At 65.2% G+C, this 57671-nt stretch carries 44 protein-coding genes and 3 pseudogenes (1 of these 47 running past the window's edge); 35 read left to right on the top strand and 12 right to left on the bottom strand.

All coding sequences use genetic code 11. From position 1 onward, the window contains the following. The first annotated feature begins 420 nt into the window (after positions 1-420). Positions 421-1077: a thiopurine S-methyltransferase gene (locus LN450_RS18950; RefSeq protein ID WP_011346909.1), complete on the top strand. Its 657-nt coding sequence runs from the start codon at positions 421-423 to the stop codon at positions 1075-1077. Positions 1078-1342: 265 nt separating this feature from the next. Here the strand turns inward: LN450_RS18950 and bfr are convergent, their stop codons facing one another. Next, a complete protein-coding gene (gene bfr, locus LN450_RS18955) occupies positions 1343-1828 on the bottom strand; it encodes a bacterioferritin (RefSeq protein WP_003485327.1) in 486 nt (161 codons plus the stop codon). A gap of 146 nt (positions 1829-1974) precedes the next feature. Here bfr and LN450_RS18960 point away from each other — a divergent pair, with 146 nt between their 5' ends. The 3 genes and pseudogenes from LN450_RS18960 (at position 1975) to hpaM (ending at position 8438) form a co-directional block, all read left to right on the top strand. Beyond that, positions 1975-4389, top strand: coding sequence for a penicillin acylase family protein (locus tag LN450_RS18960; protein ID WP_011346908.1), 2415 nt, complete (start codon positions 1975-1977; stop codon positions 4387-4389). Positions 4390-4805: 416 nt separating this feature from the next. Continuing rightward, positions 4806-6944, top strand: a pseudogene (locus tag LN450_RS18965) (TonB-dependent siderophore receptor). Between the two features lie 441 nt (positions 6945-7385). Further along, complete coding sequence (hpaM, locus tag LN450_RS18970; protein WP_039417292.1) at positions 7386-8438, top strand: type III secretion-associated outer membrane-bound protein HpaM; 1053 nt, start codon at positions 7386-7388, stop codon at positions 8436-8438. Positions 8439-8505: 67 nt separating this feature from the next. Here hpaM and asnB read toward each other — a convergent pair whose 3' ends face one another. The 6 genes from asnB to map form a co-directional block, all read right to left on the bottom strand. Then, positions 8506-10200, bottom strand: a complete 1695-nt coding sequence (gene asnB, locus LN450_RS18975) for an asparagine synthase B (RefSeq protein WP_011346904.1) — start codon at positions 10198-10200, stop codon at positions 8506-8508. A gap of 293 nt (positions 10201-10493) precedes the next feature. Beyond that, positions 10494-11624, bottom strand: a complete 1131-nt coding sequence (gene dapE / locus LN450_RS18980) for a succinyl-diaminopimelate desuccinylase (RefSeq protein WP_011346903.1) — start codon at positions 11622-11624, stop codon at positions 10494-10496. A gap of 245 nt (positions 11625-11869) precedes the next feature. Continuing rightward, on the bottom strand, positions 11870-12226 hold the full coding sequence (locus tag LN450_RS18985; RefSeq protein WP_011346902.1) for an arsenate reductase: 357 nt from the start codon (positions 12224-12226) through the stop codon (positions 11870-11872). Positions 12227-12418: 192 nt separating this feature from the next. After that, the gene (gene dapD, locus LN450_RS18990) at positions 12419-13615 is read right to left on the bottom strand and encodes a 2,3,4,5-tetrahydropyridine-2,6-dicarboxylate N-succinyltransferase (protein ID WP_039417293.1); all 1197 of its coding nucleotides are present in this window, start codon (positions 13613-13615) and stop codon (positions 12419-12421) included. Between the two features lie 21 nt (positions 13616-13636). Then, on the bottom strand, positions 13637-16246 hold the full coding sequence (locus tag LN450_RS18995) for a [protein-PII] uridylyltransferase (protein ID WP_008576698.1): 2610 nt from the start codon (positions 16244-16246) through the stop codon (positions 13637-13639). Next, a complete protein-coding gene (map, locus tag LN450_RS19000) occupies positions 16243-17019 on the bottom strand; it encodes a type I methionyl aminopeptidase (RefSeq protein WP_008576697.1) in 777 nt (258 codons plus the stop codon). Before map ends, LN450_RS18995 begins: the two co-directional genes overlap by 4 nt. A 317-nt stretch (positions 17020-17336) precedes the next feature. On the opposite strand from map, the gene LN450_RS19005 reads away from it, so the two are divergent. The 16 genes from LN450_RS19005 to bamA all read left to right on the top strand — a co-directional run bounded on the left by LN450_RS19005 (position 17337) and on the right by bamA (position 35375). Beyond that, the gene (locus tag LN450_RS19005; protein ID WP_005911736.1) at positions 17337-17861 is read left to right on the top strand and encodes a Csu type fimbrial protein; all 525 of its coding nucleotides are present in this window, start codon (positions 17337-17339) and stop codon (positions 17859-17861) included. Between the two features lie 8 nt (positions 17862-17869). Then, on the top strand, positions 17870-18640 hold the full coding sequence (locus LN450_RS19010; RefSeq protein ID WP_011346900.1) for a fimbrial biogenesis chaperone: 771 nt from the start codon (positions 17870-17872) through the stop codon (positions 18638-18640). Between the two features lie 16 nt (positions 18641-18656). After that, positions 18657-21008, top strand: a complete 2352-nt coding sequence (locus tag LN450_RS19015) for a fimbria/pilus outer membrane usher protein (RefSeq protein ID WP_041855039.1) — start codon at positions 18657-18659, stop codon at positions 21006-21008. Then, the gene (locus LN450_RS19020) at positions 21005-22039 is read left to right on the top strand and encodes a Csu type fimbrial protein (RefSeq protein ID WP_011346898.1); all 1035 of its coding nucleotides are present in this window, start codon (positions 21005-21007) and stop codon (positions 22037-22039) included. Before LN450_RS19015 ends, LN450_RS19020 begins: the two co-directional genes overlap by 4 nt. 48 nt (positions 22040-22087) lie before the next feature. Further along, entirely contained in the window at positions 22088-22420 is a 333-nt protein-coding gene (locus tag LN450_RS19025) for a hypothetical protein (RefSeq protein ID WP_041855038.1), read from the top strand. 2 nt (positions 22421-22422) lie between these two features. After that, the gene (locus LN450_RS19030; RefSeq protein ID WP_011346897.1) at positions 22423-23148 is read left to right on the top strand and encodes a fimbrial biogenesis chaperone; all 726 of its coding nucleotides are present in this window, start codon (positions 22423-22425) and stop codon (positions 23146-23148) included. Between the two features lie 391 nt (positions 23149-23539). After that, on the top strand, positions 23540-24337 hold the full coding sequence (rpsB, locus tag LN450_RS19035; protein ID WP_011346896.1) for a 30S ribosomal protein S2: 798 nt from the start codon (positions 23540-23542) through the stop codon (positions 24335-24337). Between the two features lie 169 nt (positions 24338-24506). Continuing rightward, entirely contained in the window at positions 24507-25385 is an 879-nt protein-coding gene (tsf, locus tag LN450_RS19040; protein WP_008578287.1) for a translation elongation factor Ts, read from the top strand. A gap of 276 nt (positions 25386-25661) precedes the next feature. Then, on the top strand, positions 25662-27185 hold the full coding sequence (locus tag LN450_RS19045) for a sensor domain-containing diguanylate cyclase (protein ID WP_011346895.1): 1524 nt from the start codon (positions 25662-25664) through the stop codon (positions 27183-27185). 106 nt (positions 27186-27291) lie between these two features. Further along, positions 27292-28014 carry a UMP kinase gene (gene pyrH / locus LN450_RS19050; RefSeq protein ID WP_005911727.1) on the top strand — a complete coding sequence of 241 codons (723 nt, stop codon included), beginning with the start codon at positions 27292-27294 and terminating at the stop codon, positions 28012-28014. 187 nt (positions 28015-28201) lie between these two features. Then, positions 28202-28759: a ribosome recycling factor gene (gene frr, locus LN450_RS19055; protein WP_005921623.1), complete on the top strand. Its 558-nt coding sequence runs from the start codon at positions 28202-28204 to the stop codon at positions 28757-28759. 17 nt (positions 28760-28776) lie between these two features. Further along, the gene (gene uppS, locus LN450_RS19060; RefSeq protein WP_011346894.1) at positions 28777-29535 is read left to right on the top strand and encodes a polyprenyl diphosphate synthase; all 759 of its coding nucleotides are present in this window, start codon (positions 28777-28779) and stop codon (positions 29533-29535) included. Beyond that, positions 29532-30359 carry a phosphatidate cytidylyltransferase gene (locus LN450_RS19065; RefSeq protein ID WP_011346893.1) on the top strand — a complete coding sequence of 276 codons (828 nt, stop codon included), beginning with the start codon at positions 29532-29534 and terminating at the stop codon, positions 30357-30359. The genes uppS and LN450_RS19065 overlap by 4 nt, the downstream gene beginning before the upstream one ends. A gap of 2 nt (positions 30360-30361) precedes the next feature. Then, complete coding sequence (locus LN450_RS19070) at positions 30362-31552, top strand: 1-deoxy-D-xylulose-5-phosphate reductoisomerase (RefSeq protein ID WP_039418594.1); 1191 nt, start codon at positions 30362-30364, stop codon at positions 31550-31552. A gap of 26 nt (positions 31553-31578) precedes the next feature. After that, a complete protein-coding gene (gene rseP / locus LN450_RS19075) occupies positions 31579-32925 on the top strand; it encodes an RIP metalloprotease RseP (RefSeq protein ID WP_011346891.1) in 1347 nt (448 codons plus the stop codon). Between the two features lie 83 nt (positions 32926-33008). Continuing rightward, positions 33009-35375: an outer membrane protein assembly factor BamA gene (bamA, locus tag LN450_RS19080; protein ID WP_008578281.1), complete on the top strand. Its 2367-nt coding sequence runs from the start codon at positions 33009-33011 to the stop codon at positions 35373-35375. A 76-nt stretch (positions 35376-35451) separates the two neighbouring features. Here bamA and LN450_RS19085 read toward each other — a convergent pair whose 3' ends face one another. Further along, positions 35452-35643, bottom strand: coding sequence for a hypothetical protein (locus LN450_RS19085; protein WP_011346890.1), 192 nt, complete (start codon positions 35641-35643; stop codon positions 35452-35454). Between the two features lie 127 nt (positions 35644-35770). Between LN450_RS19085 and lpxD the strand changes: the two genes are divergently transcribed. The 9 genes and pseudogenes from lpxD to LN450_RS19130 all read left to right on the top strand — a co-directional run bounded on the left by lpxD (position 35771) and on the right by LN450_RS19130 (position 46416). Continuing rightward, entirely contained in the window at positions 35771-36784 is a 1014-nt protein-coding gene (lpxD, locus tag LN450_RS19090; RefSeq protein ID WP_008578280.1) for a UDP-3-O-(3-hydroxymyristoyl)glucosamine N-acyltransferase, read from the top strand. Further along, a complete protein-coding gene (gene fabZ, locus LN450_RS19095) occupies positions 36781-37239 on the top strand; it encodes a 3-hydroxyacyl-ACP dehydratase FabZ (RefSeq protein WP_003485378.1) in 459 nt (152 codons plus the stop codon). Before lpxD ends, fabZ begins: the two co-directional genes overlap by 4 nt. 25 nt (positions 37240-37264) lie before the next feature. Beyond that, complete coding sequence (gene lpxA, locus LN450_RS19100) at positions 37265-38056, top strand: acyl-ACP--UDP-N-acetylglucosamine O-acyltransferase (RefSeq protein ID WP_011346889.1); 792 nt, start codon at positions 37265-37267, stop codon at positions 38054-38056. A gap of 29 nt (positions 38057-38085) precedes the next feature. Then, a complete protein-coding gene (gene lpxB / locus LN450_RS19105) occupies positions 38086-39372 on the top strand; it encodes a lipid-A-disaccharide synthase (RefSeq protein WP_039418601.1) in 1287 nt (428 codons plus the stop codon). Further along, positions 39369-40113 (top strand): annotated as a pseudogene (locus tag LN450_RS19110) (ribonuclease HII). Before lpxB ends, LN450_RS19110 begins: the two are co-directional and overlap by 4 nt. Before the next feature lie 217 nt (positions 40114-40330). Next, positions 40331-43921, top strand: coding sequence for a DNA polymerase III subunit alpha (gene dnaE / locus LN450_RS19115; protein WP_011346886.1), 3591 nt, complete (start codon positions 40331-40333; stop codon positions 43919-43921). A gap of 183 nt (positions 43922-44104) precedes the next feature. Next, complete coding sequence (locus LN450_RS19120) at positions 44105-45064, top strand: acetyl-CoA carboxylase carboxyltransferase subunit alpha (protein ID WP_008578271.1); 960 nt, start codon at positions 44105-44107, stop codon at positions 45062-45064. Positions 45065-45121: 57 nt separating this feature from the next. Continuing rightward, a complete protein-coding gene (locus LN450_RS19125; protein WP_011346885.1) occupies positions 45122-45877 on the top strand; it encodes a tetratricopeptide repeat protein in 756 nt (251 codons plus the stop codon). Between the two features lie 24 nt (positions 45878-45901). Next, a pseudogene (locus tag LN450_RS19130) lies at positions 45902-46416 on the top strand (hypothetical protein). Between the two features lie 204 nt (positions 46417-46620). Here LN450_RS19130 and LN450_RS19135 read toward each other — a convergent pair. Continuing rightward, positions 46621-47067: a CopD family protein gene (locus tag LN450_RS19135; RefSeq protein WP_008578268.1), complete on the bottom strand. Its 447-nt coding sequence runs from the start codon at positions 47065-47067 to the stop codon at positions 46621-46623. Between the two features lie 73 nt (positions 47068-47140). Here LN450_RS19135 and LN450_RS19140 point away from each other — a divergent pair, with 73 nt between their 5' ends. Both LN450_RS19140 and LN450_RS19145 read left to right on the top strand, forming a co-directional pair. Further along, positions 47141-47743, top strand: a complete 603-nt coding sequence (locus LN450_RS19140; RefSeq protein ID WP_011346883.1) for a methyltransferase — start codon at positions 47141-47143, stop codon at positions 47741-47743. Positions 47744-48016: 273 nt separating this feature from the next. Beyond that, positions 48017-49360: a polyhydroxyalkanoate depolymerase gene (locus LN450_RS19145; RefSeq protein ID WP_008578266.1), complete on the top strand. Its 1344-nt coding sequence runs from the start codon at positions 48017-48019 to the stop codon at positions 49358-49360. A 128-nt stretch (positions 49361-49488) separates the two neighbouring features. On the opposite strand, the gene LN450_RS19150 is transcribed toward LN450_RS19145, so the two are convergent. After that, the gene (locus LN450_RS19150; RefSeq protein WP_011346882.1) at positions 49489-50406 is read right to left on the bottom strand and encodes a sensor domain-containing protein; all 918 of its coding nucleotides are present in this window, start codon (positions 50404-50406) and stop codon (positions 49489-49491) included. Then, positions 50403-50765, bottom strand: a complete 363-nt coding sequence (locus tag LN450_RS19155; RefSeq protein WP_008578264.1) for a PadR family transcriptional regulator — start codon at positions 50763-50765, stop codon at positions 50403-50405. The genes LN450_RS19150 and LN450_RS19155 overlap by 4 nt, the downstream gene beginning before the upstream one ends. 372 nt (positions 50766-51137) lie before the next feature. Here LN450_RS19155 and LN450_RS19160 point away from each other — a divergent pair, with 372 nt between their 5' ends. Continuing rightward, positions 51138-52691, top strand: coding sequence for an alginate export family protein (locus LN450_RS19160; protein ID WP_008578263.1), 1554 nt, complete (start codon positions 51138-51140; stop codon positions 52689-52691). A 422-nt stretch (positions 52692-53113) separates the two neighbouring features. Here the strand turns inward: LN450_RS19160 and LN450_RS19165 are convergent, their stop codons facing one another. After that, positions 53114-54490, bottom strand: coding sequence for a hypothetical protein (locus LN450_RS19165; protein ID WP_011346881.1), 1377 nt, complete (start codon positions 54488-54490; stop codon positions 53114-53116). 436 nt (positions 54491-54926) lie between these two features. On the opposite strand from LN450_RS19165, the gene LN450_RS19170 reads away from it, so the two are divergent. The 3 genes from LN450_RS19170 to LN450_RS19180 form a co-directional block, all read left to right on the top strand. Next, positions 54927-55601: a DUF502 domain-containing protein gene (locus LN450_RS19170; protein WP_011050890.1), complete on the top strand. Its 675-nt coding sequence runs from the start codon at positions 54927-54929 to the stop codon at positions 55599-55601. A gap of 4 nt (positions 55602-55605) precedes the next feature. Next, positions 55606-56382, top strand: coding sequence for a queuosine precursor transporter (locus LN450_RS19175; protein ID WP_011346879.1), 777 nt, complete (start codon positions 55606-55608; stop codon positions 56380-56382). Positions 56383-56657: 275 nt separating this feature from the next. Continuing rightward, positions 56658-57671: the 5' portion of a DUF885 domain-containing protein gene (locus LN450_RS19180; RefSeq protein WP_011346878.1), read on the top strand. 924 nt of this gene lie beyond the right edge of the window; the window shows 1014 of its 1938 coding nt (coding positions 1-1014); it begins with the start codon at positions 56658-56660; the stop codon falls past the right edge of the window.

The following is a 57671-nucleotide window of genomic DNA, read 5'->3' on the forward strand; positions in this document are numbered from 1 at the left end:
TGCGGTCGCCTCAGGCTGCCGGGGCGCGGCAGAAGGTGGACGGGTTGGAGGTGCAGTAGGAGACGGCAATTCACTCGCCCGGCGCGCAGCGGCGCGGTGGGGACTACGGTCGCCTCAGGCTGCTGGGGCGGCCCAACATACGCAGGAGTCTGCCCTGGCGGAGGAACTTATCCTCCTTCAACGCGCCACGCCTCCGCTGCAGGACGTTGACCCCCTACTGCTCCTGTGCAACGCAACCAGGCGTCCGCACACCTGGGGCATTGCAGGCAATAAAACTGCTGATGCACTGGCATCAAGTATTCTCATCCAGGCGCAAAGATGCAGTCGCAAACGCACAGCCAACGCCGCGCACCGCTTCAGAACGCGCCACGCCCCGCTCTCGCATGACCACAGTGGAGACAGCCACTGACAAGGCAACGCATGGACACGAATTTCTGGTTGGAACGTTGGCAGCTGGGACACACCGGCTTTCATCAGCAAGAGGTATTGCCGCTGCTGCAAAAGCACTGGCACGCACTGGATCTGCCGAAGGAAGCGCGCGTGCTGGTGCCCCTGTGCGGCAAGACGCTGGACATGCATTGGCTGGCGGCGCAAGGCCATCGCGTGCTTGGCGTGGAGCTGTCGCCGCTGGCGGTGACGCAATTCTTCGATGAGGCGGGCCTTCAACCGCAGCGTCACAGCAGCGCTGCTGGCGAGCATTTCATCGCCGGCCCGATCGAGATCATCTGCGGCGATGCATTCGCGCTGGACGCCAGCGCGCTGGCCGACTGCACGGCCGTCTACGACCGCGCCGCACTGGTCGCGCTACCGGCCGAACTGCGCCAGCATTACCTGCAAACGGTCTACGCGCCGTTGCCCACACACTGCCACGGCCTGCTGATCACCCTGGAATATCCGCAGGCTGAAAAGGCCGGCCCGCCGTTCTCGGTGGACGCAACGCACGTGCATGCACTTTTCGATTCCGCCTGGCAGGTAGACCAGCTGGAACACCGCGACATCCTCGATCAGGAACCACGCTTCCGCGATGAAGGCGTCACCGGGTTATCGACGGCTGTCTATCGCCTGCAAGGCCGCTGAAACGGCCGTCGGGCGCTGCACGCCCATCACGTGGCAATTGCATGTCTGCATGCGGCAAGCGTGGGTGGCGGATCAGGACAGCGCGGCATTGCGCCATGCGGTCGTTCTGCAGCAAAACGCGACAAAACGGAATCCTGCAGCCAGCTGCAGGAGTGGCAGGCAGGCCGCACAGACCATCGTGGGAATGGCCAGGCACGCGTATTCCATGCCGAGCCGGTTCACGCTGCGTCAGCCAGCCAAGCGACTGCGCAGCGTCGTTGCCGACTCAACCGGCGACGTGGCCCTTGTCGATCTTGGAGGTCTGATACAACTCCAGTCCGATGCGCTTGATCAGGCCAAGCTGCTGCTCCAGCCACCACGCATGATCTTCTTCGGTGTCCTGCAGCTGCTTGAGCAGCACATCGCGGCTGACATAGTCGCCATGTTCTTCGCACAGCTTCATGCCGGCAGCGAGCGCAGCGCGCACTTCGTACTCGACCACCAGGTCGCGCTCCAGCATTTCGACCACGGTCTTGCCCGGGGTGAATTCGGCCGGGCGCATGTCCGGGTCGCCTTCCAGGAACAGGATGCGCCGCAGCAACGCGTCGGCGTGCTCGGTCTCCTCTTCCATTTCATGGTTGATGCGCTCGTACAGCGCCATCAGACCCTGATCCTCGTACCGGCGCGAATGCAGGAAATATTGATCGCGCGCCGCCAATTCGCCGCGCAGCAGCTGCTTGAGGTAATCGACGACTTCGGGATGGCCTTTCATGGTGTGCTCCAGCGACGCAATGCGCGCATGGTGCCCTAAGCCGCCGGGCAATGATCTAATCGGAATCACTTTCAGTTGCGCTTGCGGCCGGACCCGCCACGGTCATGTCCGCCGGCCACACTTCACCGGGGTCCAAGGAACCGACAATGCGTAAATGGCTGGGCCGGCTGCTGCTGGGAATCGTGTTGCTGGTCCTGGCGGCCAGCCTGGGGCTGTATCTGTTGATGCGCGGCAGCCTGCCGCAGTTGGACGGCGACAGCGCGCTCAGCGGCCTGGCTGCGCCGGTCAGCGTGCAGCGCGACCGGCTGGGCGTGGTCACCATCGATGCAGCAAACCAGCTCGATGCGATGCGCGCGCTCGGCTACGTGCATGCGCAGGAACGCTATTTCGAGATGGATCTGATGCGCCGCGCACCGGCCGGCGAGTTGTCCGAGCTGTTTGGCGCCAAGGCCGTGGACCTGGACAAGCGCAACCGCGTGCATCGCCTGCGTGCCCGCGTGCAGGCCAGCCTGGACATCGCCACCAGCAGCCAGCACGCTGCATTGCAAGCCTATACCGATGGCGTCAACGCAGGACTGGCGGCACTGCGCGTACGGCCCTGGCCCTATCTGCTGCTGCGCCAGACACCGCGCGCATGGACGCTGGACGACTCCATCCTCACCGGCCTTGCGATGTACGCGGACCTGCAGGACAGCGATAACCAGACCGAGCTGGCCGCCGCGCGCATCCGTGCCGTGGTGCCGCCTGCGCTGGCGGCACTGCTCGACCACCAGGGCTCCAGTTGGGACGCGCCGTTGTTCGGGGAGCCGCAGGGCGATGCCAGCTTGCCGGATGCGACCACGCTGGATCTACGGCGTCTACAGCATCGGCCTGCCGCGCCCCACGCGGAAACGCCGACACCGGGCAGCAACAACTTCGCGGTAGACGGCAGCCTCACCGCCGACGGCCGCGCCATCGTTGCCGACGACATGCATCTGGGCCTGCGCGCGCCCAATATCTGGTTCCGCGCACGCCTGCGCTATGCAGACAGCAATGCGCCCGAGGGCAAGGTGGATGTCACCGGATTCACCCTGCCGGGTTTGCCGGCGGTGGTCGTGGGCAGCAATGGGCACGTGGCTTGGGCATTTACCAACAGCTATATCGACACCGCGGATTTCGCGCGCATTCCTGCACCCACGCCGGGTCACCCGCAAGCACTGACCAGGCATGTGGAAACCATCCGCGTGGCGGGCGCAGCGCCGGTGCAGTTCGAGTTCCGCGAAGCGGCGTGGGGACCGCTGCTGCACGTCAACGCCGACGGCAGCGCGCTGGCATTGCGCTGGGTGGCGCAGTTGCCCGGTGCGATCCGGTTGGACTTCGCTCAGATGAGCACGGCGGGCGATCTGCAGGCGGCGTTCGCGGTGGCCGACCGCTCCGGCATTCCGGCGCAGAACCTGCTGCTTGCCGATCGCAGCGGGCGCATCGCCTGGCGGCTGATCGGCGCGCGCCCCGCCCGCAATGCCGGGTGCGGCCCGAGCGGGATTGCCGAACTGGCGACATCGACGCCCGTCCCTGAGGCAGCATCCGGCGCACCTGCAGAACCGGCTGCAGCGCCGATGTCGGGCACCTGCCTGCCATGGTCGCTGCGCAGCGATGCTGCGCCTGCGTTGATCGATCCGCCGTCGCACCGGCTCTGGACCGCCAACAACCGTATCGTCGATGCGCAGCAACTGGCCACGCTTGGCAACGCAGGTTACGACCTTGGCACGCGTGCCCAGCAAATTCGCGATGATCTTTTCGCAAAGCAGCGCTTCAACGAACGCGATCTGCTCGCCATCCAGCTCGACGATCGCGCCGTGCTGCTTACGCGCTGGTGGCAACTGCTGCGTAGCGTGGTCGAGCACAGCAAGGACCCGGCACTGCAACAGATTGCACATGCCAGGCGCGACTGGGACGGGCACGCATCGACTGGCTCGGCCAGCTATCGCATCGTGCGCGAATTCCGCAACAAGACCATCGAAGCGGTGGAAGCCGGCCTGTTGGCCCCGGCAAAAGCCGCACTTGGCGAGGAGTTCCTGCCGCCGCGTCGCGCGCAACTGGAGGGCGTCGTTTGGCCGTTGCTGCAACAGCGCCCGGCCCACCTGTTACCGCCCACCGCCGCAAGCTGGGACCAGTTGCTCGACGATGCTGCGCGCAGTGCGCAGTCAGAGGTGATTGCAGAAGACGCACAAAGCGAACCGCGCGGCCAGCACACCTGGGGCCAGCGCAACACCGCTGCCATCTGCCACCCCATCGCGCGTGCCCTGCCCGCCCTGGCCAAGCGCTGGCTCTGCATGCCGCCCGATCAACTGCCGGGCGACCGCGACATGCCGCGTGTGCAAGGCCCGGCCTTTGGCGCCTCCGAGCGCATGGTGGTTTCGCCCGGCCACGAGCAGGACGGCATCGTGCACATGCCCGGCGGCCAGAGCGGCCACCCGCTCTCGCCGTTCTGGGGCGCAGGGCACGACGATTGGGTGCATGGCAGACCCACACCATTCTTGCCCACTGCCACGCGGTACACGCTGCAATTGCATCCGCAGTAACAGCGGGCGGCAACGCGGCTGCGCAGCGTCCAGCGAAGCAGGACGAGACGTCACAGCATCGCCGCTTCAGGCGCCTCTCCCCTCGGGAGAGGGGGTGGGGTGAGGGTACGGCCATCAGCACGATTGGACGAGTGCGTGATGTGCCCCTGCGCGCGCCCATCAGGCTTCGCACGTACCCTCATCCGCCCTTCGGGCACCTTCTCACCTGTGTAGCAGGACAATATTCCGGAAGGAGAGGGGAAGCTGCGCACTCATGCCTCCATTTCCGGGCTCCGCATCTTCGCGTCGCATGTCTGCATCCGCACAGGTGCGCGCGCATCTGCCACCAAACAGGGTGCCCAACGCCCGGCGACCTCCGTGATCAAGCAAACACATCATGCTAAAATGCATTTGATAACCATTCCCATTAGTGACCAATGCGCCCCACGCTTCTTGTCACCGCGCTCGCCGCTGCGCTCGCTCTGCACACCCTGCCCGCCTTCGCTCAACACACCACCACGCCAGCCGTGACCGAGCTGGATGGCGTGGATGTCATCGGCCGTGCGCAGACGCTCTACAAGTCCGAAGACGCAGCTGTTGCCACGCGCACCGATACCCCGCTGGCACTGGTGCCGCAGTCGGTGCAGGTGCTGCCGCGCGAGTTGATCGACGACCAGGCTGCGCGGCAGATCACCGATCTGTATCGCAGCATCAGTGGCATCAGCTTCTTCAGCTATGCCGGTGTGACCTTGCGCGGTTTCCGCCAGGAAAACGTGCTGTACGACGGCCTGCGTGGCGACCCGTATGCCGGGTTCTCGGTGCCGCAGCTGTTCAACATCGAGCGTGTGGAAGTGCTCAAGGGTCCAGCCGGTGCGCTGTACGGCGGTGGCGAACCCGGGGGTGTGATCAACTATGTCACGCGCAAACCCGCTCATCAGGCGGCGCGACGCATCGAGCTGCAGCTGGGCAATCAATCCTTCGGTGCAGCCTCGTTCGAGGCCACCGGCCCTGCGCGCGCAGATGGCCGCATCCGGTACCGCATCGGCGCCTATGCCGATGGCGAAGACGGGTTTCGTTGGAATACCGACAGCCAGAGCCAGATCGGCGATGCGTCGGTGGCCTTCGATCTGGGCGATACCGGCGAGCTCACCCTGCAATACACCGACATCACCCAAAACCTGGGCGGCAACCGCCTACGTGGCGTGCCGGTGGATAACGCCGGCAACTTCCTCACCGACCGGCGCTGGAACCACAACGAACCCACAGATTTCCTGGACATGCGCGCCAAGGTGGCGCTTGCGCAATATCGGTTTGCGCCGTCCAGCGCGTGGGAGGTGGACATGGCGCTGCGCTGGTTCAAGAACCAGGAGCATCAGATCTATCACGAGCCAATGGGGTTGATCGACCGCGATCGCGACGGCACCGCCGAGTGGATGACCCGGCAGCTGCGCAATCAATACCGCGACAACGATGCGATCTCCAGCAACGTCAACGCGATATTCCGCACCAGTACCGGGGCAATCGACCACACGTTGCTGATGGGCGCGGACTACTATCGCCTGGACGCGGATTTCCGCGCGCAAACCGCCAACACCGCCGACACCGGACGCGTACGTGGCCCGGTGCCCGGCATCAATCTGTTCAACCCGGTGTACGGCCGCAGCGGCTTCTACGACTAGGGCTTGGATGCCCTGCCCTGGCGCGCCACCAGCACGCGCAGTCAACGCTACGGTGCATATCTGCAGGACGAACTCACGCTGACGCCGCGCTGGTATGCAATGGCCGGGCTACGCTGGGACGGCTTCAAGGACGACGACCTGCTGACTGGTTCGCGCGTCACCGGCAACGATCGCAGTTGGCGCGTCGGCAGCACCGTCGTGTTACGCGACGGCATCAATGCCTACGCAAGCTATGCCAGCGGCTTCCTGCCGCAGGACGCGGCCAATCAGGACAGCAGCGTGGGCGGCCCGTTCGCACCGGAACGCAGCACCCAATGGGAAGTGGGCCTGAAGACTGCGCTCAACGATGGCGGACTCACCCTCAACACGGCGCTGTATCGCATCGAGCGTAGCAACATCGTGCAGGCGAACGGGCGCGTCGTCGACGGCGTCAATCAACTCTCCGCGCTTGGCTTGGTGCGTAGCGAAGGGCTGGAAGTCGACCTACTGGCCGACCTGACCGAACGCTGGGTGCTCAATCTCACTTATGCCTACAACGATGCACGCGTGCTCGATGCCGGCACCAACGGCATCACCAATGCCTCTGGCGATCGCTTCGCCAATGCACCGCGCAACACTTTTGGCTTGTGGACACGCTACGACCTGCCCGCTTGGCGCTCGGCGATCGCCTTCGGTGCCGACTACGTGGGCGAACGCGTCAGCCTGGATGGGCAACGCGTCAAACCGTACGCCATCTACGACATCAGCTGGCAGACGCAATGGAACGCGTGGAAGCTGCAGATCAACATCAAGAACCTGTTCGACAAGGTGTATGCAGTGAGCGGTTTCAATACGCGCGCCGGGCACTTCCCCGGCGAGCCGCGTCGCCTTTACGCGCAGTTGGCCTACAGCTTCTGACCAGCGCGCAGCGGATCGGTGGCGCGCCGCCGGCCCGCTGCGACGGCAACGCAAACAGCACAGCGTGCCTGCGGCCGCCACGCGCTCAAGACACGTGTTTCTCCTGTTTGGAACGACAAACCGCGTCTGGCTCGGTGTGCAAGTTGCATGCGCAAAACGCCTGGAAACGGCCGCAGCCTTCGCTTGAAGGCGCGAAGACGTTCGACGCAAGACGAATCGCACGCTGACAACATAGCGTGCGCAATGTGATGCAGGTCAGCCAAGCCGACCGTGCGGTGTGCTCAAGGCAGCCTCGACTGCGGCAACGTAATGAACCTGCGCCGAATCGAGCGGCTGCGCATGGGCTGGAACTTAACGTTCGGTGGGACACACTAGAGCCCGTCGCGAATGTGGAGTCTTGCTCCGCACATCGCCCTACTTCCCCCACTGACCGGAATCCGCATGCCTTTGCTTGCCCGCTCCGTTTCCGCCCTGTTGCCACTGATGTTTGCGACTGCCTGCACGGCAGCGCCGCCAGCCAAATACGGCCCGCCGGATGCGCCCGTGGCTGCATGCACTGCCAAGGTACGTCCTGGCCAGGACCTGCAGAAAGCCATCGACAAACTGCCGCAAAGCGACAAACCCACGGTACTTTGCCTGGAAAAGGGCGAGTTCCCGCTCAACGGCTTGGTGTCGATCCATCGCGGCAACTTCACCTTGCGCGGCCAGGGTCCCAGCACCGTCGTGCGCATGGCCGACGGCGTGCAGCAGCCGGTGCTGGTGGTTGGCGATTACGAAAACCAGCAGCCCACCGGCGTGATCCGCAACGTCAGCATCGAAGACATGCAGATCGTAGCGAGCACAGGCGACAAGGAGTTCATGCCCGAGCGCCCCTACCTGAGCAACAGCGCAGTGGTGGTGCGGTCCGGGCAAGGCATCCGGCTTGCAGGCCTGCAGGTCAACAAGTGCCGCAGCGCGTGCCTGCTGAGCGAGTACGACACCCGCGAGATCACCATCGAAAACAACGATGTGTCCGGCGCAATCTGGGACGGCGTCTCGTTCAACCGCACCGCCAAGGTCACGATGGTCAACAACTACATCCACGACAACGTGGCCGCCGGCTTGACCACCGAACACCTGGAAGACAGCGAGATCCGCAACAACCGTTTCGAGCGCAACGGCAGCCAGGGCATCTATCTCTCCGATGCGCGTCGCAATCGCTTCAGCAACAATCAATTCGACGGCAACAAGGTGGCCGGCGTGTTTCTGGCCTGCGCGATTCGTTATCGCACACCGGAAATTTTGTGCTGGGACAACAGCATGAGCCAGGACAACGTGTTCGAGAACAACCGTTTCGCCAACACGCCATTTACCTACACCATCGGCGTGGACCGCGCGGCCAACTGCACGTCGGCCGACTTCAAGCCGAACCTATGGCGCAACAACCAGGCCGACATGGCCGGTGTGGATATCGATCCGCAGCGCTATGGGTACTGCGTGCGTCACGAGCAATAAGACGCGCCGATCAACACAGCGGCCGGCCGTGCAGCGATGCATGCCGGCCGCTGCAGTGAATGCAGCCTTATGAAGCCAGCGCCTGCGCGTGCACCCCGGCAATCGCGCGGCCCGATGGGTCGGCCATCGCGGCAAAACTCGCATCCCAGGCAATCGCCGTTGGCGACGAACAGGCAATCGACTTGCCGCCCGGCACGGTTTCCGCCGCCGCCTGACCGGGGAAAAACTGCTCGAACAAGCTGCGATAGAAATACGCCTCCTTGGTCTGCGGCGGGTTGACCGGGTAGCGCCGGTCGGCGGCGGCCAGTTCGCGGTCGCTCACCTGCGCCTGCGCATGCGCCTTCAGCCCGTCGATCCAGCCGTAGCCCACGCCGTCACTGAACTGCTCTTTCTGACGCCACAGGATCGATTCGGGCAGATAGCCGGCAAATGCCTCGCGCAGTACGCCCTTCTCCATGCGCGCTGCCCCACCGCTGGTCTTGTCGATCATCTTGAACCTGGCATCCATGCGCATCGCCACATCCAGGAATTCGCGGTCCAGGAACGGCACGCGTGGCTCTACGCCCCAGGCCATCATCGACTTGTTCGCGCGCAGGCAATCGTAGTTGTTGAGCGCGTCGAGCTTGCGGACCAGCTCTTCGTGGAATTCGCGCGCGTTCGGCGCCTTATGGAAATACAGGTAGCCGCCGAAGATCTCGTCGCTGCCTTCGCCGGAAAGCACCATCTTGACGCCCATTGCCTTGATCCGCCGCGCCAGCAAGAACATCGGCGTGGAGGCGCGAATGGTGGTGACGTCATAGGTTTCGATGTGGCGAATGACGTCGGGCAATGCATCCAGACCTTCGTCGAAGGTGTATTCGAAGCCGTGATGCACGGTGCCGAGCGCCGCGGCGGCCACTTCGGCGGCGGCCAGATCCGGCGAGCCTTTCAAGCCGATCGCGAACGAGTGCAGGCGCGGCCACCAGGCTTCGGTGGTGTCGTTTTCTTCGATGCGGTGACGGGCATAGCGCGCGGCAACGGCCGCAACCAGCGAAGAATCCAGTCCACCGGACAGCAGCACACCGTACGGCACATCGGTCATGAGCTGACGGTGCACGGCGCGCTCGAATGCTTCGCGCAATTCCTGTAGTTGCACCTGTACACCTTCCACCGCGTCATAGTGGCGCCAGGCGCGCTCGTAGTAACGGCTCAGTGCGCCGGTGGCGCTGTCGTACCAATGGCCCGGCGGAAACTGCGCTGCATCGGCGCAGTCGTCCACCAGCGATTTCAGTTCCGAGGCCACACGCAAACGGCCTTCGCGGTCGTGTCCCCAGTACAGCGGCACCACGCCGATCGGGTCGCGCGCGATGATGACGCGCCCTTCCGTCTTGTCCCAAAGCGCGAATGCAAAGATGCCGTTGAGGCGGTTGAGATAGGAGGCCGGCGTATCTTCGCGATACAGCGCATTGATCACCTCGCAATCGGAGCCGGTCTGGAATGCGTACGGCTGCAGCAGCTCCGCCTTGAGTTCGCGGTGGTTGTAGATCTCGCCATTGACCGCCAAGGCGAGCTGCCCGTCATCGGAGAGCAACGGTTGCGAGCCTCCGGCCGGATCGACGATGGCCAGGCGCTCGTGCACCAGGATGGCACCGGTATCGACGTAGACGCCGCTCCAGTCGGGCCCGCGGTGACGCTGCCGCTGCGAACATTCCAGCGCCTGCCGGCGCAGCGCCTGCAGGTCGTCACCGGGTTGCAGGCCGAAAATACCGAAGATGGAACACATGGAAACTCTCCTGAAGAACTGCGGGGGGTGGCGGCCGGGTGAGAGCGTGCTGCATGGATTGACGCCCATAAAAAAACCCGCATCGGCCGATGCGGGTTTTTCTGGTTCCTGGGCGCTTGGTGGACGTCGCCTAGTCGCAGACCCGCATCGGCCGCGCACGATTATTCGCGCGCAGATTGTTGCGGTTGGCGTTATTGAGGTTGGCGAGGCGAAGGACCATGTCGGCGACGCTAACGGTTCGGTGGTACCGGCGCAACTGTTTCAGTGGCAACGACGGCGTCTGCGTGGCCCGCTCACTCGACCAGCAGGCGCTCGATCAACGTGCGGTACAGCGCCGGTAGCGCCTGCAGGTCGGCGACGCGCACATGCTCGTCGACCTGGTGGATGCTGGCATTGACCGGGCCCACTTCGATGCATTGCGCACCCAGTGGCGCAATGAACCGCGCGTCGGAGGTGCCGCCCCCGGTGCTTTCTTCCGGCGGCGCACCGGCGAACTCCCCCAGGACCTCACGCGCGACGCTGCGCAACCGCCCTTCCGGGGTATAGAACGGCTCGCCGCTGCGGTGCCAGCGCAGCGTGTAGTCCAGCGCATGCCGATCGAGCAGCGCGGTGATTTCGGCTTCCAGGCGCGGCGCGTCCCAGTGCGGCGTATAGCGCAGATTGAAGGCCACCTGCAGCTCGCCAGGAATCACGTTATTGGCGCCGGTGCCGGCGTGGATGTTGGAAAGTTGCAGGCTGGTGGGCGGAAAGCTTTCGAAGCCGTCGTCCCATTGCCGCGCCACCAGTTCGGCCAGCGCAGGCGCTGCCAGATGGATGGGGTTGCGCGCCTTGTGCGGATACGCCACATGCCCCTGCACACCCTTCACGGTCAACGTGCCGGACAGGCTGCCGCGACGGCCCACGCGCAACAGATCGCCCAGGCGCTCGGTGGACGACGGTTCGCCGGTGATGCACCAGTCGATCGTTTGCCCGCGTTCGCGAAACACCTCGGCAACCCGGCGCACGCCATCGATGGCATCGCCCTCTTCGTCCGAGGTCAACAGCACCGCCAGCGTGCCGGAGTGCGTTGGGTGTGCAGCGACGAATTGCTCTGCGGCGACCACGAAGGCGGCCACGCTGCCTTTCATGTCCGCTGCACCACGCCCATACAACACGCCGTCGCGGATCTGCGGATCGAACGGGTCGCTGGTCCACGCCTCGCGCGGGCCCGGCGGCACCACATCGGTATGCCCGAGCAACACCAGCACCGGCGCACCGCTGCCATGGGTTGCCCACAGATTCTCGACCTCGCCAAGGCGCAAGTGCTCGCAGCCGAAGCCGGCTGCGCGCAGGCGCTGCGCAATCGCGGCCTGGCAACCGGCATCTGCCGGCGTTACCGAGGCACGTGCAATGAGGTCACAGGTCAACTCCAGCACATCGCTCATGAAACGTCACCGCAGTAGGGCCGCAGCGCGGCGTTGATGGAGGGATCGTGTCTGCATCGATCGGCGTGGCTTGAACGCACTTGCAGTGGTGGAAGCTAACCGGTTTGCAGGCAGTCGTCGCGTCATTGCCGGCGCGAGGTCGAACGGCTTGCCCGGCCGATGAGCGCGCGATCAACATGCGAGACATCACGTATCACGACGATATCGGTAACACCGTCCGCAGCACCATCGAAAACCGCAGTCGCTTAGCCAACGCCGAATAGCTTCTTGAAGCCGTTGTCGGAAAAGCCCTGATGCAGCGCGCCCTCGTCGGTGATGACAAGCGGCCGCCGGATCAGCTGCGGGTACTCGCGCAGCAACAGCTTCCATTCGGCCGCACTGCCCGCCGCCTTGCGGTTGTCCGGCAACTGCCGCCAGGTGGTCGAAGACTTGTTGATCAACACATCGAATCCACCGACCTGCTGCGCCCACGCCGCCAGAGTCTCCGGCTCCGGCTTGTGATCGCGGTAGTCGACAAACGTATACGCCACACCAACACGATCCAGCCACTTGGCGGCTTTCTTGCAGGTATCGCAGTTTTTGAGTCCGTAGAGCGTGGTCATGCGAAATATCCCAAAAGGCGGTGTGCAGAGCCCCTCACTTCTCGAAAGGGGGTGCGATAAAACTGCGTGCAACGCGACCGGCAGGCGATCTCACAAGCGCGGCTGGACGCGCGTGTCATCGCAGCGGCCGAGAGTGCCAAAGGCACACCCTCGACCGGCGCTGCGCGTCATCTGTTGCCGCTGCGAAGCGGATTAATCCGCCAGACCACGCAACAGTTCGTTGACGCTGGTCTTGCTGCGCGTCTTGGCGTCCACCTGCTTGACGATCACCGCGCAATACAGCGAGTGCGAGCCGTCCTTGGAGGGCAGCTGCCCGGACACCACCACGCTGTACGGCGGCACATAGCCATAGGAAATCTCGCCGGTCGCGCGGTTGTAGATGCGTGTGCTCTGGCCGATGAACACGCCCATGCCGATCACGCTGTGGTGCCCGATGACCACGCCTTCCACCACTTCCGAGCGTGCGCCGATAAAGCAGTGATCTTCGATGATGGTGGAGCTGGCCTGCAGCGGTTCGAGCACGCCGCCGATGCCGGCGCCGCCGGACAAATGGCAGTGCTTGCCGATCTGCGCGCACGACCCCACGGTGGCCCAGGTATCGACCATGGTGCCTTCACCGACATAGGCGCCGATGTTGGTGAAACTCGGCATCAGCACCACGTCCTTGCCGAAGTAACTGCCGCGACGCGCCACCGCACCCGGCACCACGCGCACGCCGGCCTTGCGGAATTCGGCTTCATGGAAGCCGGCAAAGCGCGATTCCACCTTGTCCCAGAACGGCGCCGGCTGCGCTTCGATCACCGCCATCTCGTTGACGCGGAAATACAGCAACACCGCTTTTTTCAGCCACTCGTTGACGGTCCAGCCGCCCTGTCCGTCCGGCTCGGCGACGCGAAACTGCCCGCTTTCCAGTCCGTCGATCACGCGATTGACAATGGCACGGGTGGAACCGTCGATCTCGTCCATGGTCAGCGTGGCGCGCCGTTCGAATGCGCTTTCGATGCCCAGTTTGAGTTCGTCGCTGCCGACCTGCGTTGCGGCGCTGTGCACGGCCTGCTCTGCAATCGGCAGCTTCTTTGCCGCCGCAGCCTTCTTTGCGGCCGGTGCAGCAACCACCTTGGTCGGCTGCTTGGCCACGCGCGGTGCAGCGGACGTCGCGGACTTGCCGCCAGTCTTCCTTGCAGCGGTTTTCGGGCTTGCCGCATCAGATGCAGCAGCCTTTTTGCCGACAGCGCCAGCTGCCGCGCCCTGTTTACCGACGCCAGCGCCTGGCTTGGAAGCGGCAACAGCCGGCACCTTGGCGGCCTTGGCCGTTGCACTCGCGCGCTTGGACGCTGCGGTGGGGGTGGTCGCGCTCTGCTTGCGCGCGGTCTTCTTGCTGGTGGCCATGGGGGTCTCCGGAGTTGCTAGCTAGACAGGGTCAAGGCAGGCGCACAGCGCATCGCGCAAGGCCTGCCGGGCGGATTCGGACAACGGGCGGTCATGCTCGTCGGTGATCTGGAACTGGTCTTCGGCACGCTCGCCGAAGGTGGCGATACGCGCGTCGTGCACGCGCAGGTGCTGCATGCGCAACACGTGCGCGACATCGGCGAGCAGGCCGGGGCGGTCGGGTGCGACCAGACTGATGCGGGTGCGGCGGCCGCCGGCGCTTTCGCTGAATTCCACCCGCGGTGCGAAGCGGAAATGGCGCAACTGGCGCGGCACTGCGCGGCGCGCCGGGCGCACCTTGTGCAGATCGCCTGCCAACACCTGACGCAGCGTTGCCGCCAGCCGCTGCGGGTCGCCGTCGGCATAGGTCTCCTGCGGCAACACTTCGAACACGTCGAAGATCGCATCGTGTGGCGCATCCAGCACACGTGCGCGATGGATGCCGTAGCCCTTGCGATCGAGCGTGGCCACGATGGCCGCAAACAGCCCATCGCGGTCCGGCGAATACACGAACACTTCCAGTGCGTCGTTGTCCGGCACCGCGCGACGCGCCTTGACCAGGGTCTGGCCGATCTCCACTTCGATCAGCGAGGCCGCCTGCCAAGCCAATTGCTCGGGACGGAAGCGCAGGAAATTCTCGTCCGGCATGCCGGCGAACTGCCGGTCGATGGTGACGTCATCGTGCCCCTGCGCCTGCATCAAGGTACGCGCCGATTCGCGCGCTTCGCGTAGCCGTTCCTCACGCGGCGGCGGGTGTTCCAGGCCTTCGCGCAACGCGCGACGCGCGGCGAAATACAGATCCGCCAACAGCCGGTCTTTCCAGGCGTTCCACAGCTTGGGACTGGTGCCGGCAATATCGGCGCAGGTGAGCAGGTACAGATAGTCCAGACGCTCACGTGTGCCCACCAACGTCGCAAAACGGTGAATTACCTCCGGGTCGGAAATGTCCTGCTTCTGCGCGGTGACCGACATGCGCAAGTGCTGCTCCACCAGCCAGGTCACCAGCTCGGTATCGCCTTCGCTCAAGCGATGCGCCAGGCAGAACGCGCGCGCATCCACCGCGCCCAGTTCCGAATGATCGCCGCCGCGGCCCTTGGCGATGTCGTGGAACAGGCCCGCCAGCAACAGCAGTTCCGGCTTGCGCAGACGCGGCCAGACTTCATGCGCGATGGAGAAACGCTCGTCGGCACGGCCGGCGGCAAACAGCGCGATGTTCCGCAGCACCATCAAGGTGTGCTGGTCCACCGTGTAGACATGGAACAGGTCGAACTGCATGCGCCCGGAAACGCTGGCGAATGCCGGAATCCACTGGCCCAGCACGCCCAGCCGCGCCATGCGATTGAGCGTTTCCACCGCACGCGGGCCGCGCAGCAACGCCATGAAGCGTTCCCGGGCCGTTGCATCGGCAATGTCGTACGCCGGCAGATCGCGCAGGACCTCGGCCAGCGCGCGCGCGGTCAGCGAATGCAGTCCGCGCACCTCGCGATGCGCGGCCCATTGCGCAAACAGCGCGAACACCTGCAGCACATCGCCGTCCGGCCAGCTCTCGGCGTCGGCAGCCAGATAGCCGCGGCGCAGGCTGAAGCCGCCGCCCAGCGGCTCCGGCGTCGCTTCGCCATCGAACTGTTCTTCGAAGCGCTGCAACAAGCGGTCGCTGATGCGGCGGATCAGTGCAGCGCTGCGATAAAAGCGCTGCATCATTTTTTCCACGCCCAGGCTTTCCGGGTCGTCGGCGAACCCCAACCGTTCGGCCAGGGTCTTTTGGTAATCGAACCGCAGGCGCTCTTCCGGCCGGTTGGCCACGATGTGCAGACCGAAACGCAGACGGGCAAGTTCTTCGCGCTCGCGACGCAACGCGGCGGCCTCGTCGAAGCCGACATGGCCCAGCCCGACCAGGGCCTCCAGGTCCTTGACCCCGAACGCGCGCAAGGCCATCCAGCCCAGCGTCTGCAGATCGCGCAGACCGCCGGGGCCGTCCTTGATATCCGGCTCGAGATTATCGGCGGTGTCGCCGAAGCGCTGATGGCGCGCCAGCAATTCCTCGCGCTTGGCCTGGAAGAAATCGCGCGGCGGCCACACCTGCGGCGGCGCGATCGCCGTGGCCAGCGCAGCACGCGCCTGGCCGTCGGCCACCAGTGCGCGCGATTCGATCAAGGCAGTGAGCACGGTCTGGTCCGCCGCCGCAGCGGTGCACTGCGCTGGCGAGCGCACCGCGTGACTGATCGGCAAGCCCACATCCCACAGCAGCGCGAACAAGCGTGCCAGGGCCTGCTCGTGCTGCTGTTGCGCGGCGGTGTCGCCCAGCACCAGCACATCAACGTCCGAGCGCGGAAACAGTTCGCCGCGCCCATAGCCGCCGACCGCATGCAGCGACAAACCGCTGTCGGCCGGAATACAGCGCATCCAGGCATTGCGCATCAATTGGTCGACAGCGCGTGCGCGCAGCGCGACCAGACGCTCGATCGGCTCGCCCTGATCGAAGCGTTTGCACAGGCGCATGTCCGCATGCACCAGCAGCGGACGGGCCTGCGCGGCCCAGTCCGCGTCGCCGGCGACGCCCGGGTCGGGTCGCTCCGCCGGCGTGTCGGTCATACCGGCGCGGGCGAATTGGCCGACAGCGTCAACACATCCACGCCGTCTTCGGTCACCGCAACCATGTGCTCCCACTGCGCAGACAACTTGCGGTCCTTGGTGACCACGGTCCAGCCGTCCGGCAGCGTCTTATGGTGATAGGTGCCTTCGTTGATCATCGGCTCGATGGTGAAGGTCATGCCCGGCTTGAGCACCAGCCCTTCGCCCGGACGGCCGTAATGCATGACCTGCGGCTCGTCGTGATACACCTTGCCGATGCCGTGGCCGCAGTAATCGCGTACCACGCTGAAGCGCTCGGCTTCGGCGAACTTCTGGATGGCATGGCCCACATCGCCCAGCGTGGCGCCCGGCTTGACCGCCCGGATGCCGCGCCACATCGCTTCATATGTCGTTTCGACCAAGCGCTTGGCCATCACCGACGGGGTGCCGACGTAGTACATGCGGCTGGTGTCGCCGTGCCAGCCGTCCTTGATGACGGTGACGTCGATATTGACGATGTCGCCGTCCTTCAACACCTTGGCTGCACTCGGGATGCCGTGACAGATCACGTTGTTGACCGAGGTACACACGCTCTTGGGGAAGCCGCGATAGCCGACATTGGCGGGGATGGTGCCCTGCACGTTGACGATGTGGTCATGGCAGATGCGGTCCAGCTCGGCAGTGGTCACGCCCGGCTTCACGTGCGGCGCCACCACATCGAGCACCTCGGCGGCCAAGCGGCCGGCGACACGCATCAGTTCGATTTCTTCTTTGGTTTTCAGATTGACGCTCATGGCCACGATTATCGCCGATCCGGGCTGAATCTGAACGACCAGCGCACGCGCTTTTTTGCGGACGCAACGACTGGCCTCAAGCGGACCGCACAGCGGAAAACCGGCGCAGCCGCCTATTCATGCGTGACGCCGTGCACACGGCGTCAAAAAACACCTTAACGAAGTCATCCATAGGACATCGCACTTTTGCCAATAAAGCGAGTCAGGACAGCTAGATAGCGTGTGAATTCGGCGTTATGTTTGGCACAGCTGATGCATTGCAGGGAAGGCGACGACTCGTCGCGTCATCAATGACCAGAACGGTCAAGGAAATGTCCATGCGTACTGTCCGCCCTGTCCTGCTATCGCTCGGCCTGCTTTCGACCATTGGCATGGCGAGCGCGGCAGACACCACCACCTTCAACGTCAAGATCGCGGTCACCAAGGCCTGCACGATCACCGCCGCATCCGCCACGGACGTCGACTTCGGCTCGGTACTCTCGACCTCGACCGCCAATGCGGACGCCAACGGCAGCGTGACGGCCCAGTGCACCGCATTGACGCCGTACAACATCGCACTGAGCGCGGGCAGCAATGCCGGGACTGCCAACGACGTCACCACCCGCCGCATGAAAAATACCGACGCGCTGGTGACCACCAACAACTACATCGCCTACCAGCTCTACCAGGATCTGGGCCGCAGCACGGTCTGGGGCAGCACCACCGGCACCAACACGCTCAGCCGCACCGCCACCGGCCTGAACCAGGTCTACCCGGTCTACGGCCGCGTGACCAACCCGTCGGCCAACAATCCTGCGACCGGTAGTTACCAGGACACGATCACTGCCACGATCGTCTATTGAGCCCGCGCATGCCTGTGCATCACCGCCCGTTGTCACGTTTACCTGCCTGGCTGATGTCGGCCGGGCTGGCGATGACGCTGGTCATGGCCAACGGCGCCCTGCCGACGCCGGCGCATGCCGCCAGCCTGCAGTTGGCACCCACATCGCTGAGCCTGAGCGCCCAGCAGACCGCCGACGGCCTGTGGCTGAGCAACAGCGGCAGCGCGCCGGTACAGGTGCAGACCCGCGCCTATCGCTGGACCCAGCGCGATGGGCAGGATCAGCTCGACCCCACCCAGGATCTGCTGGTCAGCCCGCCGATGCGCACCCTGGCCGCTGGCGAGCGCCAGTTGATCCGGGTCATCCGCGCCGGGCCTGCCCCGAGCGGGCAGGAGCAGTGTTACCGCATCATCGTCGACGAGTTGCCCAGTGCCGATGCCGACCGCAAAGGCATGCAGTTCGTGCTGCGTTATTCGGTGCCGATCTTCCTGCTGCCGCCCGGCAACACCGAACCCTCGCCGACCCTGAGCGCGCAGGTGGTTGCCGGCAGCGATGGCAAGGCGCAGATCCAGATCAGCAACACCGGCACCGGCCATGCGCAGGTCGCCGACCTGCGGCACCAGGTCGATGGCGCAACCAAGACCGCGTTGAACGGCTTGGTCGGTTATGTACTGCCCGGGCAGACCATGCGTTGGTCGCTGAGTGCGCCGCTGGCGCAGTTCGGCCGCGGCACCATCATCGCAAGGATCAATGGTGAGGCTGACGAACGTACCTTGTTGGCCGCGCCGACGGCGCCTTGATGCGGCGCGGCTGGCGATGACGCTCCTTGCGACCGCCAGTTGCCTGGGCAGCGCCGCAGCCGGCGATCTGGCCGATGTGACGTCGCTTCCCGATCAGCCGCCACCCAGCGCCACGCCACAGCCGCAAACGCTGTATCTGGACGTGACCTTGAACCAGGCCGACCGCGGCCTGGCACCATTCGAACTGGTCGACGGGCGGCTACGCGGCTCGGTGGAAACCCTGCGCAAACTCGGCTTCATCCTGGCCGACCGCGTGCCTGGCGAATTGGTCGATCTGGACCGCCTGCCCGACGTGGAAGTGCGCTACGACGCGGCGCTGCAGCGGCTGGCGCTGCAGGCGCCGCTGGCGCAGCTGTCGTTGTCCACCACGGTGCTCAAAGCCGAAGAAGTGGCCCCGCCCAGCGCCACTGCATCGCCCGGCATGCTGCTCAATTACGACCTGTATGCCACCCGCAATGCCGGCGTCAGCAGCGCGTCGCTGGCCACCGAAGTGCGCGCGTTCGGCATCGGGCGCGGCATGGTCGATACCACCGCGGTCTTCCTGGCCTACGATCGCCCCCAGGACAAACGCTGGCGCAGCGAAGCGGTGCGTCTGGACAGTGCCTGGCAGATGGATTTCCCGGACAGCGCCACCAGCCTCAGCGTGGGCGATTTCTATAGCGGCTTTGTCGACTGGAGCCGCTCGATCCGCCTGGGCGGCGTGCAGATCGGCCGCAATTACGCCTTGCAACCGTATCGGGTGCTGACGCCGACGCCGAGCTTTCTCGGCGAAGCGGCAGTGCCTTCCACCGTTGAGCTGTATGTGGACGGCTTGCGCCAGTGCAGCGGCCAGGTGCCGGCCGGCCCGTTTCAGCTGGCCGCGCAACCGGGCATCAGCGGCACCGGCCAGGCGCAGATCGTGGTGACCGATGCGTTCGGACGCGTGCGTCGGCTGGATTTCGCGTTCTATGGCACACCGCAGTTGCTGGCGCGCGGCATTTCCGAATGGTCGGCCGGCATCGGCCATCTGCGCCGCGACTACGGCGTGCGCTCGTTTTCCTACGACCGACGCCGTGTGGCCAGCGCCACCTTTCGCAAAGGCCTGCGCGACGATTTCACGATCGAAGCGCATGCCGAAACTGGCGGCGGCGTGATCAACGCAGGCGCAGGCGGCGTGTGGCTGCTTGGCGTGGGCGGTGTGGTCAATGCCGCCTACGCGCACAGCCGGATGGACGCGCTACGGGGCGGCCAGTACGTGCTGGGCTACGCCTGGAACAACTGGCGTTTCAACGTCAATCTGGGCAGCCAGCGCACCCATGGCGACTATCGCGACCTGGGCGCATTGCAAGGCGCCCTGCCAGCGCGCGTCAGCGACCGCGCAGCAGTCGGGGTCAACGTCGACCCGATCGGCTCGCTCGGCACCAGCTATGTGCGGCTGAGCTATCCGCAAGGCGATACCTCGCGCTATGCGAGCGTGTTCTGGTCCCGCAGCTTCGGGCGCAACTGGGCGGCCAATCTGTCGGGCAATCAGAATCTGGATGTCTCCAGCGATCGCAGCCTGTACCTGTCGCTGTCGACCACCTTCGGCGAAGTGCGTCAGGCCAGCGCATCGATGCAGCGCAACGGCGAGCGTACCGGCCTGGTGGCCGACGTCAGCCAGCCGCTGCCTGGCGATGGCGATCTGGGCGGCATCGGCTGGCGCCTGCAAGGCCGTGCCGGCGACGACGCCAGCGGCGGGCTGGCCGAACTGGGCTGGTTGAACCGGGTCGGCCGCTACAACCTCGGCGCCGCAACCCAGGACGGCGACAGCTTCGGCTATGCCAGCGCCAGCGGTAGCCTGGTGTGGATGAATGGCCGCACCTTCGCCGCGCGCGATATCCAGGACGCGTTCGCGGTGGTCTCCACCGACGGCCAGCCCGGCATTCCGGTCCGCCTGGAAAACCGCCTGATCGGAGTCACCGACGCGCGCGGCACCCTGCTGGTGACGCCGTTGCAATCGTGGCAGCGCAACCAGCTCTCCATCGACACCTTGAGCCTGCCGGCAGACCTGCGCGTAGACCGTGTCGACACCACGGTGACACCACGCCAGCAATCCGGCGTGGCGGTGCGCTTCGGCATTACCCGCGTGCGCGCCGCCATCATCGTGCTGCACGACGCGCAAGGCGCGCCGCTGCCCGTGGGCAGCGTGGTGCAGCGCGACGGCAGTACCGAACGCGTGGTGGTCGGCTACGACGGCGAAACCTATCTGGACAATCTGCAACGCGACAACCGCATCCTGGTCGACCTGCCCGAGGGCCGTTGCGTTGCGCAGTTCGCGTATCCCGCCGATCCGGGCGGCATTCCGCGGGTGGGGCCGCTGCAGTGCATCCCTGAGCAGACCACGCCATGAGCATGTCCACGCTTTGGCGCCTGATGCTCGCGCTGACGATCGCGATGGTGTGGCTTGGGCCCAGCGAGCGGGCGCACGCAGAGACCACCTGCACCGTCACCCTCGGCACACCGTTGGCATTTGGCAACGTGGCGGCCAACGGCACCACCGATGCAGTGGCAACACTCAACGTTTCCTGCGCGACTGCCGCGCTCAGCGTGCTGGGCTACGCACAAGTCAGCCTCTGCCTGGACCTTGGCCCCGGCAGTGCCAGCAGCGGCGTGTATGCCCCTCGTCGCATGCTCAATTCCACCAGCGACAGCCTGGATTTCCAGATCTACAGCGAGGCAACCCGCACGCAGATCTGGGGCGCCACCGGGTCGGCGGCTCCCTCGCCGCGCACGTTGACACTGTCCTACAACGTGCCGGTGATCACCGGCGGCTCGCAGACCGCCACCATCACCGTGTATGGGCGGATTCCGGCCAACCAGATCCTTTCGGTCGGCAACCACACCAGCAGCTTTGGCGGCGCCGACACCGTGCTGCGCTACTCCTACAACGAAAGCATCATCGGGGTACCCTCGCTGCCGAGCAGTTGCACGGCGGGCGGCACCGGCTCCAAGACTGCCAGCAATGCCTTTCCGTTCACTGCCTCGGCCACCGTGCCGGCACGCTGCAATGCCTACGTCACCACCGATCTGGACTTCGGCAGCATTGCCGGCAGCATCGACACCGCCATCGATCGCACCTCCACCATCAGCCTGGCCTGCACCAACCGCACCGCGTGGAATATAGGCCTGGACAATGGCAGCAATGCCAGCGGCAGCGTGCGGCGAATGCGCCACGCCAGCAGCGCCAATTACATCAATTACGAGCTCTACAGCAATACCGGCCGCAGTAATCGGTGGGGTACCGTCATCGGGGTGGATACGCTGGCAGGCACCGGCAACGGCACCACCCAGACGGTCACCGTCTATGGCCGTGCGCCGGCCCCACAACTGCCGATTGCCGGCGCCTATACCGACACGGTGACCGTCTCCATCACTTACTGACAGTTAATAAAGTTCGTATCGGGGGCGTCGCTATTTGTTACGTCTCCAATGCAAACGATTGCCTCCATGACGCAGGTCACCTTCCTGAAGCGCTTGGCCCTGGCTGCTCTCGCTTGCGCCGCGACATCTACCGCGGCGAACGCAGCCACCGCGCGGGGGCCGGAAAATTCCACCCTCCACATCGGCCTGCGTCTGCTCAGCGGTTGCGAACTGCGTACCGCGCCGCCGCGCGCCAGTTGCTCCAGGGGCACGCCGATGGCGATCGCCGAGCCACCCAGCAGCAATGAGGCACCCGCCGTCACCAGCACCGGCCAGGACGCCAGCGCGCTTGGCGGGCCGCTGCCCGCCGGCAGCGCGCGCATCACCACCATCGCGTTCTGAGCATGGCCACTGCTTGCCACCTTCGCGATCTGTTGGCCTGGGCCCTGGCCCTGGGCTGTATGGCAGCAAGCGGGGCCGCCAGTGCTGCCGAGATCGCCATCGCGCCGACCACCGCGCACATCCCGGCCGACAGCGACCAGGCAACGGTCTGGCTCTACAACCAGGCCGCGCAACCCTGGCGTGCCGACGCCAAGCTCTACCGCTGGCGCCAGGACGGTGAGCGCGAACTCCTCGAGCCAGCCACCGGCGTCACGGTCAGCCCGTCGCACTTCGAAATTCCGTCGCAAGGCCGGCAGCTGTTGCGCGTGATCCGCCTCGGCCCCAGCCCCACGCAGGCCGAAGACAGCTACCGGCTCGTGGTGACCCAGCACGCGATCGGCAACGAGACCGACCTGCTGCGTTATTCCACCCCGGTGTTTGCACAGCCCAGCCAGGCCAGTGCAGCGCAACCGGCGTTGCACGCCAGCCTGGCCGGGCACGGCAGCCAGCGCGCGTTGCGTATCCACAATTCCGGCTCCAGCCATGCGCGCCTGGCCGACCTGGCCTATATCGATGCCGGCGGCACCCGCCGCAACATCCGCGGCGACCTGGCCGGCTACGTCCTCCCCGGCCAGACCCGCCAATGGGCCCTGCCCGCCAACCTGCCCGCAGGCAGTGGCCGCTTCGTGGCGCGTATCAACAGCGATATCGAAAGCACGTTGGCGCTGGAGCCGGGAATCGGGAATTGAGAATTGGGAATGGGTCAAGCCGATTGCGCTAGCTGATCGTGGGCTGGTGAAGGCCCAAGCGAACCGGGCTCTGCGATTCCCGATTCCCGATTCCCGATTCCCGATTCCCGCCAATTGCGCCACGCCCACTCGCCAGCTATACTCCGCCGGCTGTTTTGCGTCTCTTGCGCATTGCGTCGTCCACGTCGGACGTCACCGACGAATTCACACCTGCTGCCGCCATCCGCGCCGGGGTGCCCTCACACAGGGTTCGTCGCGGAGGCAACAGGGAAGCCCAACCCCGGAATCGTGTGCGTTTTGATGCGAGCCCCTCGCAACAGCCCGCACATCCATGTGCGGACTTTTCAACAACAAGCCGCGCACGGCGATTCCGCTATCAGGAGTTTTTTCAATGCCCCAAGTCACCATGCGTCAGATGCTGGAAGCCGGCGTCCATTTCGGCCACCAGACCCGCTACTGGAACCCCAAGATGGCGCCGTACATCTTCGGCGCGCGCGGCAAGATCCACATCATCAACCTCGAGAAGACCGTTCCGCTCTTCAACGACGCGATGAACTTCCTCTCCTCGGTTGCGCAGAAGCGCGGCACCGTGCTGTTCCTGGGCACCAAGCGCAGCGCGCGCGAGTCCATCAAGGAAGAAGCCGAGCGTTGCAACATGCCGTTCATGACCCAGCGCTGGCTGGGCGGCACGCTGACCAACTTCCGCACCGTCAAGCAGTCGGTTGCCCGCCTGAAGGAACTGGAAGCCGCTGAAACCGACGGCACCTTCGACAAGCTGGTCAAGCACGAAGTGCTGGGCCTGCGTCGCGAGCGCGAAAAGCTGGACGCCTCGCTCGGTGGCATCAAGGAAATGAACCGCCTGCCGGATGCGATCTTCGTGATCGATATCGGCCATGAAGACATCGCCATCAAGGAAGCCAAGAAGCTCGGCATTCCGGTGATCGCCGTGGTTGACACCAACTACGATCCGGCCCTGGTCGACTACGCCATCCCGGGCAACGACGACGCCATTCGCGCCGTGCAGCTGTACGCACGCGCCGCTGCTGACGCCGTGCTGGAAGGCAAGGCGGCTGCGCCGAACTCCGCTTCGGTGCGCGAAGAAGAGTTCTCGGCCGAGTCCGCCGACGAAGGCAAGGGCCGTCGCGCTCCGGCCAAGAAGGGCGACAAGAAGGCTGACGCCGCCGAGTAATCGGCGTGCAATGCGGCCGCACCATGCTGTGCGGCCGCAGTCCCGACGGCGCCCTCGCGCTCCGTCGCTGAGGCTACTGCATACATCTACGGGGGCGGCGGCATGCCGCACCGTCTCCTACTGGCGGAATCGCTTCCGCCGCACGCATTCGTCCATATGAGGTAATTCCATGGAAATCACTGCTTCCCTGGTCAAGGAACTGCGCGAGCGCACCGGCGCCGGCATGATGGAGTGCAAGAAGGCACTCGTCGAAAACGCAGGCGACATCGACGCCGCGGCCGAGTGGCTGCGCAAGTCGGGCCTGGCCAAGGCCGACAAGAAGGCTGACCGCGTCGCCGCCGAAGGCCGCATCGCCACCGCCCAGGCCGGCGGCAAGGCCGTGCTGGTCGAAGTCAATTCCGAGACCGACTTCGTCGCCAAGGACGAAAACTTCCTGGCCTTCACCGAGGTCGTGGCCAATGCCGCACTGAACTCGGACGCTGCCGATGCCGAAGCGCTCAAGAGCGTCAAGCTCGACAGCGGCGAGACCATCGAAGAGCGTCGCGCTGCGGTGATCGCCAAGGTCGGCGAAAACCTGCAGGTGCGTCGCCTGGTCCGTATCGACAGCGCCAACAACGTCGCGGCCTATGTGCACGGCGGCCGTATCGGCGTGCTGGTCGAACTGAAGGGTGGCGACATCGAGCTGGCGCGCGGCATCGCCATGCACATTGCGGCGATGAACCCGCCGCACGTCAAGGCCTCCGACGTTCCAGCCGAATTCGTTGCCAAGGAAAAGGAAATCGAACTGGCCAAGATGTCCGAAAAGGACAAGGCCAAGCCGGCCGAGATTCTGGAAAAGATCATCAGCGGCAAGATCAGCAAGATCGTCAACGAAGTGACGCTGTACGGCCAGCCGTACGTGCTCAACACCGACCAGACCGTCGAGCAGGCAGTCAAGGCCGCCGGCGCCGACGTGATCGGCTTCCAGCGCCTGGCCGTTGGCGAAGGCATCGAGAAGGTGGTGGAAGACTACGCCGCCGAAGTGATGAAGCAGGCCGGCCTGGCCTGATCTTCCCCGCTCGGAAAAAAGCCGCGGCATGCCGCGGCTTTTTTTTGCCTGTCGCTCGCGCATCCGCACACTGGCGCGAACCTGAAGCGAACGCATCCGGCACGGCGGCAAGCGGCCTCAACTCTACAGATGTCATCGGCATTGCCGTTACCTGAAGATGCCGACCAGGCTCTGGCGTTCCATCACGCATGTTTTGTGGCGCGGCGATGGCGGAGCATGGCGCGCCCTACTCAACGACCGCAGCTGTATGCTTGTGGCCACTGTTGGCGATGACTCATGCAACCAGATCTCCAGGCCGCCCTGCACTACTGCCGTAATCTGCCCTCGCCGCCCGGCGTTGCGTTGCGCATCATCGAACTTGCGCAGGATCCGGACGTGGACATGACCACCACGGCCAAGGTCATCGGCATGGACATGGCATTGAGCGCACGTATGCTGCGGGTGGCCAATTCGCCGCTCTACGCCAGTCGCCGCCGCATCGACAATCTCGGCCAGGCGCTGACCATGCTCGGCCTCAACGCGACCTTGAGCCTGGCACTGGGCTTTTCGATGGTGCACGGCGTGCGCAGCACCTTCATCGCCCACCCCTTGCACGAGCGCATCTGGCGCCGCGCCGGCCTATGCGCGCTGGCCAGTCGCATCCTCGGCCAGGCCTACGGCATCCGCAAACCCGAAGAATTGATGCTGGCCGGCCTGCTGCAGGACATCGGCAAGCTGGCCCTGCTGCAGGGCGCGCCCGATCTATACGGGCCGCTGCTGGAACAGGCCGCCGACAACACCGCGCTGCTGGTTGCCGAACGCGAACAGCTGGGCGCCACGCATGCCGAAGTCGGCGCCTGGCTGGCGCATCAGTGGCAGCTGCCGCCGTATCTGCAGAATGCGATTGCGCAGAGCGAAGAAGAACCGGCAGGCCTGGAACCGTTCATGGCCTGCGTGGCGCTATCCGGGCGCCTGGCCGATATCTGGCTCTCGGCCAGTGCGGTCACTGCAACCGAACATGCGCAGCAGCAGGCGCAGGACGTGCTGGAGCTCGATGCCGAACGCTTCGAAAAAGTGATCGAACGCATCGCCGAATCGCTGCCGGAACTGGAGGCGCTGTTCGACATCCGCGTGCCGCAGCCCGAGCACATCCAGATGATCTTCGAGCAGGCGCGTGAACTGGCGATGCTGCGCAGCCTGCGCGAATTGCAGGACGTGGCCGAAGCGCGCCGGCATGCCGACGAATCGGAAAACCGCATGCGTCACCTGGCCGAACAGGCCAGCCGCGATGCGTTGACCGGGGTATTCAATCGGCATCAGCTCGGTACCGCGCTGACGCATGAGTTCGAACTGGCCTCGCGCCAGGGCTGGCCGCTGTCGATCGCCTTCATCGACCTGGACGAGTTCAAGCGCGTCAACGATGCGCACGGACATCTGGTCGGCGATGAAGTGTTGCGCAATTTCGCGCAAACGCTGCAACGCATGGTGCGCACCAGCGACCTGGTGGCGCGCTACGGCGGCGAAGAATTCCTGGTGATCCTGCCCAATACACCGGCCGATGCGGCGCTGATGGTGATCGAACGCATCCTGGCCGAAACCGCGCGTACGCCGATGGCGCAACTGAAGGGCGGCCCATTGCATATCACCTTCTCTGCGGGTCTTGCCACGCACGGCGGTGCCGAGCGCCAGTTCGACAGCATCGACCATTTGTTGCAGGCCGCCGACAGCACACTGTATCGCTCCAAGCATCGCGGCCGCAACCGCGTCACTGCGTACGATGCGACCGATGTACCAACGCCGCCGAACCCGCGCGCGCATTGAGCAACCGGTCACGCCACTGCCAACAAAGGAATTTTTACCACGCCAGGTGACAGGCTTCCGCTAGAATTGCCGGCGTTTGCCGATCCCCCACCCCCGAGGTTTCCCCATGTCCGAACTTTCCTATCGCCGCATTCTTCTCAAACTTTCCGGGGAGGCGCTGATGGGGGACGGGGATTACGGCATCGACCCCAAGGTCATCAATCGCCTGGCGCATGAAGTGATCGAAGCCCAGCAGGCCGGCGCGCAGGTGGCGCTGGTGATCGGCGGTGGCAACATCTTCCGCGGCGCCGGCCTGGCTGCCAGCGGCATGGACCGCGTCACCGGCGACCACATGGGCATGCTGGCCACGGTGATCAACGCGCTGGCGATGCAGGATGCGCTGGAAAAGCTCGGCGCCAAGGTGCGCGTGATGAGCGCCATCAAGATCAACGATGTCTGCGAAGACTTCATCCGTCGCCGTGCGATCCGTCACCTGGAGAAGGGCCGCATCGCGATCTTCGCCGCCGGCACCGGCAACCCGTTCTTCACCACCGACTCGGGCGCAGCGCTGCGCGCGATCGAGATCGGTGCCGACCTGCTGCTCAAGGCAACCAAGGTCGACGGCGTGTACGACAAGGACCCGAAGAAGCACACCGATGCGGTGCGCTACGACAGCCTGACCTACGACCAGGTGATCCTGCAGGGCCTGGAAGTGATGGATACCGCCGCCTTCGCACTGGCGCGCGACAGCGACCTGCCGCTGCGCATCTTCGGCATGAGCGAACCGGGCGTGCTGCTGCGCATCCTGCACGGCGAGCAGATCGGCACGTTGGTGCAGGGCCGCAGCTGAGGTCGGGAATCGGGATTGGGGAATCGCAAGAGCGCACGGCCGCAGGCTGCACAGCGATCTCCAACCCGGCGCCCGGCGTGAAAAGGGGCGCCAAGTGAACCGGCTGCGCGGGTGCTGACGGCCCGCGAGTCGTGAAACCCCAGTCCCGGCTATAATCCCCGGATTCAGCTCCACACGGATTCCGGCGATGCTCACCCAGATCAAACAAGACGCGCAGACGCGCATGACCAAGAGCATCGATGCTCTGCGCCATTCCCTCACCACCATCCGCACCGGCCGTGCCTCGCCGGCGCTGCTGGACGGTATCAAGGTCAAGGCCTACGGCGCCGATACGCCCCTGAATCAGGTTGCCAGCATCAGCGTGTCCGAAGGCCGCTCGCTGGTCATCAGCCTGTTCGACAAGGGCATGATCAAGGACGTGGAAAAAGCCATTTACGCTTCGGATCTGGGCCTGACCCCGACCGTGGTCGGCACCGTGATCCGCCTGAACCTGCCGCCGCTGACCGAGGAGCGCCGCAAGGAGCTCAGCAAGTCCGTGCATGGCGAGGGCGAAGACAGCAAGGTCGCCATTCGCAACATCCGCCGCGACGCCAATCAGCAGGTCAAGGATCTGCTCAAGGACAAGGCCGTCACCGAAGACGAAGCCCGCAGCGCCGAGGACGATATCCAGAAGCTCACCGACAAGGCCATCAAGGACGTGGATGAGGTCGTCAAGGGCAAGGAACAGGAATTGATGACGGTCTGATCGTGGCATCGCCTGCCATGCATCCAGTCCCTTCTGCTGCTGTGCCGCGCCACATCGCCATCATCATGGATGGCAATGGGCGTTGGGCGCAGCGTCGGCGGCGTCCGCGCATGATCGGCCATCGCGCCGGCGCGCGCGCGGTCAATCGCACGATCGATTTCTGCCTGGAAAAAGGCGTGTCGGCGCTGACCCTGTTCGCGTTTTCCAGTGAAAACTGGGGCCGTCCGCAGGATGAGGTCGACGCGCTGATGAAGCTGTTCCTGCATGCGCTCGACCGCGAGGTCGAAGAACTGCAGCGACGTGGCGTGCAGGTGCGCTTCATCGGCGACCGCAGCCGCTTTGCCGCACCATTGCGCGAGCGCATGGCCGGCGCCGAGCGCAGCACCGCAACGAACTCGCGGCTGGTGCTGAGCATCGCAGCCAGCTACGGCGGCCGCCAGGACATCGCAGCGGCTGCCCGCGCATTGGCCGAAGACGTCGCTGCCGGCCGCCTGCAGCCAGAGCAGATCGACGAAGCGCTGCTGTCCAGCCGGGTCGCCCTGGCCGACCTGCCCGCGCCGGACCTGTTCATCCGCACCGGTGGCGACACCCGCATCAGCAATTTCCTGTTGTGGCAGCTGGCTTACACCGAGCTGTGGTTCACCGAAACCCTGTGGCCGGAGTTCGATGCCGGCGTGCTGCAGCAAGCGCTGGACGACTTTGCCGGGCGTGAACGCCGCTTCGGCCTGACCAGCGCACAGATCGCCGACAAGGCGACGGAGAGCTCCTCCGCATGACCAAGACTCGCGTGATTGCCGCGCTGATCATGGCGCCGCTCGCGATTTGCGCGATCGTGCTGCTGCCCACCCAATGGCTGGCAGCGCTGGCGGCGGTCCTGTTCCTGACCGGCCTGTGGGAGTGGCTCAAGCTCTCCGGGATCGACGACAGCCTGCCGCGCACCGTGCTTTTGACGCTCAACCTGCTGCTGATGGTGCTGATGGTGTGGGCCTCGGCCGGCTCGATGGTGCTGTTCCAGATTGCGTCGCTGGTCGGCGTGGCGTGGTGGCTGTTGGCGCTGCTGTGGCTGCGCTTTTTCACCTTCGGCGCCGATCATGGCAACGGCCAGGCGCGCGCACTCAAGCTGGCCGCCGGCACCCTGGCGGTGCTGCCGGCATGGGCAGCGCTGGTGCTGCTGCATGCCAGCCCGGACAAGGGCAACCTGTGGTTGCTGACCGCGCTGACCATGGTGTGGGCGGCTGACTCCGGTGCCTACTTCGCCGGCCGCGCGTTCGGCAAACACAAGCTGGCGCCGCGGGTCAGCCCCAACAAGACCATCGAAGGGTTGCTCGGAGGCCTGCTCGCCGGCATTGCGGTTGCCTGCGCGTTCGGCTGGCTGGCCGGGCTGACGCTGGCACATGTGCCGCAGCTGGTGCTGGTCTCCGCACTGGCGGTGCTGGCATCGGTGCTGGGCGACCTGTTCGAAAGCCTGCTCAAGCGCCACGCCGGCGCCAAGGACTCGGGCACGCTGATTCCGGGCCATGGCGGCGTGCTGGACCGCATCGATGGCGTGCTCGCTGCCCTGCCGGTGTTCGCACTCGGCAAGGAAATTCTCGGATTCTAGGCATGGCTGGCTCCTCTCTCCGTCAGGTCGCCGTGTTCGGCGCCACCGGCTCGATCGGTGCATCGGCACTGGACGTGATCGCGCGTCACCCCGAGCGGCTGCGCGCCAGCCTGCTGTCGGCCGGCAGCAAGGTCGATGAGCTGCTGGCGCTGTGCGCCACCCACCGGCCTGCGCATGCGGTGATTGCCGATGCAGCGCTGTATCCCGCGCTGCGCGATGGCCTGCGCGCGCTGGGCCTGGCGACCCAGGCGCACGCCGGCGCCGAGGCGTTGGACGCACTGGCGAGCGGCGATGTGTGCGACACCGTGGTGGCGGCGATCGTGGGTGCGGCCGGGCTGCCGTCTACGCTGGCGGCAGCGCGCGCCGGCAAGCGTCTGTTGCTGGCCAACAAGGAATCGCTGGTGCTGGCTGGCGAGCTGCTGACCCGCACCGCAGCCGCTGCCGGCGCTGAAATCATTCCGATCGACAGCGAACACAGCGCCATCTTCCAGTGCCTGCGCTCCTGCGACGCCAGCCGCGGCGTGCGCCGGGTCATCCTGACTGCCTCCGGTGGCCCGTTCCGCGGCCGCGACCGCGCGGCACTTGCCGCAGTCACGCCCGCGCAGGCAGTGGCGCATCCCAAGTGGTCGATGGGCCCGAAGATCTCGGTGGATTCGGCAACCCTGATGAACAAGGGCCTGGAAGTCATCGAGGCGCATCACCTGTTCGGACTGCCGGGCGAGCAGATCGATGTGCTGGTGCATCCGCAGAGCCTGGTGCATTCGCTGGTGGAATTCGTCGACGGCTCCACGCTTGCCCAGCTTGGCCTGCCGGACATGCGTACCACCCTGGCGGTGGGCTTGGCCTGGCCGGAGCGGGTCGACTCCGGCGTCGGCGGGCTGGACCTGCTTCGCCAGGGCCGGCTGGATTTCGAGGCCCCCGACACCGCCGCGTTCCCATGTCTGCGCCTGGCCTGGGACGCGTTACGGGCCGGCGGCACCGCCCCGGCGATCCTGAACGCGGCCAATGAAGTGGCTGTTTCAGCCTTTCTTCAGGGCCAGGTGGGTTTCCTAGCGATCCCTGCGTTGGTCGAACACACACTGACAACGCTCCCGCGGCACAATGCCGACTCCCTCGACACCCTGCTTTTTGCCGATGCGCAAGCCCGGCAAATCACTGAACGCGCCCTCGCCCACCACGCCCTTCATGCCTGATCGTTCCACGCACGCGAGCTGCACACATGGGTGATTTCATCGGTTCGGTCTGGTGGATGATCGTCAGCCTGGGCGTGTTGGTGACCTTTCACGAATTCGGGCATTTCTGGGTGGCGCGGCGCTGCGGCGTCAAGGTGCTGCGCTTTTCGGTGGGCTTCGGCAAACCGCTGTGGATGCGCCGCAACCGCCACGGCACCGAGTTCGTGGTTGCCGCGATTCCGCTGGGCGGCTACGTCAAAATGCTCGACGAGCGCGAAGGCGACGTGCATCCGGCCGAGCAGGGCCAAGCCTTCAATCGCAAGACCGTGTGGCAGCGCATCGCGATCGTCGCAGCCGGTCCCATTGCCAACCTGTTGCTGTGCATGGCGATGCTGTGGGCGATGTTCGTGGTAGGCAAGCAGGATTATTCGGCAACCATTGGTCGGGCCGATGGCCTGGCCGCCGAGGCCGGGCTGGGCCCGGGCGAGCGCATCGTGCGCATCGACGGTCGCAGCGTGAGCAGCTGGAGCGATGCCAGCATGCAGCTCACCACTGCGGCAATGGACAGGCGCGATGTCCGCGTCCTGACCGCCTCTGACGCTGCGGGCAGCAGTGAGCACACCTTGCGCTTGTCGCAGCTGCCGGTCGGTTTCGACGAACGCCGCGTGGCCGCACTGGCCGGCATCGGCTGGCAGTTCATGCTGAAGCCACCGGTGATTGCCGAAGTGGTGAAGGGCTCGGTGGCCGATGGCCTGCTCAAGCCGGGCGACCGCATCGTGGCCATCGACGGCCAGCCGATCCGCTCGGCCGAAGACATCATTCCGCAAGTTCAGGCGTTGGGCGCCCACGGCGGGCCGGGCATGATCGAGGTGGCGCGCGGCGAAGACCGGCTGGCGCTGGAGATTGCCCCGCGCAAGTCGCCGCAGGGCCAATGGATGATCGGCGTGCGTCCGGCCGCTGCGCCGGCTCCGGAATACGACAGCCGCCAGCAGTACGGGCTGTTCGCCGCCGTGCCGGCCGCGATCCGCGAAACCGGCCGGATGACCGCCGACTCGCTGGGCATGATGAAGCGCATGCTGACCGGCCAGGCCTCGGTCAAGAACATCTCCGGCCCGGTCACCATTGCGCGTGCCGCCAACGCCTCGGCCGAACGCGGGCTCGACTGGTTCCTGTATTTCCTCGGATTGCTGTCGCTCAGCCTTGCGATCATCAACCTGATGCCCATCCCGATCTTGGACGGTGGGCATCTGCTGTATTACCTTATCGAGTTGATCAAGGGCAGCCCGATCAGCGAACGGGCCATGATTGCCGGACAATACGTCGGCCTGGCGGTCCTGGCCGGGTTGATGGGACTGGCGTTCTACAACGACATCCTCGGCCTGGTTCCACGATGAAGCTGCTCCACTCTTTCCGCCTGTTGTCGTCGTCATACGCCGGCATCCAGCAACACCCGAATACGACTCCAACCGGATGTGACATGACGCGTCTTCCCACTCGCCGCCTGCTTGCCCTCGCTCTTGCCGCCGGCCTCAGCCTGCCGGCCGTTGCTCTGGCCGTCGAGCCGTTCGTTGCCAGCGACATCCGCGTCGACGGCCTGCAGCGCATCGCCTCCGGCACCGTATTCACCTATCTGCCGGTGAACCGCGGCGACACCGTGGACGATGCCAAGGTGGCCGACGCGATCCGTGCGCTCTACCGCACCGGCTTCTTCGAGGACGTGCAGCTGGACCGCCAGGGCAACATCCTGGTGATCACGGTCAAGGAGCGCCCGGCGATCAACAAGCTCACCGTGACCGGCAACAAGGACATCAAGTCCGAGGAACTGCTCAAGGGCCTGGGTGACATCGGCCTGTCCGAGGGCGGCACCTTCGATCGCCTGAGCCTGGACCGCGTGACCCAGGAACTGACCCGCCAGTACAACAACCGCGGCAAGTACAACGTGGAAATCACCCCGACGGTGAGTCCGCTGGACCGTAACCGCGTCGACGTGGCCATCGCGATCAAGGAAGGCAAGGCGGCCAAGATCCGCCACGTCAACCTGATCGGTACGGAAAAGTTCGCCAACGAGGACATCCTGGACAACTGGGAATCCAAGGAGCACAACTGGGCCTCGTGGTACCGCCGCGACGACCAGTACTCCAAGGAAAAGATGTCCGGCGACCTGGAAAAGCTCAACTCCTGGTACCTGGACCGCGGCTATGTCGACTTCAGCATCGACTCCACCCAGGTCTCGATCAGCCCCGACAAGCGCGATATGTTCATCAGCGCCGGCGTCACCGAGGGCGAGCAGTACAAGATTTCCGAAATCAAGGTGACCGGCGACACCGTGCTGCCGCAGGCCGACATCGAGCGCCTGGTGATCCCCAAGGCCGGCGACATCTTCTCGCGTGCATTGCTGGAGTACACCTCCGATGCGATCACCAACACGCTGAGCAACGTCGGCTACGCGTTCGCCAAGGTCAACCCGATCCCGACGCCGAACCGCGAAGACCGCACCGTGGCAGTGAACCTGCAGGTGGTGCCCGGCCCGCGCGTGACCGTGCGCCGCATCCTCTACAAGGGCAACAGCCGCACCTCCGACGAGGTCTTGCGCCGCGAAATGCGCCAGTTCGAGAACACTTGGTACTCGCAGGCGGCGATCGACCGTTCCAAGATCCGCCTGCAGCGGTTGGGCTACTTCGAAAGCGTGGACGTGGAAACGCCCGCGGTGCCCGGCAGCAACGACCAGGTCGACGTGGTCTACAACGTCAAGGAGACCACCTCCGGCAGCTTCGTGTTCGGCCTGGGCTACTCGCAGAGCTTCGGTGTGACCACCTCGGTGCAGTTGTCGCAGAACAACTTCCTGGGTGGCGGTAACCGCGTGGCAGTGGAGGCTTCGCGCAGCAGCTACCAGCAACGCTACGCGTTCTCCTACACCAATCCGTTCTTTACCGACGACGGCGTATCGCTGGGCTACAACCTGTCCTGGCGCGCGCTGGATTACTCGGACTTCAATACCGCACAGTTCAACAGCAAGAATGGTTCGGCGCAGGTGGTGTTCGGCGTGCCGATCACCGAAAACGACACCGTCTCGGCGATGGTGGGTATCGACAGCAACCAGATCACGACCTTCGCGGGCACCACACCGCAGGCGATCATCGACTACATCAATGCGATCGGCACGCGCACCTTCCATGCCTGGCGCACGGAGCTGGGCTGGGCACGCGACACCCGCAACGACTTCTTCATGCCGACCCGCGGCATGTACCAACGCGTGGGCCTGGAGACCACCCTGCCCGGCTCCACGGTCGAGTACTACAAGCTCAACTACCAGATCTCCAACTACTGGCCGATCATTCCGGCGCTGGTGTTGAACACGCGCTTCGAACTGGGCTACGGCGACAGTTACGGGAAGGACAGCACCCGCGTGCTGACCAACCCGGATGGCAGCACCCGCACGGTCACCGCCACCGGCCTGCCGTTCTACGAGAACTTCTACGCCGGCGGCACCAATTCGGTTCGTGGCTTCGAAGACAACACCCTGGGCCCGCGTTCGGAAGCGATCAATGGCTTTACCCGCGGCCAGCCGTTGGGTGGCTCGTTCAAGACGGTGGGCTCGGTGGAAATGTATTTCCCCAAGCTGTTCGACAGCCCGTCGGCGCGCGTTTCGGCATTCGTCGACTTCGGTAACGTGTACAACGGGGTGGACAACTTCAAGGCCAACGAGTTGCGCGCCTCTACCGGTGTGGCGCTGTTGTGGCGCGCGCCTGTCGGCCCCATTTCGATCAGCTACGCATTCCCGCTGAAGAAGGAAGACAACGACGAGATCGAGCGTCTGCAGTTCACCTTCGGCGGCCAGTTCTAAGATTGGCACGCGAAACAATGGCGGCCCGGACGCCCGGGCCGCCATTGTTGTTTGAACACCCTGGTATGAAACAGCTTCAGAAGTAGTTGTTCCAGACATTGCCCAGGCAGGTGGCGGTGGCGCCCCAATCGGATGCGTCCACGCATTGCACCTGCTGGTCCCAGAAGCTCAGCGCGCTGGTGCGCTGCTGCGCGAAATCGTCGGCCGATGCACTGGTGATTGCGCCCAGCAGGATCACGCTACCGAAAATGGAGAGAACAGTTTTCATATGTTTCTTCCTGGGTTCGCCGCATCGTTGCGGCCCGGCAAGCAATACGCTCGACTGTTTAGCCAACTTTTGGCGACGTTTTCCCCCTGTTAAACCAGCACCTACCGTTTACGCGAGGTTTACCCTGATGCGATTGACCGCCAGTGCGATTGCCGAACAATTCGGGTTGACCGTCGTCGGTGACGGCACCACCGAAGTCAGCGGCGTCGCCACCCTGGCCCATGCCGGCGCAGGCCAGCTGAGCTTCCTGTCCAACCCGCGCTATCGTCCGCAACTGGCCGACACCCAGGCCGCCGTCGTAGTGCTACGCGCCGACGATGCCGACGCCGCCAAGGGCACCGCGCTGGTCGCCAAGGATCCGTATACCGCATTCGCCAAGATCGCCGCGCTGTTCGACGTGGCACCGGTGCGCGAACCGGGCATCCATGCCTCTGCGGTGATCGACCCGACCGCGCAGGTGTCGCCTGGCGCGCATGTCGGTCCGTTCGTCAGCATCGGTGCGCGTAGTCGCGTGGGCGATGGCTGCGTGATCGGCACCGGCAGCATCATCGGCGAGGACTGCGTGGTGGACGAGGGGAGCGAACTGCTCGCCCGCGTCACCCTGGTCACGCGCGTGCGGTTGGGCAAGCGCGTGCGCATCCACCCTGGCGCGGTGATCGGCGCCGACGGCTTCGGCCTGGCCATGGATGCCGGGCACTGGATCAAGGTGCCCCAGCTCGGCGGTGTGGTGATCGGCGACGACTGCGAAATCGGTGCCAATACCTGCATCGACCGCGGTGCGCTGGAAGACACCGTGCTGGAAGAAGACGTGCGCGTGGACAACCTGGTGCAGATCGCGCACAACTGCCGCATCGGCGCGCACAGTGCGATCGCCGGCTGCACCGGCATTGCCGGTAGCGCCAAGATCGGCCGTTATTGCCTGCTTGGCGGGCATGTCGGCGTGGTCGGCCACCTGGAGATCTGCGACAAGGTGGTGATCACCGGCAAGTCTGTCGTGCGTAATTCCATCCATGAGCCGGGCGAGTATTCGTCCGGCACCCCTCTCACCGACAATCGCACGTGGCGCAAAAACGCCGCGCGCTTCAAGCAGCTTGATGTGCTCGCTAGGCGCATCCTGGCTGTGGGCAAGGAGAAAGAATGAGCCACCACGTTTACGAACTGCCGATCGACGTCAGTCAAATCCAGACGCTGCTCCCGCACCGTTACCCGTTTCTGCTGGTCGACCGCATCCTCGAACTCGATCTTGAAACCAAGTGGATCGTGGCGCAGAAGAACGTCAGCATCAACGAGCCGTTCTTCCAGGGCCATTTTCCGAACCGCCCGGTGATGCCTGGCGTGCTGATCATCGAGGCGCTGGCGCAGGTCGGCGGCGTGATGACCCAGCTCGGTCTGGGCCGCGATGCCTTGTCGCAGCTGTTCTATATGGTCAAGGTGGACAAGGCCCGCTTCAACAAGCAGGTGGTCCCGGGTGACGTGTTGATCATGGAGGTGCAGATGAAGCGCCTGATCCGCAACGTGGGATGCTTCTACGGCGAGGCCAAGGTCGATGGCGAAGTGGTGGCCAGTGCCGAGGTGATGTGCGCCGGCGCCAGGTAATCACCCGCTTTCGGAGTAAGACACGATGCGCGATTCAACACCTTTGATTCATCCGACGGCGGTCATCGATCCATCGGCAACGCTGGCAGACGACGTCCGCGTCGGCGCCTTCTCGTTGATCGGCGCCGATGTGCAGATCGGGGCGGGCACCGAGGTGGGGCCACACTGCTCGATCCACGGCCCGACCCGGATCGGCCGCAACAACCGCTTCATCGGCCACGCCGCGATCGGCGGCGAACCGCAGGACAAGAAGTACGCTGGCGAGCGCACCGAACTGGTGATCGGCGACGGCAACGTGATCCGCGAATTCGTCACCATCAATCGCGGCACCGGCGGCGGCGGCGGCGTCACCGTGGTCGGCAACGACAACTGGATGCTGGCCTATACGCACGTGGCGCACGACTGCCATGTGGGCAACCACTGCGTGTTTTCCAACAACACCACGCTCGCCGGCCACGTCACCGTGGGCGACTACGTGATCATCAGCGGCTTTGCCGGCGCGCATCAGTTTTGCCGGATCGGCGCGCATGCCTTCCTGGGCATGGGCGCGCTGACCAATGGCGACGTCCCGCCGTTCACCATGGTGGGCAGCGACTCGCTGGGGCGTCCGCGCGGCATCAATAGCGAAGGGCTCAAGCGTCGCGGTTTCGACGCCGAACGCATTACCGCGATCAAGCGCGCCTACCGCACGCTGTACGTGGCCGGCCTGCCGCTGGCCGATGCCAAGCTGCAGCTGGCCGAACAGGCCAAGAGCAGCGAGGATGTGCGCGGCATGCTCGAGTTCATCGAAGCGGCAGAACGGCCGTTGTTACGATGAAGGAAATCGGGAATCGGGAGTCGGGAATCGTGGACGGTCAGCGCAACGGCGCGTCGGTCGGCAGCGACCCGACTGCGCTGCCGATTCCCCATTCCCCACTCCCCATTCCCGGCGCGCATGCGCGCCCTCCCCGCATCGCGCTGATCGCTGGCGAGGCCTCTGGCGACATCCTGGGCGCGGGACTGATCGAGCAGCTGCGGCTGCGCTATCCGAATGCCGAATTCGTCGGCATCGGTGGCGATGCGATGCGTGGCGTCGGTTGCCAGACCTGGTTCGATGCCAGCGAGCTGGCGGTGATGGGCCTGACCGAGGTGCTGCGGCATTTGCCGCGCCTGCTCAAGCTGCGCAGCGCGTTCCGCGAGCGGGTGCTGGCGTGGAAGCCGGACGTGTTCATCGGCATCGACGCGCCGGATTTCAACCTCCCGGTGGAACGCTGGCTCAAGCAGCGCGGGATCAAGACCGTGCACTACGTCAGCCCGTCGGTGTGGGCGTGGCGCGAGAAGCGTGCCGAAAAAATCGGCGTCAGCGCCGATCTGGTGCTGTGCCTGTTTCCGATGGAACCGCCGATCTACGCCAGGCATGGCGTGGACGCCCGTTTTGTCGGCCACCCGATGGCCGACGATATCGCCTACCAGGCCGACCGCGCAGCGGCGCGCGCAACGCTGGGCCTGTCCGCCTCCAGCACCGTCCTGGCAGTGTTGCCGGGCAGCCGGCACGGCGAAATCAGCCGGCTCGGCGACACCTTTTTCCAGGCCGCATGGCTGGTGTCCGAGCACCTGCCCAACCTGCACGTGCTGGTACCGGCCGCCAATCCGGGCTGCAAGCAACTGCTGGCCGAGCAGCTCTCACGCTCGTCGCTGCCGGTGATGCGCTCCCACCTGCTCGACGGCCAGGCACGCACTGCGATGCTGGCCGCCGACGTGGTGCTGCTGGCCTCCGGCACCGCCACGCTGGAAGCGATGCTGGTCAAGCGCCCGATGGTGGTGGGCTACAAGGTCGCACCGCTCACCTACCGCATCGTCAAGCTGCTGGGCCTGCTCAAGGTCAACCGCTACGCCCTGCCCAATATCCTGGCCAATGACGACCTGGCGCCGGAACTGATGCAGGACGACTGCGCCCCCGAGCGCCTGTGCGTGGCGCTGCTGGACTGGTTCAAACACCCCGACAAGGTCGCCGCCCTGCAACCGCGCTACCTGGCCCTGCATGCGCAGTTGCGCCGCGACGCGTCGGCGCGGGCAGCGGATGCGGTGGCCGGGCTGCTGGAAGGCAGGGATTCGGAGGTCGGGATTTGGGATTCGGCAGGAGCGAAGGCATGAAAATCATTGCTTTAGGCACCCAAGCCGATAGCGCCGACGCTGAGGCGCGCCAGTCGCCCTTGTTTGACCAATCCCAAATCCCGAATGTCGAATCCCGGCGTTTGATCGCCGGCGTCGACGAAGCTGGCCGCGGCCCGCTGGCCGGTCCGGTGGCCGTGGCGGCCGTGGTGTTCGACCCCGGCAAACCACGCATCAATGGGCTGGACGATTCCAAGCAGCTCACGGCCGAGCGGCGCGAGCAGCTGTATGCGCGCATCGTCGACCGGGCGCTGGCGTGGTCGGTGGTGTTGATCCACAGCGAAGAGATCGACCGCATCAATATCTACCAGGCGACCATGCTCGGCATGCGGCATGCGGCGCGCGGTGGAAGGCGTGGCGCATGTGGCCGGGTTCGCGCGCATCGATGGCAACCGCGTGCCCAAAGGCCTGCCCTGCCCGGCCGAGGCATTGATCGGTGGCGACGCGCTGGATCGCGCCATCATGGCCGCCTCGATCGTGGCCAAGGTGACGCGCGACCGGCTGATGCACGAACTGCACACGCGGCACCCGGAATATCGCTTCGATCAGCACAAGGGCTACAGCACGCCGGTGCATCTGGCCGCGTTGCAAACCCACGGGCCATGCCCCCAGCATCGGCGCAGCTTTGCGCCGGTGCGCCTGGCGCTGGAAGGCCGCAACCCGGGGCCCGGGACCCGGGACCCGGAACAGCTGCAAGTGGGCAGGTTGGTGGTGCCGCTTTAGAGGTCGGGACCCGGGACCCGGAAAAGCACCAGCACAGCAACAGCAAAGAAACGACGAGTGGCGTCCCGCCACGTCTTCCCGCTTTGCTTTCCCGGCCCCCCGGTGCCGGGTCCCGGCTCCTCAAGCCTGGCAGGTCCCCAGGTCCCGCCCCCAGCTGTCAAGCCTTGTTCGCCCCCGCCCCCGCCGGTACCCTGACCGCGCATTATTCCGGTCCCGCATGTCCACTTCCCGCTTCGTCCATCTGCACGTCCACACCGAGTTCTCGCTGGCGGATTCCACCATCCGTGTGCCCGAGAAACCGGATCAGGCTGACCCGAAAAAGGCCAAGCAGGCCAACCTGCTGAGCCGGGCAGTCGAACTCGACATGCCCGCGCTGGCGGTCACCGACCTCAACAACCTGTTCGCGCTGGTCAAGTTCTACAAGGCGGCCGAAGGCGTGGGCATCAAGCCGATCGCCGGCGCCGATGTGATGATCGCCACCCCGGACATGACGCCCTGGCGCATGACCCTGCTGTGCCGCGACCGCGAGGGCTACCTGAGCCTGTCGCGGCTGCTCACCCGCGCCTGGATGGAAGGCCACCGCCCCGAAGGCGGCGTGGCGATCCATCCGGAATGGCTGCAGGCCGGGCACGCCAACCTGTTTGCGCTGGCCGGCCGCGACAGCCTGGCCGGGCGCCTGTTCAACGAGGGCCGCGCGGACCTGGCCGAGCAACAGCTGGCCGACTGGCAGCGCGTGTTCGGCGATGGCCTGCACCTGGAACTGACCCGCACCGGGCGCGAGGGCGAAGAACGCTTCAACCAGTTCGCCCTGCACGCCGCGGGCGTGCGCGGGCTGCCGGTAGTGGCCAGCAACGACGTGCGTTTTTTGTACGCCAGCGACTTCAATGCGCACGAAGCGCGCGTCTGCATTTCCTCCGGCCGCGTGCTCGACGACCCCAAGCGCCCGCGCGAGTACAGCGACCAGCAGTACATGAAGTCCAGCGAGGAGATGGCGGCGCTGTTCGCCGACATCCCCGACGCCATCGACAACACCCACGCGCTGGCGCAGCGCTGCAACATCGAGATGCGCCTGGGCACCTACTTCCTGCCCGCCTACCCGGTGCCGGAAGACGAGACCCTGGACAGCTGGATCCGCAGCCAGTCGCGACAGGGTCTGGCCGCACGCCTGGAAAAGAACCCGATCGCGCCGGGCAAGACCCGCCAGGACTATGTGGACCGGCTCGAATTCGAGCTGGACACCATCATCAAGATGGGCTTTCCCGGCTACTTCCTGATCGTGGCCGACTTCATCCAGTGGGGCAAAAACCAGGGCATTCCGATCGGCCCGGGCCGCGGTTCCGGTGCCGGCTCGCTGGTGGCCTGGGCGCTGCAGATCACCGACCTGGACCCACTGCCCTACAACCTGCTGTTCGAGCGCTTTTTGAATCCAGAGCGCGTGTCGATGCCCGACTTCGACATCGACTTCTGCATGGACCGCCGCGACGAAGTCATCGACTACGTGGCGCGCAAATACGGCCGCGAACGCGTCAGCCAGATCATCACCTACGGCACCATGGCCGCCAAGGCGGTGGTGCGCGATGCCGGGCGCGTGCTGGGCTTCTCGTATGGGCTGGTGGACAGCGTGGCCAAGCTGATCCCCAACATCCTGGGCATCACGCTCAAGGACGCGATGGGCGAAGGCAAGGACTCGGAGATGGCCTCGCCGGACCTGATCCAGCGCTACCAGGTCGAAGACGACGTGCGCGACCTGATGGACCTGGCGCGCCAGCTCGAAGACCTCACCCGCAACGCCGGCAAGCACGCCGGCGGCGTGGTGATCGCCCCCGATCCACTCTCCGAGTTCTGCCCGCTGTTCGCCGAACACGACGAGGACGGCCGCGGCAAGAACCCGGTGACCCAGTTCGACAAGGACGACGTCGAAGCGGTGGGACTGGTGAAGTTCGACTTCCTCGGCCTGCGCACGCTGACCATCATCGATTGGGCGGTCAAGGCGATCAACGTGCGCCACGCGCGCGCCGGCATCGACCCGGTGGACATCACCGCCATTCCGCTCGACGACGTGCCCACCTACAAGGGCGTGTTCGCCTCGGGCAATACCGGTGCGGTGTTCCAGTTCGAATCCTCGGGCATGCGCCGCCTGCTCAAGGACGCGCGCCCGGACCGCTTCGAGGACCTGATCGCGCTGGTGTCGCTGTACCGCCCCGGCCCGATGGACCTGATCCCGGACTTCAACGCGCGCAAGCACGGCCAGCAGGAGATCGTCTACCCCGATCCGCGCACCGAAGTCATCCTGAAAGACACCTACGGCATCATGGTGTATCAGGAGCAGGTGATGCAGATGGCGCAGATCGTCGGCGACTATTCGCTGGGCGGCGCCGACCTGCTGCGTCGCGCGATGGGCAAGAAGGTGCCGGCCGAAATGGCCAAGCACCGCGAAATCTTTCGCGAAGGTGCGGCCAAGGGCGGCGTGAGCGCAGCCAAGGCCGACGAAATCTTCGACCTGATGGAGAAGTTCGCCGGCTACGGCTTCAACAAGTCGCACGCCGCCGCCTACGCGTTGGTCAGCTACCAGACTGCGTGGCTGAAACGGCATTACCCGGCCGAATTCATGGCCGCCACGCTGTCCTCTGACATGGACAACACCGACAAGGTGGTCGGCTTTCTCGATGAAGTGCGCAACCTCGGCCTCACCGTCAAACCGCCGCGCGTCAACGAGTCAGCGTACATGTTCGAGGCCGCCAGCCCGGACACCATCCAGTACGGCCTGGGCGCGATCAAGGGCGTCGGCCAGGGCGCCTGCGAGGCGATCGTCGAAGAACGCCAGCGCGGCGGCCCCTACACCACGCTGCTGGATTTCTGCACGCGCGTGGGCACCGCAAGGCTCAACCGGCGCACGCTGGAAGCGATGATCAATGCCGGCGCGATGGATGGGCTGGGCAAGAACCGCGCCTCGCTGATGCTGCAGCTGCCCGAGGTGATGAAGGCCACCGAGCAGATGGCGCGTGAACGCGCCTCCGGGCAGAACTCGCTGTTCGGCGGGCCGGACCCGAGCGCCCCGGCAATGCGCCTGGACCTGCCCGAAAGCAAGGAATGGCCGTTGGGCCAGCTGCTCACCGGCGAGCGCGAAACGCTGGGCTTCTATCTCAGCGGCCACCCGTTCGACCCGCACCGCGAAGAAGTCCGCGAGCTGGTCGGCTGCGACCTGGGTGCGCTGGAAAAGATCCTGGCCTCGCAACAACGTGGCGGCGGTGGGGGCGGCGGCGATGGCGAAAAACGCGCCTGGCGGCCGGAAGTGAGCGCGATCCTGGCCGGCCAGGTGGTCGGCGTACGCCGCAAGGGCGACAGCCAGGTGTTCGTGCAACTGGAAGACGGCCGCGGCCGGGTCGAATGCAGCGCGTTTTCCGATGCGATGGCCGAATTCGGCCACCTGCTCACCCGCGACCGCATCCTGATCGTCAAGGGCGGCCTGCGCGAGGACGAATTCAACGACGGATACAGCCTGCGCATCCGCCAGTGCTGGGACTACGAGCAGATCTGCGCCGACCACGCGCAGCGGCTGTCGCTACGGCTGGACCTGCGCGAGAAGCACGCCTTCTCCCGTATCGACGCGCTGCTGGCCAAGCACCGACCCGGCAAGACGCCCCTGCGCCTGGACCTGCTGCTGCGCGCACCCAGCGGCGGCGTGGCCGGCATGCTCGACCTCAATGGCACCCATTCGGTGCGCATCGACCAGCAGCTGATGGACAGCCTGCGCGCAGACCCGGCGGTGCGGACGGTGAAGATCAAGTACAGCCCGCCGTGGGCGTGAGGGGCCGGGATTGGGGATTGGAGATTGGGGATTTGTAACGGCAGTCTACTGGCACGTCGAAGCCGCGATAGTGCTCTTGCGAATCCCGAATCCCCAATCCCGGCCATGCAACCGCACGGCTGCGTACGGGCCAGCCACACCGCTTCAGCTACACTCCCCGCCTTACGTTGACGACGCCATTGCATGAATCCTAACTACCTCGACTTCGAGCAACCCATCGCCGATCTGGAAGCAAAGATCCAGGAACTGCGCAAGGCCAGTACCGGGCCTGCGGTCAACGTGGAGACCGAAGTGCGGGCGCTGCGCGACAAGCTGCGCGTGCGCACCGCGCAGATCTTCCGCGATCTGTCGGCCTGGCAGGTCTCGCAGCTGGCGCGTCATCCGCAGCGCCCGTACACGCTGGACTACATCGACACCATCTGCGACGAATTCCAGGAGTTGGCCGGCGACCGCGCCTATGCCGACGACAAGGCCATCGTCGGTGGCCTGGGCCGCATCGACGGGCGCCCGGTGGTGATCATCGGCCACCAGAAGGGCCGCGACACCAAGACCAAGGTGGCGCGCAACTTCGGCATGCCGCGCCCGGAGGGCTACCGCAAGGCCTTGCGCCTGATGAAGCTGGCCGAGCGCTTCCGCCTGCCGCTGCTGACCTTCATCGACACCCCCGGCGCCTACCCTGGCATCGGCGCCGAAGAGCGCGGCCAGAGCGAGGCGATCGCGCGCAACCTGCTGGAAATGGCCGAGCTGAAAATACCGGTGATCTGCACCGTCATCGGCGAAGGCGGCTCCGGCGGCGCGCTGGCCATCGGCGTGGGCGACCGCACCTTGATGCTGGAATACGGCACCTATTCGGTGATTTCGCCGGAAGGCTGCGCCTCGATCCTGTGGAAGGACGCGGCTAAGGCCAAGGACGCCGCCGAACAGCTCGGCCTGACCGCCAAGCGCCTGAAGGGTCTGGGCCTGGTCGACAAGGTGATCCGTGAACCCACCGGCGGTGCGCATCGCAATCCCGAACAGATGGGCAAGCGCCTGAAAGCGGTGCTGCTCAACGAGCTGGACGCGCTGGAAAAGATTCCAGTGGATGCGTTGCTGCAGCAGCGCTACGAGCGCCTGCGCAGCTATGGTGCCTACGAAGGGCATTGATTCGCACGATGGCCGGCCGCGCCCAGTGCGCGGCCATGGAAAGGACGCCACACCCGCATGTCTCCGCTCCTGCTGATCTCGCTGCTGCTGCAAGCCGCCTGCTGCGTCCACGTCGTGCGCAGCGGGCGGCCCCTGTACTGGATCTTCCTGCTGCTGGCGTTTTCGCTGCTGGCGGTGCTGGTCTATGTGTGCGTGGCGGTCATCCCCGATCTGCGCAACGACCCCAATGCACGCCGTCGCCTCAAGCGCGTGCGCAGCACCCTGGATCCGCAACGCGAACAGCGTGATGCCTCGCGCCGGCTGGATGTGGCCGACACTCCGGAAAATCGCCGCCAGCTCGCAGAGACCTTGCTGGCGCGCGGCGATTACGCCCAGGCCGCCGAGCATTACCAGGGCGCGTTGCGCGGCTTGTATCGCGATGATCCGCACCTGATGCTCGGTCTGGCCAAGGCCCAGTTCGGGCTGGGCCAGCCACAGCAGACGCGGCAGACCCTGGATGCCTTGATCGCGGCCAACCCCAGCTTCCGCTCGCATGACGGGCATCTGCTGTATGCACGCGCGGTCGAAGGCAGCGGCGACACCGAGGCTGCGCTGCACGAGTACGAAACGCTGGCCCAAGGCTATCCGGGCGAAGAAGCGCGCGTGCGCTATGCACAACTGCTGCAGCGCATCGCACGCAATGACCAGGCCAGGGCGGTGTACGAACAGGTGCTGCGTCACGCCGCCGCCTCGCCCAAGCATTACCAACGCGAGCAACGCGCCTGGGTCGACCTGGCACGCAAGGGCCTGCGCGAGCTGGACACCAGCGCCTGAGGGCCGCCGACAAGACGCTCGCAGCTGCAGGTCACATGCATTGAATCGCTCGGCAACGAATCGCTCGGCACCTGATCAAGGCCATCAACGTGCAAAGGAAGCCTGAAATCGAGGCAGTTCTGAAAGCCGAGATCGATCATCTGCTGGAGCAATCCACACAGCGGTTTCGCAGCGGCGCCCTGGCGGAATCGCTCGCCCTGGGATTACAGGCGTGGGCGCTGATCCCCGAACCCAAGGCGAACTGGGACTATTACCCGCAAAGCCTGTCTGCAAGTTTCGTCAAGGATTACGCCGACCTGCACGATCAGGAAAACGTGCATCGATGGATCGAGGTGATGGCGCTGATGTACGACGACCCAGACCACACCGATCATCTTGTGCTGATGACCGAAGGCGAGGCGATGCTGCAGCTCGGCGATGAGGCACGTGCCTGCGCTGCCTTCGGCAAAATTCACGCGCTGTACGGCAAAAAGGGATTTGCCGGACACCAGAAACGGTATCTGGAGATGCTGCTCAAGCCACACCCGACCGGCGCATGAATTCATATGCGCCCTAGCGCGGCCTGCCGGATTCATCGACCCTTGCCCCGGTGCGCACATCGCGACGTCACTGGCCGTCCCATCATGAAGCACCGCAGGCATTCGCGGTGGGACACCGGAATGCCCCGCATTTTTAGCAGTGGCAGCTGTGGGCACCTGCGCGCCGAAGCCGTCGGGCGTGCGTAGATGCGGTGCGCAATGCGCTCAGAATGGCTTGGCCAGCACCAGCCAGATCACGCCGACCAGCAGGATCACCGGTGCTTCATTGAACCAGCGCAAGGCCCGCCCGCTGGGCACTGCACGCCCCTGTTCGGCGCCTTTGACCCAGCGGCCGGACACGATGTAGTGGGCCAGAATCAAGGCCACGGCAAACAGCTTGGCGTGCAACCAGCCGCCAGCGACCATCGTCGGGAAATCCGGAATGACCCGGTAGCCCTGCCATAGCACCGCGCCCAGCAGCAGCGCCAGACCGAGCATGCTGTGGCCGAATGTGTAGAGCCGCCGCCCCATCAACACCAGGCGCGCGCGCACCGCGGTGTCGCTGCCGGCTTCGGCGATGTTGACCAGAATGCGCGGCAGGTAGAACACCGCGGCCATCCAGGCGATCACGAACAACAGATGGAAGGTCTTGATCCACAAATACAGGGTCATGCGCTGGCTCCGCTGGCTCGCGTAGGATGGCCCGCATTTTCACCTATCCGCGCGCGCGAAAGCAGCCAAGCCCATGCAGCAGTCCGCCCCCAAACAATACGACGCCCACTATTTCCGCCGCTGGTATCGCGATGCCGGCCTGGCCGATCCCGCGCGCCTGCGACGCAAGGTCGCACTCGCCGTCGCACAGGCCGAGTACTACCTGGAACGACCGATCCGCAGCGTGCTCGACGTCGGCTGCGGCGAGGCCGCGTGGCGCGCGCCGTTGTTGGCGTTGCGGCCGAAGCTGAGCTATCTGGGTTTCGACAGCAGCGCCTATGCGGTGCAGCGTTATGGCCGCAGCCGCCAGATCCACCCCGCCCGCTTCGGCGACTTCGCCTGGTTGCGCCCGTGCGCACCGGTGGACTTGCTGATCTGCTCGGACGTGCTGCATTACGTGCCCACCCGCGAATTCAACCAGGGCCTGCCTGGATTGGCCGAGATGTGCGCAGGCGTGGCGTTTCTGGAAGCCTTCGCCGAAGAAGATGCGTTCGAGGGCGATCACGACGGTTTCCAGGCGCGACCGGCGCGCTGGTATCGCAAGCGCTTCGCCAGCGTGGGCTTCGCTGCGCTGGGGTCGCACTGCTGGCTGTCGCCGCAGCTGGCTGACCAGGCATCGGCGCTGGAGCGCGGCTGAGCGGGATGGTGGCTGCCAGCGAGCAGCGCGTGGGGTATCGCGTCGCCTGGAGCCATCGCTGCGTGGAGGGAGATCGCCCAGCACCTTCTCCCCCGCTCCGCGCCCCTGCCCGCGCTTGTGGCGGGGCGCTCAAAGGTACGCGTCAGGTGGTGCGCAGGGCCTGTCGTCACGCCCCGCAGTCAAGGCGCTTGCCTCCCAGAAATCGCTGCCACAAAGCCGTGACAGCCTCAACCGTCCGCAGCCCCATTAAGGTGCAAATGCGCCAAAACCGGTATGCTGCGCGGCAGCAAAACCGCACGGATGGGTGGAATGCTTTATCAACTGCATGAGCTGACCCGCAATCTGCTAGCCCCCTGGGTGCATCAGGCCCAGGCGAACGCCAAGATGTTTTCCGACCCCGACAGCCTGTGGGCCTCGCTCCCGGGCGCCGAGCGTATGGCCGCCAGCAACGAGCTGTTCCACCGTCTGGGCAAGGAATACGAAAAGCCGGCCTGGGCGCTCGACGATGTCGAGGTCGACGGCCATTCGCTGCCGATCATCGAACGCGAAGTGCTGAGCAAGCCGTTCTGCCGGTTACTGCGCTTCAAGCGTTTCAGCGACCACGTCGAACTGATCGGCAAGATGAAGGAGCAGCCCGCCGTGCTGGTGGTTGCGCCGTTGTCCGGCCACCACGCCACGTTGCTGCGCGACACCGTGCGCACCCTGCTGCGCAACCACAAGGTCTACGTGACCGATTGGGTGGATGCGCGCATGGTGCCGCTGGAGGCCGGCGCGTTCCGGCTCGAGGACTACATCACCTATATCCAGGAGTTCATCCGCCACATCGGCGCCGAGCGCCTGCATGTGGTGAGCGTGTGCCAGCCCACCGTTCCGGTGCTGGCGGCAGTGTCGCTGATGGCCAGCAACGACGAGCCCACCCCGCGCTCGCTGGTGATGATGGGCGGTCCGATCGATGCGCGTCGCAGCCCCACTCAGGTCAACAACCTGGCCACGGAAAACGGCATCGAGTGGTTCCAGAACAACCTGATCCACACGGTGCCGTTCCCGTATCCGGGCCATGGCCGCCAGGTGTATCCGGGCTTCCTGCAGCACGCCGGCTTCCTGTCGATGAACCCCAACCGGCACGTGATGTCGCACTGGGATTTCTACACCGACCTGGTCAAGGGCGACCTGCAGGATGCGCAAGCGCACCGGCAGTTCTACGACGAATACAACGCCGTGCTCGACATGCCGGCCGAGTATTACCTGGACACCATCCGCGTGGTGTTTCAGGAGTTTTTGCTGCCCCAGGGCAAGTGGAAAGTGGACGGCCAACTGGTCAAGCCATCGGCGATCCGCAATACCGCGCTGCTGAGCATCGAAGGCGAACTGGACGACATCGCCGGCCTCGGCCAGACCGAGGCGGTGCACGATCTGTGCACCGGCATCGATGCGGCGCATCGTCGTCACCTGGTCGTGGAAGGCGCCGGTCACTACGGCATTTTCAGCGGCCGCCGCTGGCGCGAGGTGGTGTATCCGCAGGTGCGCGAATTCATCGCGCGCTACGATGCGGATCCGGTCGGTAGCCGCGACCTGGCCACCGTGACCCCGATCCGCAAGCGCGGCAAACGCGCCTGAGGTACCCAAGAAAATCCCCGGCAATGCCGGGGATTTTCATCTTGATCTGCGTGCAACCGCCACAGCGCGTCATGCCAGCGGCAAGCAGCACCATCGACCTGCGCACGCTGACATCTAGGCCAGTCGCATCACGCAGCCGCCTCTCCGCTCCTGACCAGCAGTTGCTTGGCGAACATGCCGTGCAGCTTGCCGAACGCGCGTGCCAGATGCAGCGTAACGAACAACAACAGCACGCCCACCGCGAACAACGGCAGCGTCAGCCAGGCGCTGGTGATGTCCAGGCCATCCCACGTCAGCACGGCGACCTGGTCGAACAACGCCGCGATCGGTGAAGCGGCCAGGCCCAACGACAGCGATAGCAGCGTGCAAAACACGGTGAAATACACAATGCCCAGCGGCAGCATCAGCAGGAAGTACAGCATCGTGCTCCAGGTCCGCGCGTCGGTGAACATCGCGCCGATGCGCTGCAGCCAACCGCCTTGCAGGCCCGGGTGTTGGGGGCGACGCGGCATGCGCACGCCCAGCAACGTCTCGACCACGCGGCCTTCCACCAGCGACAACACCCGCACCGAGCCGAAGAACAACACCAGCAGCGGCACGCCGATGATCAGGATCAGCATCCCCACCGACAGGCTGGCGCCGGTCACGACCCAGGTGAAATAGAACACCCCGGTGAGCAGTGACAGCAGCATGTAGAACAATGCGCCATAGGTGCGCGGGTCGGCAGCCACGCCGAAGAACGTGCCGATCCACGATGCCCGCTGCGGTGGCACCGGGGGGCGCAGTGCGCGTGCCACGGTCACTTCGGTTTCGCGGTAGATCTCTGCCACTTCCTCCGGGGCGCCGTAGCTGCTGGCCACGCCGGCAATGACCTCGGCCTCGCTCTTGCCTTGCTGTTCTGCCAGTTCGGAACGCAGATACTCTTCGGCGTCGTACAGCGCGTCCTGGATCATTGCCGGATCTGCCCCGGACAGCGCCTGGCGCAGCTGCAGCAGATAATCGCCAATGGTGGTCGGCAACGGGTGTGCCTGTGCAATTGTGTTCATGAGTGGGTCCCCTCCAGCACGGAATCAACGGAATCTCGGGTGGCACGCCAGGCGGCGGTCCAGTCGCGCAGGCAGTCACGCCCGCTGTCGGTGATGCGGTAATACCGCCGCGGCGGCCCGGAGGCCGAGGGTTCGACATGGCTGTGCAGCAACCCGGCCCCTTCCAGATTGCGCAGCACCGGGTACAGGGCACTCTGCTTGCCGCTAAGCACGCCCTCCAGACGCTCGAGCCGCTTGGCGATGAGGTAGCCGTACAGCGGTGCATCGGCCTGCGCCAGGACGGCCAGCAAGGCCAACGACACGGTGCCCGCACTCAGTTCCTTCTGAAATTTGCGTAGGTGGATATCCGGCTCGCTCATCGGCCATCTCCGCTAGGTTGAAGGTAATGCTATGTAGAACCTAGCTATAGTGAATGTGCCGGTAGTCACGGGCGGGATTGGGGAGTCGGGATTGGAGATTCGCGAAAGCAAGAACAAAGGCGTGGTCGCCAGCTTGTGTGAGTAATTGTCAGCATCGCAGCGAACTCCACCGCAAAACGCAGCGCCGCCGTTGCGAATCCCCAATACCGAATCCCGACTCCCCGCCCCGCTAGCGCCCGCCTGCGTAAACCCAGTGCGTTCATGAGCTTAGAACCTTTGGGTTACTGCCTTTCTGGCACGGCTTTACTACAGTCGGTGTCCCCCCTGCCGATACCTTTCGCCTAGGGGTTTTCACTTTCGACGGGGAATACGATGCAAATGACACGCTTGGCGCAGCCGGCCATGGCTGATACTTCCTTTGGTGCCACACGGCGCCTGTGCCTTGCGATCGGGTTGGCGCTGCCGGGCCTTGGCCTGGCGCAGGTGCAGCCGGCGCCGACCAATGCCGAGCAGGCGGTCGCCGAGCCGGCCAAAGCGCCGGTCACCGCCGCACCGGCAACCGCCAAGGGCTATCCGCTCGAAGCGCAGGGTTGGGGTGCCAAACAAGGCGGCAACATGTGGCAGGTGCGCTGGGCCGAAGACTGGTCGTATCTGAAGGACCCGTCCAAGCGCAAGAGTCCGTTCGATCCGCTCAAGTACATTCCGCTCAACGACGACGGCGATGTGTACGTGTCGCTCAGCAACGAGTTGCGCGTGCGCAGCAATACCATCACCAATCCGGGCCTGATTCCCGGCAGCCATTCTCAGCAGCAATATCTGCTGCGCGCCTTCTTCGGCGCCGACTTCCATGTAGGCGAGCACTTCCGTCTGTACACGGAATTGGCGCATGGCAGCCTGGACGGGCGCAACGAAGGCACCAAGACCGGCACCCAGGAAAACAACGCGATCCTGCAGCAGGTGTTCTTCGACGTGAAAGGCCGGATCGGCAGCGCCGACACCGGCTTGCGCGTCGGCCGCCAGGTGTTCGTCGATGGCCCGACCACGCTGATGGCGCTGCGCGACAACACCGATATCTTCGTGACCTTCAACGGCGCGCGCGCCTGGGCAATTGGCGACAGGACACGTGTTGACCTGTTCGATTTCAATTTCAACATCGATGGCACCGAAGGCCTCGGCGATGATCGCATCGACCGCTCGCGGCACTTCCGCGGCGTGGTCGGTGGCTACCGCCTGGCGACTGCCAAGCCGATGTACCTGGAGCCGTTCTTCTATCAGTTCCGCAACGACAACCAGGTGTGGGGACGCCAGACCGCGGAAGAAAACCGCAATTACTACGGCCTGCGCCTGTGGGGCAATGTGGGCAAGCTGCGCACCGATTCGTTCGTGACCGTGCAGCGCGGCAGCTTCGGTGGACGCGACCTGCGCGCCTACATGGCCAGTACCTCCAATGCCTGGTCGTTGAGCGAATCGGGCTGGAAGCCGCGCCTGGGCTTCCATAGCGAAATCGCCTCTGGTGGCGGCGGCACCTCCGGCACCGGCACGTTGCGCAACAACAACTTCCTGTACGGCAACACGATCTACTTCAGCTGGGCCACGTTCTTCGGCCCGGTAAACCTGGTCACGGCTGCACCGACGTTGACGTTCTCGCCGACCTCCAAGCTCACCGTGAACCTGGAGTGGGAAACGCTGTGGCGCCAGACCACCAGCGATGCGATCTACAACAACCAGGCACGCGCCTACGCACGCACCCAGAACACCGGCGAGCGCCGCATCGGCACCATGCCGCGCATCAACGCCACCTGGAACATCGACCCGAACTGGTCGGTGACCTTCCGCGCCGAACATCTGATGGCCGGGCCGGCGTTGGAGAAGGCCGGCTACGGCGATTCGACCTTTGTGATGGGCTGGTTGAACTTCCGCTTCTGACCACAGCCGTTGGGTGCGTCATGCATCCCCAATAGGCAGTGGCGTCATCACATGCCGCGTCCCGCAAGGACGCGGCATGTTGTTTTTTACGTGCGGGCATGCCGATGACAACGAACAAGGCAGACACAGACGCGCGCGCTGCATTCAAGGCGTAAGGTCGTCCTGACCTCCGGCCGCTTCAGGCAACCAACGCACCACTGCGCAGATACCAGGCAGGCGTGGCGGATGCTTCGCATCGGCATTGCCACGCACGCTGATACATGCGCGCCTCCATGCGCACCTGGCGACTGCTCGATCCGATTGACTGCTATCCGTCGGAGGTCGCCAGGCAGCCGCTGCGGATGCAAGCATTGCGCATGCAAGCGCAGACCGCCTGCACCAGCGCTGCGACCTGCGCCTGGCGATGCGGAAGGCGTCTTGTTTTAGTGAGCCGCTGAGGCTGCCTGTGTGGCCGCGATCGCACTGCCTGGCAACGGCCAGCGATCATTGCCCGCCACGCCCTCCGGTCGTGCGTACTGCCGAAGCGTCAGGCTCTTGCCGTCGTTTCCGGTGCCTAGCGGGCGCACCTGTCCACGCAACGCAGGCGGTAGCGCGGCGATCTGCTGCGCCAGCGGCGTTGTCGGCGCAGGATGGTCGCGCAACCACTGCAGCGCCGACAGCGCGCGCAATGCAGCGGCGGTGTCCTGCATCTTGTGCTGATAGTTGACGTAGTCCGGATGCGACACGCTTGCCAGCAAACACCCGGTTGCATTGGCGATGCAGGCCACCGATGCGGTCTGGGGCAGCGGGATCAGCGTTTGCGGAACCGGCCGATCCTGCGCCAGCAAGGTCCGCACCGGCGCGCTGCAGGCCCAGGTAAAGGTGGGCGCCAGCAAGGCCTGGGTGCGGTCGTCGTCCAGCAACCGCAACGGGAAGCGGTCTTGCCAGGACGATTGGCTGCCTTGCGTCAACGCATCCTCCTGCAGCATCGCAAATACCATCCGCGATTCACCGTGCAACGCGTGACACAGCGCGATCTCATCCACCGGCAGCGGCGCAAAGGCAGCGGCGCATTGCGCGGGCAGCGGATGCTGCGCCGGCAATTCGGCCAGCATGTCGGCAAACAGGTGCGCATTGCCGCGCAACATCGCCGCGCCGATCATCGTGATCGCCAGATTGTCGCTACTGCGCATCAGGACACGGGCCACCTGCGCATCGGTGCAGACACCGGACAAGGCCTGGGTGGTGCGCCCCTGGACAAAGTCCAAGGCGCTGGCCGTCATCGACAAGGACATGCGCGGCAGTTCGGGCAACGGCGTATCGGCGCGTGGACGGAACGGGCTGCGGTAGTCGGCGTGTTGCGCCAACGCCCGCATCCGCGCCAGCATCGGTGCCTGTGCGGCCAGCGCAGCGGCATAGGCCTGCGGTTGTTCGCGCACGCGCTGCAAGCATCCGCCAGCGCTGGCCATGCATAGCGCAGGCGCGCCGGATGGCCAACCTGGCAAGCGCCGATAGCCTGCAGCGGCGCTTTGGAATGCCGCATGCTCCGGCAACCGATTGAATCGCGCGAGGTCTTGCGCCAGCACTGTCTCGCGCTGCGCCTCGGGAATCGCGTACGACAACGACCACAGCGCCCCGAACATGTTGCTCCCGCGCAACGGTGGAAGCGGCTGGCGCAGCTGCGCCAACGCCTCACGCTGCGATTCGGGAATCGGCCAATGCCTGGAGACCGTATACAGCGACAGCACCGCGGCGATCAGGATGCAGACACCGAGCAAGGCGGCTTTGAGAAATTTGGCGAGCACGTGCGAAAGATCCATCCCTGGGAGCTGCGCATCTTAGTGCCATCTGCGCAGGCCTGCGATGGGCATAGACGCATCGCGTGCCTTGGGGCTACAGGCCATCGGCAACCGTGTGTCTGGCGGCCCGCGCAACGTTGGGCAACGACACCGCGCGCTGGCGATGGGCGGTGGTCTCGGTAAGTGGTTGAAAGAATCCGGGTGCTGGCAGACGTCGCCCCACCCTTCATCCGCACTGCGCGCCATGGTTGCCAACGGCAGGAGGGCTGTACGAGCCGTACGGGTTGCCCGCTGCCGCTGGGCTGCGGGTGCCGCCAGGTCTGTGTCGAGGTGAGTACAGGAATCATGGGATTGCAGCGGATCGCGGCACGCGAAACACTCTTGCCAATCGCGAATGCCTGCTGCCAAACCCCGTCCCCAGCTCCACCGAGCGTGGCCGAATGCCTACACTATGGCGATGTCCGAATCCCCCACTCCCCACGTCCGCCCTTCCCTGCAACGGGTCTTTCTGACCGGGTTGCTCACCTTGCTGCCGGTCTGGTTGACCTGGGTGGTGGTGAAGTTCGTTTTCTCGCTGCTTTCGGGCATCAGCAGCCCGTGGGTGGTGCCGCTGTCCGAACGCATCGCTGCCTCGTTCCCCGATTACCTGGGCTGGTTCAAGGCGCTGTGGGTGCAGAACACCATCGCGTTGATCGCCACGGTGGCAGTCATCCTGTTCGTCGGGATCCTGAGCCGGCGCGTGATCGGCCAGCGCTTGCTGCGCTGGTTCGAGGCCATCATGCGGCGCATTCCGCTGGCCAGCGTGGTCTACGACAGCGCGCGCAAGCTGCTGGACATTTTGCAGACCCAGCCCGGCAGCACCCAGCGCGTGGTGCTGATCGATTTCCCACATCGCGACATGAAATCGGTGGGCCTGGTCACCCGCGTGATCAAGGAACAGGGCACCGGCCGCGAGCTGGCCGCGGTCTACGTGCCCACCACGCCCAACCCCACCTCCGGCTACCTGGAAATCGTGCCGGTGGAACTGCTCACGCCCACCGACTGGAGCGTGGATCAGGCAATGAGCTTCATCATTTCCGGTGGCGCCGTGGCGCCCGAATCGGTTCCCTTCACCCGGACTGCGGATCGCTGACACCATGTCCCATGTGCGCACCCTCGACGATCGTGCGGTCCGCCTGTTCATCGCACTGGCGGCCTTCTTCTGCGTCAACGCGGCGCTGGCCGAGTTCATTGGCGTCAAGATCTTCGCGTTGGAAGACACGCTCGGCATTGCGCCACTGAACTGGAATCTGTTCGGCCAGCGCGGCTCGCTCAGCTTCACCGCCGGCACCTTGCTGTGGCCGATCGTGTTCATCATGACCGACACCATCAACGAGTTCTTCGGCAGCCGCGGGGTGCGTTTCATCTCGTGGGTGGCGGTGGTGCTGATCGGCTATGGCTTCGTGTTCGCCTTCGCGGCCATTGCGCTGGCGCCGGCGGGCTGGTGGGTCACTGCGGCGCAGAGCCAGGGGGTGCCCGATTACCAGGCCGCATTTGCGGCAGTGTTCGGACAAGGGCTGTGGACCATCGGCGGCTCGCTGGTGGCATTCCTGTTCAGCCAGTTGATCGATGTCTCGGTGTTTCACCGCATCCGTCGCGTCACTGGCGAAAAACACGTGTGGCTGCGCGCCACCGGCTCCACTGCGGTCTCGCAGGTGGTGGACAGCTTCGTGGTGATCTATATCGCCTTCGTGCTCGGCCCGCAGCATTGGTCGATCGACCAGTTCCTGGCGGTGAGCACGCTCAACTACATCTACAAGATGGGCTTTGCGGTCTTACTGATCCCGCTGCTGTATCTGGCACGCCGCGGCATCACCGCGTACCTGGGCGCCGAGCGTGCCGAGCAGCTGCGCGAAGAAGCCGCTGCCGACTGAGCCGGGCTGTCTCCCAGCCAGGGTCATCGCAACGCAATGGGTTGCGGCGGCAACGTCTGGTCGCCAGTGGTCCTGATCGCGGCGCTGCGAGCCAGCCCACCGCGGTGTGACTTGGACGCAGCCTTGCCGGCCATGTCGCAGCGCAACACATCACCCCGGGCGCAGCACCGCGCCCATGCGCCGCATGAATTGCCGATAGGCGGTATGCCCCCAATGGGTGGCCGTAACCGTGCGGATCGGGCAAGCTCCCCGCTCGCTTGTTTCCGGAGCCGGTAATGCCCCTCAGCTTTTCCCGCCTGCTGTCCCTGGCCATGGCCGCCCTCGTGAGCCTGTCGCTGGCGGCGCCGGCCGATGCGGCCAAGAAGAAGACCGCCAAGGCACAGACCACGCAAACGCGCGCGAAGGCGAGCAAAGGCAAGAAGACCGCCAAGCCGGCAGCCAAAAGCACCAAGGGCAAGGGCAGCAAGGCCGCCAGGGTCAGGCCCCGCGCGGTGGCCGCGCCGGTGGTGCTGACCAAGGCGCAGCAGCTCAACCTGCTGTACGACCAGTACTGGGACGCCTCGCTCAAGCTCAACCCGCTGCAGGCCACCTTCCAGGGCGAGAGCCGCTACAACGACCAGTTGCCGAACTTCCTGTCGCCGGCATTCCGCCAGCAATCGCACGATTTCACCGTACTGTGGCTGGGCAAGGCCGAGGCGCTGGGGCCCGATGGGCTGAGTGGGCAGGACCTGCTCAGTTACCAGATCTTCGTGCGCGATGCGCGCAGCGCACTGGCCGCCGAGCAGTTTCCCAGCTGGATGCTGCCGATCAACCAGTTCTACAACATCGCCAGCATTGCGGTGGTGCTGGGCTCGGGCACCGGCGCGCAGCCGTTCAAGACGGTCAAGGATTACGACAACTGGTCGCGGCGTGCGCTCGGCATTCCCGACCTGTTCGAGCAGGCCATCGCCAACATGCGTGCCGGCATGCAGGCCGGCGTGGTGCAGCCCAAGGTGCTGATGCAGAAGGTGCTGCCGCAGCTGGACGCGATCATCGCGCGCAATGCCGAAGACAGCCTGTTCTGGGGGCCGGTGCGCAACCTGCCCGCCGACATGCCCGAGGCCGACAAGCAGCGCATCACTGCAGAGTACAAGCGCATGATCGAAGTGCGCATCATGCCGGCCTACCGCGCGTTGCGCGGCTTCATCGCCACCGAATACCTGCCCGCCTGCCGCGATAGCGATGGACTGGCGGCATTGCCCAATGGCGCGGCGTGGTACGCCTATGACGTACGCCAGAGCACCACCACG

This window comes from Xanthomonas euvesicatoria pv. euvesicatoria (genome assembly GCF_020880415.1).
Taxonomy (GTDB): Bacteria; Pseudomonadota; Gammaproteobacteria; order Xanthomonadales; family Xanthomonadaceae; genus Xanthomonas; species Xanthomonas euvesicatoria.

Bases quoted from the DNA above. Each gene is read 5' to 3' on its own strand.
- LN450_RS18950 (WP_011346909.1), top strand. From the start codon at position 421: ATGGACACGAATTTCTGGTTGGAACGTTGGCAGCTGGGACACACCGGC.
- bfr (WP_003485327.1), bottom strand. From the start codon at position 1,828: ATGAAAGGCCATCCCGAAGTCGTCGATTACCTCAAGCAGCTGCTGCGC.
- LN450_RS18960 (WP_011346908.1), top strand. From the start codon at position 1,975: ATGCGTAAATGGCTGGGCCGGCTGCTGCTGGGAATCGTGTTGCTGGTC.
- hpaM (WP_039417292.1), top strand. From the start codon at position 7,386: ATGCCTTTGCTTGCCCGCTCCGTTTCCGCCCTGTTGCCACTGATGTTT.
- asnB (WP_011346904.1), bottom strand. From the start codon at position 10,200: ATGTGTTCCATCTTCGGTATTTTCGGCCTGCAACCCGGTGACGACCTG.
- dapE (WP_011346903.1), bottom strand. From the start codon at position 11,624: ATGAGCGATGTGCTGGAGTTGACCTGTGACCTCATTGCACGTGCCTCG.
- LN450_RS18985 (WP_011346902.1), bottom strand. From the start codon at position 12,226: ATGACCACGCTCTACGGACTCAAAAACTGCGATACCTGCAAGAAAGCC.
- dapD (WP_039417293.1), bottom strand. From the start codon at position 13,615: ATGGCCACCAGCAAGAAGACCGCGCGCAAGCAGAGCGCGACCACCCCC.
- LN450_RS18995 (WP_008576698.1), bottom strand. From the start codon at position 16,246: ATGACCGACACGCCGGCGGAGCGACCCGACCCGGGCGTCGCCGGCGAC.
- map (WP_008576697.1), bottom strand. From the start codon at position 17,019: ATGAGCGTCAATCTGAAAACCAAAGAAGAAATCGAACTGATGCGTGTC.
- LN450_RS19005 (WP_005911736.1), top strand. From the start codon at position 17,337: ATGCGTACTGTCCGCCCTGTCCTGCTATCGCTCGGCCTGCTTTCGACC.
- LN450_RS19010 (WP_011346900.1), top strand. From the start codon at position 17,870: ATGCCTGTGCATCACCGCCCGTTGTCACGTTTACCTGCCTGGCTGATG.
- LN450_RS19015 (WP_041855039.1), top strand. From the start codon at position 18,657: ATGACGCTCCTTGCGACCGCCAGTTGCCTGGGCAGCGCCGCAGCCGGC.
- LN450_RS19020 (WP_011346898.1), top strand. From the start codon at position 21,005: ATGAGCATGTCCACGCTTTGGCGCCTGATGCTCGCGCTGACGATCGCG.
- LN450_RS19025 (WP_041855038.1), top strand. From the start codon at position 22,088: ATGCAAACGATTGCCTCCATGACGCAGGTCACCTTCCTGAAGCGCTTG.
- LN450_RS19030 (WP_011346897.1), top strand. From the start codon at position 22,423: ATGGCCACTGCTTGCCACCTTCGCGATCTGTTGGCCTGGGCCCTGGCC.
- rpsB (WP_011346896.1), top strand. From the start codon at position 23,540: ATGCCCCAAGTCACCATGCGTCAGATGCTGGAAGCCGGCGTCCATTTC.
- tsf (WP_008578287.1), top strand. From the start codon at position 24,507: ATGGAAATCACTGCTTCCCTGGTCAAGGAACTGCGCGAGCGCACCGGC.
- LN450_RS19045 (WP_011346895.1), top strand. From the start codon at position 25,662: ATGCAACCAGATCTCCAGGCCGCCCTGCACTACTGCCGTAATCTGCCC.
- pyrH (WP_005911727.1), top strand. From the start codon at position 27,292: ATGTCCGAACTTTCCTATCGCCGCATTCTTCTCAAACTTTCCGGGGAG.
- frr (WP_005921623.1), top strand. From the start codon at position 28,202: ATGCTCACCCAGATCAAACAAGACGCGCAGACGCGCATGACCAAGAGC.
- uppS (WP_011346894.1), top strand. From the start codon at position 28,777: ATGCATCCAGTCCCTTCTGCTGCTGTGCCGCGCCACATCGCCATCATC.
- LN450_RS19065 (WP_011346893.1), top strand. From the start codon at position 29,532: ATGACCAAGACTCGCGTGATTGCCGCGCTGATCATGGCGCCGCTCGCG.
- LN450_RS19070 (WP_039418594.1), top strand. From the start codon at position 30,362: ATGGCTGGCTCCTCTCTCCGTCAGGTCGCCGTGTTCGGCGCCACCGGC.
- rseP (WP_011346891.1), top strand. From the start codon at position 31,579: ATGGGTGATTTCATCGGTTCGGTCTGGTGGATGATCGTCAGCCTGGGC.
- bamA (WP_008578281.1), top strand. From the start codon at position 33,009: ATGACGCGTCTTCCCACTCGCCGCCTGCTTGCCCTCGCTCTTGCCGCC.
- LN450_RS19085 (WP_011346890.1), bottom strand. From the start codon at position 35,643: ATGAAAACTGTTCTCTCCATTTTCGGTAGCGTGATCCTGCTGGGCGCA.
- lpxD (WP_008578280.1), top strand. From the start codon at position 35,771: ATGCGATTGACCGCCAGTGCGATTGCCGAACAATTCGGGTTGACCGTC.
- fabZ (WP_003485378.1), top strand. From the start codon at position 36,781: ATGAGCCACCACGTTTACGAACTGCCGATCGACGTCAGTCAAATCCAG.
- lpxA (WP_011346889.1), top strand. From the start codon at position 37,265: ATGCGCGATTCAACACCTTTGATTCATCCGACGGCGGTCATCGATCCA.
- dnaE (WP_011346886.1), top strand. From the start codon at position 40,331: ATGTCCACTTCCCGCTTCGTCCATCTGCACGTCCACACCGAGTTCTCG.
- LN450_RS19120 (WP_008578271.1), top strand. From the start codon at position 44,105: ATGAATCCTAACTACCTCGACTTCGAGCAACCCATCGCCGATCTGGAA.
- LN450_RS19125 (WP_011346885.1), top strand. From the start codon at position 45,122: ATGTCTCCGCTCCTGCTGATCTCGCTGCTGCTGCAAGCCGCCTGCTGC.
- LN450_RS19135 (WP_008578268.1), bottom strand. From the start codon at position 47,067: ATGACCCTGTATTTGTGGATCAAGACCTTCCATCTGTTGTTCGTGATC.
- LN450_RS19140 (WP_011346883.1), top strand. From the start codon at position 47,141: ATGCAGCAGTCCGCCCCCAAACAATACGACGCCCACTATTTCCGCCGC.
- LN450_RS19145 (WP_008578266.1), top strand. From the start codon at position 48,017: ATGCTGCGCGGCAGCAAAACCGCACGGATGGGTGGAATGCTTTATCAA.
- LN450_RS19150 (WP_011346882.1), bottom strand. From the start codon at position 50,406: ATGAACACAATTGCACAGGCACACCCGTTGCCGACCACCATTGGCGAT.
- LN450_RS19155 (WP_008578264.1), bottom strand. From the start codon at position 50,765: ATGAGCGAGCCGGATATCCACCTACGCAAATTTCAGAAGGAACTGAGT.
- LN450_RS19160 (WP_008578263.1), top strand. From the start codon at position 51,138: ATGCAAATGACACGCTTGGCGCAGCCGGCCATGGCTGATACTTCCTTT.
- LN450_RS19165 (WP_011346881.1), bottom strand. From the start codon at position 54,490: ATGGATCTTTCGCACGTGCTCGCCAAATTTCTCAAAGCCGCCTTGCTC.
- LN450_RS19170 (WP_011050890.1), top strand. From the start codon at position 54,927: ATGTCCGAATCCCCCACTCCCCACGTCCGCCCTTCCCTGCAACGGGTC.
- LN450_RS19175 (WP_011346879.1), top strand. From the start codon at position 55,606: ATGTCCCATGTGCGCACCCTCGACGATCGTGCGGTCCGCCTGTTCATC.